The sequence below is a fragment of the Streptomyces sp. NPDC000983 genome (genome assembly GCF_040299205.1).
Taxonomy (GTDB): Bacteria; Actinomycetota; Actinomycetes; order Streptomycetales; family Streptomycetaceae; genus Streptomyces.
In genome coordinates, this window is record NZ_JBEPBM010000011.1 from 1 (window position 1) to 55,079 (window position 55,079).

A 55,079-nucleotide genomic window follows, 5' to 3' on the forward strand; every position below is an offset into this window, starting at 1 on the left:
GGGCCCTGGCCGCCGCCCGGGGGTTCCTTGCACCGCGCGGGGGGGGGGGGGGGGGGGGTGCCGGGGGGGGGGCGCGCCGAGGGGTTGTCGCCCCCGCCGCCCCTTCCCGTCCCGACCCCGGGGGCTGCGCCCCCGGACCCCCGCTTCGGCCCTTGAGGGGCCTTGTCCTCAAGCGCCGGACGGGCTGGAGGGGCGGGCTGCGCGAGCAAGGTGCGGGCTTTGTCCTCAAACGCCGGACGGGCTGGAGGGGTGGGCTGCGTTCGCAAGGTGTGGGTGGGGGAGGGTGCGGGCTTTGTTCTCAAGCGCCGGACGGGCTGGAGGGGGTGGGGCTCGTCATTGGAGGCCAGGAAGGTGTCACTGGGACATGTGGTGGTCTGCGTCTTTTCTGGCCAGGCTTCTTGCTCTTCTGGCGGGGCCTCGCCAGCCGCAGGTGCAGTGGGCTGTGCAGAAGGGGCCCTGTTCGACGGTGGCGGTGCGGTGGGGGCCGGAGGGCGCGGGCGCGGGGTCTTCTTGTGCCACGGGTCCAACCGTACCGGGGGCCGGCAAGGGGGCGTTACGGGGGAACGCAGCCGTCGTTAAGGGGAACGAACGGGGGGCCCGTGACGGACGTACCGGCTGGGGGGTAGGCAGGCGATGGCGGATCGGCAGTACAGGCGGCAAGGGGCGGTCGTCGCGGCCGGGGTCGTGGTGTGCGTGGGGGTCGGCGGATGCGGGAGCGGCGGGGCCGTGCTCGACGACGGGCCGGGCGGTGAGCGGGAGCGGGTCGAGGTGGTGCGCGGGGCCGCCGCCGAACTCGTCGAGGCCCGCAGCGCCAAGGCCCGTACGTCCATGGAGATGGCCAGCGGCGGGACCCGGGTCACCATCCGCGGCGAGGGCGTCTACGACTTCCGCAGGCAGGTCGGCAGACTGAAGGTGCTGCTGCCCCAGGACCCCGCGGGAGCCACCGCGCACCGGCCCATCACCGAACTGCTCTCCCCGGGCGCGCTGTTCATGAAGAACCGTGGTGCCGGAGTCCCCGCGGACAAATGGGTGCGGGTCGAGACCGCGTCCATGCCGGACGGGAACCTCGTCACCGGCGGCGCCACCGACCCCTACGCCGCCGCCGAGGTGCTGCTCGGCGCGCGGTCCGTCAGCTATGCGGGGGAGGAGGAGGTCGGCGGCGCCGAGGTGACGCACTATCGCGGTACCGCCGATCTGCGCCTGGCCGCCGAGCACGCCTCCGAGGGGTCCCGGGAGGCGCTCGCCGCGGCGGCGAAAGGGTTCGCCACCGCCAAGGTGCCCTTCGACGTGTACCTCGACGACGAGGGGCGCATCCGTAAGATCCGGCACCGGTTCAGCTTCGTCAACGGACAGCGGGAGGGCGCCGTGGCGGTCGCCTCCACCATCCTGCTCCTCGACTTCGGGGTCGCCGTCGACGTACGGCTTCCGGAGCGTGACGACATCTACGCGGGGCGTATCGCCGAGGAGTGAGCGTCCTCGACGGCCGTCATGGACTAGCCCGTCCGTGCCATGCGCGGTGTGTAGGCCGCTCCCTACTCTAGGAAGTCGGTACCGGCAGAGAAGAGGTGACGCACATGGCTCCGGTCGGCGGTACGGCGGTTCAGGACCACGTGGCCCTCGCCGAGATCGAGCTGTGCGGTGAGCTGATCATCGCGGCCTCCGCCGCCGAGGACCGGCTGAGCCTGGAGAGCATCGACCAGGTGCTGCGGGTCGCGGAGGAACGCGACGGCTCCTCCGCCCGATGAGGTCCGGTCTCAGGTGCGCAGCAGCCGGCCGATCGCCTTCGTCGCCTCTTCCACCTTCGCGTCGATCTCGTCACCGCCCTTGAGGGCCGCGTCGGCGACGCAGTGCCGCAGGTGCTCCTCCAGGAGCTGGAGCGCGAAGGACTGCAGGGCCTTCGTCGACGCCGAGACCTGCGTGAGTATGTCGATGCAGTAGACGTCCTCGTCGACCATGCGCTGCAGGCCCCGGATCTGGCCCTCGATCCGGCGCAGCCGCTTGAGGTGCTCGTCCTTCTGCTTGTGGTAGCCGTGCGTGGCGTGCTCGCCGTGCTCCTGGTGTGCGGGCTGCTCGGAGGGCGCCGTGGCGCCGGCCTCGGTCGTCGTCATCGCGTCCTCCAGACGTATACCCCTACTGGGTATATCGTACCGAACTTTGCTGGGTATAGGGCCCTTGGTACGCCCCCGTGCTGATCACTGTGCCCGATGGGCGACACTGGGGGACGGCCCATTAGCCGTGGCCGGATGATGCGCCTAGCATCAGCCTGACCGAAACCGAAGCACCCCGAGGACCCCACGTGCGCTTTCGTCTGACCCCCAGGGAGACGAGCTTCTACGACATGTTCGCCGCGTCCGCGGACAACATCGTCACGGGCTCGAAACTCCTGATGGAACTGCTCGGGGCGGACTCCTCCGCCCGGGCCGAGATCGCAGAGCGTATGCGGGCCGCTGAACACGCCGGTGACGACGCCACGCACGCGATCTTCCACCAGTTGAACTCCTCGTTCATCACGCCCTTCGACCGCGAGGACATCTACAACCTCGCGTCGTCCCTCGACGACATCATGGACTTCATGGAGGAGGCCGTCGACCTCGTCGTCCTCTACAACGTCGAGGAACTGCCCAAGGGCGTCGAGCAGCAGATCGAGGTGCTCGCCCGGGCGGCCGAACTGACCGCCGAGGCGATGCCCAACCTGCGGACCATGGCCAACCTCACCGAGTACTGGATCGAGGTCAACCGGCTGGAGAACCAGGCGGACCAGATCCACCGCAAGCTGCTCGCGCACCTCTTCAACGGCAAGTACGACGCCATCGAGGTCCTCAAGCTCAAGCAGATCGTGGACGTCCTGGAAGAGGCGGCCGACGCGTTCGAGCACGTGGCGAACACGGTGGAGACGATCGCCGTGAAGGAGTCCTGAGCGCGTCCATGGAAACCTTCGCGCTGGTCGTGACCATCCTGGTCGCGCTCTTCTTCACGTACACCAACGGCTTCCACGACTCGGCGAACGCCATCGCCACCTCCGTCTCCACCCGGGCGCTCACCCCGCGGGCCGCGCTCCTCATGGCCGCGGTGATGAACCTCGGCGGCGCCTTCCTGGGGTCGGGCGTCGCCAAGACCGTCAGTGAGGGCCTGATCGAGACGCCCGAGGGCTCGACGGGGATGGGGATCCTGTTCGCCGCGCTCGTGGGTGCCATCACCTGGAACCTGATCACCTGGTACTTCGGGCTGCCCTCGTCGTCCTCGCACGCCCTGTTCGGCGGCATGGTGGGCGCGGCCCTGGCGGGCGGGACGACCGTCTACTGGGACGGGGTGATGACGAAGGTGGTCATCCCCATGTTCATCTCGCCGGTCGTGGGGCTCATCGCCGGTTATCTCGTCATGACCGCGATCATGTGGATGTTCCGGCGGTCCAATCCGCACAAGGCCAAGCGGGGCTTCCGGATCGCGCAGACCGTCTCCGCGGCCGGCATGGCTCTCGGTCACGGTCTTCAGGACGCCCAGAAGACCATGGGCATCGTGGTGATGGCCCTGGTCATCGCCGACGTCGAGGAGTACGGCGACCCGATCCCGGTGTGGGTGAAGATCGCCTGCGCCGTGATGCTGTCGCTCGGCACGTACGCCGGCGGCTGGCGGATCATGCGGACGCTGGGGCGGAAGATCATCGAGCTGGACCCGCCGCAGGGGTTCGCGGCGGAGACCACCGGCGCCTCGATCATGTTCACCACGGCGTTCCTCTTCAAGGCGCCGATCTCCACGACCCATGTCATCACCTCCGCGATCATGGGCGTCGGTGCCACCAAGCGCGTGAACGCGGTGCGGTGGGGCGTGGCCAAGAACATCGTGCTCGGCTGGTTCATCACCATGCCGGCCGCCGCACTGGTGGCCGCCGCGGCCTTCGGCGTCGTGAACCTCGCCTTCCTGTAGGGAGGCGTACGGCGCTGGCCGGGCGCTCTGCAGAAACGACACTGCGCCGGTCGCACCGGAACGACGAAACGGGCCCGCCCCCTGGTCTGACCAGGGGGCGGGCCCTTTATCGGCCTCGCGGTGGCACCGCCATGCAGCACCGCGAGGGGTCTGTCAGCCGAAGCGGCCGGAGATGTAGTCCTCGGTGGCCTGGACCGACGGGTTGGAGAAGATGCGCTCCGTGTCGTCGATCTCGATCAGCTTGCCGGGCTGGCCGACGGCCGCCAGGTTGAAGAACGCCGTGCGGTCCGAGACCCGGGCCGCCTGCTGCATGTTGTGGGTCACGATGACGATCGTGAACCGCTCCTTCAGCTCGCCGATCAGGTCCTCGATCGCCAGCGTGGAGATCGGGTCCAGGGCCGAGCAGGGCTCGTCCATCAGCAGGACCTTCGGCTCCACCGCGATGGCACGGGCGATGCACAGACGCTGCTGCTGACCGCCGGACAGGCCCGAGCCGGGCTTGTTCAGCCGGTCCTTGACCTCGTTCCACAGGTTGGCGCCCTTGAGGGACTTCTCCACCACGTCGTCGAGCTGGGACTTCTTGTACGAGCCGTTCAGCCTCAGGCCGGCCGCCACGTTGTCGTACACCGACATCGTCGGGAACGGGTTCGGGCGCTGGAAGACCATGCCGACCTCGCGGCGCACGCTCACCGGGTCGACGCCGACGCCGTACAGGTTCTCGTCGTCCAGCATGACCTTGCCCTCGACCCGGCCGCCCGAGGTGACCTCGTGCATCCGGTTCAGGGTGCGCAGGAAGGTGGACTTGCCGCAGCCGGAGGGTCCGATGAAGGCCGTCACCGAGCGGGGCTCGACGGTCATGGAGATGTCGTCGATGGCGCGGAAGTTGCCGTAGTAGGCGCTCAGGCCGCTTACGTCGATTCGCTTGGCCATGGGTATCACTGCTTCTTTCGGAAAAGTCTCGGAGATCGGTCGCTGTGTGGCCGCGCGTCAGCGACCGGTCTTCGGGGCCTTCCAGCGGGCGATGCCGCGGGCCGCGAGGTTCAGGATCATCACGAAGGCGATCAGGGTGAGGGCCGCCGCCCAGGCGCGGTCGTACGCCGCCTCGGAGCCCGCGCTATTCGCGTACTGCTGGTAGATGTACAGCGGCAGCGACGCCTGCGCCCCCTCGAAGGGGTTGTTGTTGATGAACGGGTTGCCGAACACCAGCAGCAGGACGGGCGCGGTCTCACCGGCGATACGGGCGACCGCCAGCATCACACCGGTGGTGATACCGCCGATCGCGGTCGGCAGCACCACCTTGAGGATGGTGCGCCACTTGGGCACGCCCAGGGCCAGGGAGGCCTCGCGCAGCTCGTTCGGGACGAGCTTGAGCATCTCCTCCGTGGAGCGGACGACGACCGGCATCATCAGGATCGCCAGCGCCAGGGCGCCCGCGAAGCCGGAGAAGCTCATGTCGAAGATCAGCAGAAGGCTGAGGATGAACAGACCGGCGACGATCGACGGGATGCCGGTCATCACGTCGACGAAGAAGGTGACCGCGCGGGCCAGCGCGCCCCGCCCGTACTCCACCAGGTAGATCGCGGTGAGCACGCCGACCGGCGCCGCGATCAGGGTGGCGATGCCGACCTGCTCCAGGGTGCCGATGATGGCGTGGTAGATGCCGCCGCCGGGCTCGCTGTCGGCGACGACGCCCATGGAGTGGGTCAGGAAGTAGACGTCGAGGACCTTGATGCCGCGCGCGACGGTCGTCCACACCAGGGAGACCAGCGGGATCACGGCCAGCAGGAAGGCGACCCAGACCAGGGAGGTCGCGATGCGGTCCTTGGCCTGGCGGCGGCCCTCGACCCGGGCGGCGATGCCGTAGGTGCCGAGGACGAAGAGCAGGGCGGCGATCAGGGCCCACTGGACACGGCTCTCGATGCCGGTGGCCAGGCTGACGCCGATGGACACGGCGAGCGAGCCGGCCGCGATGGCCCACGGGGACCACTTGGGGAGCCGGGCGCCCTGGAGCGAGTTCGGGTGCTGGACTGCGGTGCTCATGCGTTGGCCCCCGAGTACTCCTTGCGGCGGGCGATGATCATCCGGGCCGCGCCGTTGACCAGCAGGGTGATGACGAACAGGACGAGACCGGAGGCGATCAGCGCGTCCCGGCCGAACTCGTTCGCCTCACCGAACTTGCTGGCGATGTTCTGGGCGAAGGTGCCGCCGCCCGGGTTGAGCAGGCTGGCGTGGATCAGGAAGTCCGGGGAGAGCACGGTGGCGACGGCCATCGTCTCGCCGAGCGCGCGGCCGAGGCCGAGCATCGAGGCGGAGATCACGCCGGAGCGGCCGAAGGGGATCACCGCCATGCGGATGACCTCCCAGCGCGTGGCGCCGAGGGCCAGCGCGGCCTCCTCGTGCATCTGCGGGACCTGGCGGAAGACCTCGCGGCTCACGTTGGTGATGATCGGCAGGATCATGATCGCGAGCAGGATGCCGACCGTGAGCATCGACCGGGCCGGACCGCCCTCCCAGTCGAAGAGCCCGGTCCAGCCGAAGTAGTCGTTCAGCCAGCCGAACAGGCCGTCCATGTGCGGGACGAGGATCAGGGCGCCCCAGAGGCCGTACACGATGGACGGCACCGCGGCGAGCAGGTCGATCACGTAGGCGATCGGGCCGCTCAGCCTGCGCGGGGCGTAGTGGGTGAGGAACAGGGCGATGGCGACGGCCACCGGGACCGCGATGACCATGGCGATGATCGAGGAGATGATCGTGCCGTAGGCCAGGACCGCGATGCCGAAGACCGGCTCGGTGCCGCTGGTGTTCCACTCGAACGTCGTGAGGAAGTTGCCCTCGTCCTCGCTGATGGCGACGGTGGCCCGCCAGGTGAGGAAGACCGCGATCGCGGCCATGATCACCAGCAGGAAGATGCCGGAGCCACGGGCGAGCCCGGAGAAGATCCGGTCGCCGGGACGGGTGGTGGTGCCGCCCTTGCGCCGGTGCGCGGCGGCGGAAGTCTGGGGTGGCGGTGCTTGCGTGTTCTTGGTGGTTATGTCCATCGGGTTCTCCGGTCTGCGGCGCCCTCCTGCGGGAGGGCTCCTGGCGGCGGTGCACCGGACGGTGCGGCCCGGTCCCGCTGGGGGGCCGGGCCGCACACTCGGGTCAGCTCAGGCCGTCGATGGTCGAGCGGACCTTGGTGATGATGTCCTCGGGCATCGGGGCGTAGCCGTTCTCGGCGAGGATGGACTGGCCGTCCTCACTGGCGATGTAGGTGAGGAAGGACTTCACGGAGGGCAGCGTCTCCGCCTTGTTGCCCGTGTCGCAGACGATCTCGTACGTCACCAGGGTGACCGGGTAGGCGCCGTCGGCCTTGGTGGCGTAGTTGAGCTCCAGGGCCAGGTCCTTGCCGGTGCCGACGACCTTGGCGTCCGCGATGGCGGCGGTGGCACCCTCGACGGAGGCCTTGACCGGCTCGGCGGCACCCGTGTCGATGGCGACGATCGAGGACTCCTCGGCGTAGGAGAGCTCCATGTAGCTGATCGCGCCGGCGGTCTGCTTGACCTGCTGGGCGACACCGGAGGAGCCGGACGCGGACTGGCCGCCGGGGGCGGTCCAGGCCTTGCCGCCCTCGTACTTCCAGTTGTCCGGGGTGGTGGCGATCAGGTACTTGGTGAAGTTGTCCGTGGTGCCGGACTCGTCCGAGCGGTGGAACGCCTGGATCTTGAGGTCGGGCAGCTTGGCGTCGGGGTTCAGCTTCTGGATCGCCTCGTCGTTCCAGTTCTTGATCTTGTCGCTGAAGATCTTCGCCAGGGTCGGCGCGTCCAGGACGAGGTTGTCGACGCCCTCGACGTTGTAGGCGAGCGCGATCGGGCCGCCGACCATCGGCAGGTCGATGCCCTGGCCGCCCTCGCAGACCTCCTTGGAGGCCGTGATCTCCTCGGGCTTCAGCGCCGAGTCGGAACCGGCGAAGGCCACGGTGCCCTGCGTGAACGCGGTGACACCGGCGCCGGAGCCGCCGCCCTTGTAGTTGATCTGGACACCCGAGCAGGCGGCGGTGAACTGCTTCACCCACGCGTCGATCGCGTTCTTCTGCGCGGAGGAGCCGTCGGCGAGCAGCTGGCCCTTGGCGTCGTCACACTTGATGTTGCCGGCCGCGGCGCTGGTGCTGGCGTCGCCGCTGCCGGTGTTGCCCGTGTCGTCGGAGCCGCACGCCGTGAGGGCCAGGGCGCCGGAGACGGCGAGAGCACCGAGAGCGAGGGCCCGCCGGTTCATGCGCTGAAGCTTCACTTGAGGGAGTTCCTTCCAGGAGCCGCCGTCCTGAATCCGGCGGCGTGCGAGGTCTGTGCGGTGTGGCCGCCCCGTCGAGCTGCGTGCCGCACCGCGTAAGGCCGAAATTAGGCAGAACAGGTGAAGGCGCCGATTGTCGTAAATGAACGGGGGGTGAACCCCTGGGGACGGTGCGGTTAGGTCACGGAAGGCTTACGCTCAGGACACGGACCGGTGGCGGTCTCCGTTTCCGGCTGGTCACTCTACGCAGCCGGTGGTCTTCGTCCCCGCCGGTGAACCGTGACGGGTCCCGCGGGGCCCACGATCGGCGGGTATGACCAACTCCTCCAGCAGACTCCGGTCGCGGTGCTGCGTCAACCTGCGGCCGGCCGCCTCGGGGCGCAGCCACACGATCCGGTCGACCTCGGTGTTCGGGGTGAAGGTGCCGGGGCCGGCCTCGGCGGCCCAGTAGCGGACCTGTTTGGGGCGGGCGCCGACCATGTAGTGCACGCTCGACAGCTCCGGTCCGGGCGTGGCGTCGTAGCCGGTCTCCTCCGCGACCTCGCGCAGGGCGGCGGTGAGGGGGGCCTCGCCGCGCTTCAGCTTTCCCTTGGGGTGCGACCAGTCGTCGTACTTCGGCCTGTGGACCAGGCACACCTCCAGGGCGCCGTCGACCGGGGAGTGCCGCCACAGCACGCAGCCGGCCGCCTGGACGGTGGAGTCGTTCTGTGATGTCACCGCTGCGTCGGCCTCCTCGGTGGATGTCGTCAGGGAGTGCTGACCCTCTGCTTCGGGCCGGACTGCCAGCACTGCTGGAAGGCGAAGCGGGACGCCTCGACCTCGTGGCGCTGGTCGGCGTGGAGGACCCCGAGGGCGTAGGCCGTGGCGGGGGCGATCCGGGGGGTGCGGGCGGCGGCGGCCGCGGCCGCGGCGGCCTCGGAGGCGTCGCGGTGGCGGTCCAGGCACTGGCCGGCGGTGAGCAGCCGGACGTCCGTGGGCGCGTCCTCGCCGAGGAGGGTCTCGCGGGCGTAGCGGTGCAGCCGCAGCAGGAGGCGGACCTGGTGCCAGGGGGCGTCCTGGGGGTGCGGGGCCGGGTCCGGGGAGAGGCCGTGCACGAGGGCCTCGGCGTTGTAGGGGTGGCCCGCGGTGACCAGGGGCAGGGCGCCGACCGCGTCGGCCAGGCGGTCCGCGGCGGCGGCGGCGAGCGGCCGCAGATCGGCCTCGGGGGCGGACGGGGCCAGCGGCACCTCGCTGGCCAGTACGGCGATGTGGTCGGCGACCGCGTGGAAGCGGGAGGAGCCCAGCGCCTGGAGGGCGGTGCTGTGGGCCCGCGTGCGGGCGAGGGTGAGCTGCCGGTCCAGCAGGGCGCCCGCCTTCGCCGCGCCCACCGTGAGGTTGCCGCGCTCGGTCAGCGGCTGGAGGTGGGGGCCGGCGGCGCCTTTGGCCGGGGCGGTTCCCGGGGAGCGCGGTTCCGGGGTCGCCGCCCCGGTGCTCACCGGCCCGCCCGCCTGGGCGGGAAACACCGGCGTGCCCGACAGCCGGTGCAGGGCGAGCAGCAGGCGGTCCAGCCGGGCCGCGCAGGCGTGCTCCAGGGCGAGCGTGCCCGACAGCCAGGCCAGCTCCGGGCGGATCCGTTCGGACCAGTCGGCGTCCAGGAGCGGGCGGAAGGTGTGCAGGCTGCCGCTGATGCGGCGGGCCGAGCGGCGCAGGGCGCGCGCCGCGTCGACCGACTCCTCCGAACCGTTCTCCCCGGCCCGTGACCGCACCCTGGAGGCGGAGCCGCCCTCGGCGCCGCCGGTCTCCCGGTGCAGCCGCAGGGCGCGCAGGAACTCCATCGCCTGGGTGCGCAGGTAGCTCTCCAGAGCCTTCCCGGTCACCGGCACCGCCGTGGGGTTCGTCGGGTCAAGGTGTTGCTGTGCCACGCCGGCGCCTCCGGGCGTCTATGAGCATCTCCTGGACGTTCCGCAGGGGCTGGCCTTCGGCGTCGGTCGCGTGCCGGGTCCATTCGCCGTCCGGGCCGAGGTGCCAGGAGGCCGTGGTGTCGGACATGCCGGTCTCCAGCAACCGGATGAGGGCCGCCCGGTGGGCCGGGTCGGTGACCCTGACCAGTGCCTCGATGCGGCGGTCGAGGTTGCGGTGCATCATGTCGGCGCTGCCGAACCACACCTCGGGTTCGCCGCCGTTGCCGAAGGCGAAGACCCGGGAGTGCTCCAGGAAGCGGCCGAGGACGGAGCGGACCCGGACGTTCTCCGACAGGCCCGCCACGCCCGGGCGCACGGCGCAGATGCCGCGCACCCACACGTCGACCGGCACGCCCGCCTGGGACGCGCGGTACAGGGCGTCGATGATGGCCTCGTCGACCATCGAGTTGACCTTGATGCGGACGAACGCGGGACGGCCCGCACGGTGGTGCTGGACCTCCTTGTTGATCCGCGAGATCAGGCCGTCGCGCAGGGACTTGGGCGCGACGAGGAGCCGGCGGTAGGTCTCGCGGCGCGAGTAGCCCGACAGCCGGTTGAACAGGTCCGACAGGTCCGCGCCGACCTGCGGGTCCGCGGTGAGCAGCCCGAGGTCCTCGTAGAGCCGGGCCGTCTTCGGGTGGTAGTTGCCGGTGCCGACGTGGCTGTAGCGGCGGAGGGTGTCGCCCTCCTGACGGACCACCAGGGAGAGCTTGCAGTGGGTCTTCAGGCCGACGAGGCCGTAGACCACGTGGCAGCCCGCCTCCTCCAGGCGCTTGGCCCACTTGATGTTGGCGTGCTCGTCGAAGCGGGCCTTGATCTCGACCAGGACAAGCACCTGCTTGCCGGCCTCGGCCGCGTCGATGAGCGCGTTGACTATGGGGGAGTCGCCCGAGGTCCGGTACAGGGTCTGCTTGATGGCGAGGACGTCGGGGTCCTCGGCGGCCTGCTCCAGGAACGCCTGCACGGAGGTGGAGAAGGAGTCGTAGGGGTGGTGCAGCAGCACGTCCCGGCCGCGCAGCGCGGCGAAGATGTCGGGCGCGGACGCGGACTCGACCTCGGCGAGGTCGCGGTGGGTGCCGGCGACGAACTTCGGGTACTTCAGCTCGGGGTGGTCCAGGGAGGCGACCCGGAACAGGCCGGTGAGGTCCAGCGGGCCCGGCAGCGGGTACACCTCCGCCTCGCTGATCTTCAGTTCGCGCACCAGCAGGTCCAGGACCTCGCGGTCGATGGACTCCTCCACCTCCAGGCGCACCGGCGGCCCGAAGCGGCGCCGCATGAGCTCCTTCTCCAGGGCCTGGAGGAGGTTCTCCGCGTCGTCCTCCTCGACCTCCAGGTCCTCGTTGCGGGTGATGCGGAAGGCGTGGTGCTCCAGCACCTCCATGCCCGGGAACAGCTCTTCGAGGTGGGCGGCGATGACGTCCTCGATGGGCACGTACCGGCCGGGCGAGCTCTCCAGGAAGCGGGACAGCAGCGGCGGGACCTTCACCCGGGCGAAGTGGCGGTGCCCGCTGACCGGGTTGCGCACCACGACGGCCAGGTTCAGCGACAGGCCGGAGATGTAGGGGAAGGGGTGCGCCGGGTCGACGGCGAGGGGGGTCAGCACGGGGAAGATCTGGTGCCGGAAGAGGGTGAACAGGCGGGCCTGCTCCTTCTCCGTCAGCTCGCTCCAGCGGACCAGGTGGATGCCCTCCTCCGCGAGCGCGGGGGCGACGTCCTCGTGGAAGCAGGCGGCGTGCCGGGCCATCAGCTCGCGGGAGCGGGCCCAGATCATCTCCAGCACCTGGCCGGGCTGGAGCCCGGAGGCGGACCGGGTGGCGACGCCGGTGGCGATACGGCGCTTGAGACCGGCCACCCGGACCATGAAGAACTCGTCCAGGTTGCTGGCGAAGATCGCGAGGAAGTTGGCCCGCTCCAGCAGGGGGGTGGACGGGTCCTCGGCGAGTTCGAGCACCCGTTCGTTGAACGCCAGCCAGCTGCGCTCCCGGTCGAGGAAGCGGCCCTGGGGCAGGGGGGCGCCCTCGCCCTGCGACTCCTCGTACGCGTCGAGGTCGGCGTCGATGTCGGGTTCCAGGTCGGAGTGCGACCCGGCCACGGTGCGCGAGCGGTGAGCTGCGATGGAACCCACGGAGGGCTGCGCGTGCTGGACCTGTGCCTGGGCGTTCTGCTGACTCATGGACCCATTCTTCCGCGTCCCGAGCGATACGGGCGCGTCGGAGGACGCCGGCGGGAGGGTGGCGGCGAGGTGTCGCACGTTTTCGTTCCCCGCGGTTGCCTCGGGGGGCGGCGACGGCTCTGGCGCGGCGGGCTTCATTCGCCGAGCGTCGCAAGCCCGTCTGAACCAGTGGTTACGGCGACATGGCGTGTGGGTACGCGAGCGGCGGCCCCGGGGCGTCCGGATACCGCCGCCGTACGTCCTTCCCCCCGTAGGAAGGACGTACGGCGGCGGTGGCTCAGGCGGTGCGGCGGCGCAGGAGCAGGAAGGTTCCGGCGACGGCGGCGGCCGTGAGGGCGAGGAGGATGCCGCTCTCGACGTACTGGATCGGCCAGAAGTGGGACCGCGGGTGCAGTGTCACGAGGGTTTCGTCGGAGGAGACCTGGAGGGCCGAACGGGGTACTTCCCACCCGGCCGTGTCCCGGGTGACCGTGGGCCACAGGTGTGGGCGGTACCGCTCCAGCAGCTCGCGCAGGAGCAGGGTCGCGGCCAGTGCCGTGCCGGCGGCGGGCAGCGCCCGCCCGAGGACCGTGCCCGCGAGGGCGCCCAGGGCGAGGCCGGTCAGGGCGTGGGCGACGGCCGTGGGGCCGGTGGCGATGAACACCTCGGGGTGGTACCAGTCCCCGACCAGGTTCGGGTTGTCCTTTCCGCGTGCCCACACCCCGAGCAGCACCAGGGCGGTCGTGCCGGTGGTGAGCAGTGCGGCCGGCAGGGCGAGTTTTGCGGTGAGCCAGCGGGTCGGGGCCACCGACTGGGTCCAGGCCAGGTGGGCGGTGCCGTGCTCCAGTTCGCGGCCGGTGAGTGCGGCGGCCGCCCAGGCGGCCACCGGGAGGATCAGCCAGGCCAGGCAGGCGGTGACGAGGGCGATGCCGGTCGCGTAGGTCTGGTCGGCGGTGATCGCCTCTACCGAGGCGCAGGACGGGAGGCCGTCGGTGGGTGGGGTGGCGCAGGCGCTGTTGCCCCGCTCGGCCTCGGCGGCGAGGGCGGCCAGCCGGAACAGGAGGGACGTGCCGCCGAGGAGGGCTACGGCCCAGACGACGAGCGCGGTGCGGTGTACGTCCAGGACGACCCGGACCGGCCCCCGGACCCGGGGGACGCGGTGGCCGGCCGGGGTGGCGGTGGTGAGGGCGGTCGTCATCGGGGGGCTCCCGTGGGGTGCGTGAGCGGGCGGGGGCGGGTGTGTGGGGGTGCCGGGGGCTTCTGCTGGGCGCGGGTGGGTGGGGGTTGGGCGCGCAGTTCCCCGCGCCCCTGGGGCGGCTTCGCCGCCTTCGTCCCTGCGGCCTGGTCCCTTGATGTCAGCTGCGGGTGGGTGGGGGTTGGGCGCGCAGTTCCCCGCGCCCCTTGCCGGCTGCGCCGGCCCCCGTGCCCACCTGGTCATGCCGGGGGGCCCGTGCGGTGGCGGAGCAGGACGAAGGCGGCGGTGACGGCGAGGGCCGCGAGGGCCAGGGCGATGCCGGCCTCCACCAGGTGCAGGGGCCAGAAGTGCGAGGCCGGATGGTGGTCGGCGTAGAAGCCGGTGATGTCGCGGGCGGTGAGGCAGCCGGGCTCGCCCGCGCAGTCGGGGATCGGGACCCGGGCGCCGGTGGAGGTGACGGCGCCGCCCTCGACGATCATGCCCACCGTCTCGGGGTAGTCGTCCGCGGCGAACGCGGTCTCGGTCGGCCACAGCCGGGGCCGCCAGGCGCCGAGCCTGTTGATGACCGCCAGTGCGGCGAGGGCGCCCACGGCCAGGGCGGGCAGGGCCCGCCGCAGTACCAGTCCGGCCAGGGCGCCCAGGGCGAGGCCGAGCAGGGCGTGGGCGGTGGCGGTGGTGCCGTTGGCGACGAAGACGGTGTCGTCGTGCCAGACGCGGTAACCCCAGTTCCGGTAGAGGTCTTCGCCCTCGGTCCAGGCCAGCCGGTGCAGCAGGGTCAGGGTGAGGGTGCCTGCGGCGAGCAGCGCGGCCGGTACGGCGAGCTTGGCGGCGAGCCAGCGCGCCGGGGAGACGGACTGGGCCCAGGCCAGCTGGGCGGTGCCGTGCTCCAGCTCGCGGCCGATGAGCGCGGCGCCCGCCCAGGCGGCCACCAGCAGCGGCAGGGCCGCGAGCAGCGCCCCGCTGACGCCGATGGCGTAGTCGTACCGGTCGAAGGCGGGTCCCCCCATGTCGCAGCCCAGGTTGGGCCGCCCGGAGCCGCAGCCTGACTCCACGTACTCGGTCCGGGCCGCGTCGTGGCCCGGTCCGTACGCCCACAGCAGGGCGCCCGCGAACACGGCCACCAGGGCGGACCAGAACAGCAGGGCCGTGCGGTGCACCCGCAGCGTCAGCCAGACCAGCCCGTGCGGGCCGCGGAGGCGCGCGGGCGCGGGGGTGGCCCGTACGGAGACGGCGGTCATACGGCCGCCTCCCTGGGGTCGCCGAGGGTCAGGGCCGGGGCGTCGGGGGCGCGCAGATGGGCGAGGACCAGCTCCTCCAGGGTCGGCTCGGCGCGCTGCCAGTCGCCGCCGACGGGGCCCTCGGGCCGGATCAGCGCGGTGAGCTGACGGCCCGTGGTGCGGGCCTCGACGACGGTGTGCGGGGCGAGGCCGTCCCCGGCGCGCCCGGTGACCAGGGTGTGCGCGGCGAGCAGGTCCTCCAGGGGCCCGGCGAGCCGGACCCGGCCCGCGCCGAGCAGCAGGAGGTGGTCGCAGGAGCCCTCCAGCTCCGCCACGACATGCGAGGACATGACAACCGTGGTGCCGTGTTCGGCCGCGTCCGCCATGAGCGTGCCGGTGAGCTGGTGCCGGGCGAGCGGGTCGAGGTCGGCCATCGGCTCGTCCAGGAGCAGCAGTTCGGGGCGCTTGCCGAGGGCCAGGGCGAGGGCGACCCGGGTGCGCTGGCCGCCGGAGAGGGTCCGGATCCTGGCGCCGGGGTCCAGTTCGCCCTCGGCGACGACGCGTTCGGCGACGGCGGAGTCCCAGCGCCGGGGGTTGAGTTCGCGGCCCAGACGCAGGGTGGCGGCGACGGTGAGGTGCGGGTACAGCGGCTTGTCCTGGGCGACGTAGGCGAGGCGTTCGCGGGCCTTTGCGGGGGTCGTGCCGAGTACCGAGACGCTGCCCTCGGTGGGCCTGAGCAGACCGGCGGCCAGGGCGAGCAGGGTCGACTTGCCGGCGCCGTTCGGCCCGACGACCGCGCAGATCCGCCCCGCCGGGACGGCGAACTCGCAGCCGTCCAGCGCTGGTTTGCGGCGCCGCCCGAATCTCTTGCCGAGCCCGGCCGCCCCGATGGCGGTGTCGTTCATGCCTCGTCCCCCTTGAAGTGCTCGTCCAGTACGGCCGTGAAGAGCGCCGCGACGTCGTCGTGCTCCAGCCCCGCGGCGCGCGCCCGCGCCGCCCAGTCGGCGAGTTCCGCGCGCAGCGGGGAGTCGGCGGGCGCGGCGCCCAGCGACTTGCGCACGAAGGTGCCGAGCCCCCGGCGGGCCTCGACCAGTCCCTCGCGCTCCAGCTCGCGGTAGGCCTTCAGCACGGTGTTCGGATTGATGGCCGTCGCCTCCACGACCTCGCGCGCGGTGGGCAGCTTGTCGCCCGGTGCCAGCAGGCCCAGGCGCAGGGCCTGTTTGGTCTGCTGGACGATCTGCAGGTAGGTGGCGACGCCGCTGCGGCGGTCGATGCGGTACTCGACCACTCCGTTCCACCACCCTTTCACTAATTGAGTAGTGAAAGGGTGGTGGAAGTGGAGTCCGAAAGTCAAGACGTGATTGCGTGAACCGGTCCGCGGGGCTCGTCCGATGAGGTGACGTGAGCGAAACGAGAAGCGACGGAGATCTGCTGCGCGCTGTCGCCGCGGACGGGGACCGGCGCGCCTTCGAGGAGCTGTACCGGCGGTTCGCCCCCTGGCTGACCGCCCGGCTGCGCAGCCGCTGCGCCGACCCCGGGATCGTCGACGACGTCGTACAGGAGACGTTCCTCGCGGTGTGGCGGGGGACCGCCCGCTACCGGCAGGACGGGGACGTCGCCGGATGGCTGTGGCGGATCGGGTCACGGCGCCTGGTCGACGTGCTGCGCGGCGACGGGGCGCGGGGCCGGCTGCGGCAGGCCCTGGCCCGGCTCAGGCACCGGGAGGAGGTGTCCGCCGAGGACCGCGTGCTCGCGGGGGTGGAGCACGGGGACCTCGCGGGCGCCCTGGTCCGGCTCTCACCGGAACTCCGGGCGGTCCTCCAGGCCACGGTCGTCGACGGGCTGACCACCCGGGAGGCGGCCGTGGTGCTGGGGATACCGCCGGGGACCGTCAAGACGCGGGCGATGCGGGCCCGCAAGCAACTGCGGGAGGCGCTGGCATGACCTGGCACGTATCCGAAGAGGACCTGCGGGCCTACGCGCGCGCCGAACTGGCAGCCCCCCTGCTCTGGTCCGCCGACACCCACCTGGCCGCCTGCGCACGGTGCCGGGCGGTCCTCGCCGAGGTGAGCGAACCCCTCGACGCCGCCTGGGCGCGCCTCGACGCCGAACTCGACGCGCCCCGGCCGGGACTCTTCGAGGCGCTGCTGCTGCGGCTCGGCGTCGCCGACCACACCGCGCGGCTGCTCGCCGCGACCCCCGTGCTGCGCCGCTCCTGGCTGGCCTCGGTGGTGCTGCTGCTCATGACGACGCTGGGCGTGGTGTACACCGCCGACTCGCCGACCCTGTTCCTCGCGCTGGCACCGCTGCTCCCCCTCGCCGGGGTCGCGCTGTCCTACGGGCCCGCGCTGGACCCGACGTACGAGATGGCCGTCGTCTCCCCGGTGCACGGGTTCCGGCTGCTGATGATCCGTACCGTCGCCGTGCTCACCACCGCGCTCGGACTCAACGGCCTGGCCACCCTCGCCCTGCCCGACTACGGCCTGCGCGCCCTCGCCTGGCTGCTGCCCGCGCTCGCCCTGACCGCCACCGGGCTCGCGCTCACCCCGCGGTTCGGGCCGGTCCTCGCGCCGGCCCTGGTCGGCGGCGGCTGGGCGGCGCTGATCGCCGTCGCGGACGCCGTCGCCGACGGCGGGCCGCTCGCCCCGTTCACCGCGGCCGGACAGGGCGCCGCCGCCGCGGTCACCGCCCTCGCGGCCGGCCTGCTCTACCTCGCCCGTGACCGATTCGACGTCTTCCACAGGAGCGCCGTATGACCTCCACCGTCTCCGCCTCCGGGCTCAGCCTCCACTACGGCTCCACCCGCGCCCTCGACGAGGTGTCGCTGCGGCTGACCCCGGGCGTGACCGGGCTCCTCGGGCCCAACGGCGCCGGCAAGACCACCCTGCTGCGGGTCCTGGCCACCGCCCTGAACGCCCAGCGCGGCACCTTCACCGTGCTCGGGCACGACCCCGGCTCGGCGCGCGGCCGGCAGGAGGTGCGGCGCCGGCTCGGCTACCTCCCGCAGACCCCCGGCTTCCACCCCGACTTCACCGCCTTCGAGTTCGTCGACTACGTGGCGATCCTCAAGGAGATCGACAACCGCGCCGCCCGCCACCGCGAGGTGCGCCGGGTCCTGGACGAGGTCGACCTAGGCGACGTCCGCGGCAAGCGCATCAAGAAGCTCTCCGGCGGCATGCGGCAGCGGGTCGCGCTCGCCGCCGCCCTCGTCGGCGACCCCGGCTTCGTGGTCCTCGACGAACCCACCGTCGGCCTCGACCCCGAACAGCGCATGCGGTTCCGCGAGCTGATCGCCCGGGCCGGCGAGGGCCGGACCGTGCTGCTCTCCACCCACCAGACCGAGGACGTGGCCATGCTCTGCCACCGCGTCCTGGTCATGGCCGGCGGCCGCATCCACTTCGACGGCACCCCCGCCGAACTCACCGCCCAGGCCGCCGGCCGGGTGTGGAGCAGCACCGAACGCGCCCCGCACGCCAAGGCGGGCTGGCGCACCGGCGCCGGCACCTTCCGCAACGTGGGGGATCCGCCGCCCGGCGCCGACCTCCTCGAACCCACCCTGGAGGACGGCTATCTGCTCACCCTCGACGCCCAGGGCCTGGCGGTGACGGCATGACCACGCTCGTCGAACGCACCCCCCTCGCCCTGCGCACCGGCCCCCGCGAGACCTGGGCCGCCGTGTTCGCGCTCGCCCGCTTCGAGGGGCGCCGCCTGCTGCTGTCGCCCCCGGTCCTGGTCGCCTTCGCGCTCTACCTCGCCTGGATCGTCTACCACACCCACGACTCCTACGACGGCTTCCCCGCACTCCAGGACGTCGACCGCGACACCCAGAGCATGCCCCTGCTGGTCGGCCTGGCCGTCCTGCTCAGCGTCAACCTGGCGGTACTGCGCTCCCGGCGCCGGGACACCGAACGCCACTTCGCGGTCCTGGTCGTCACGCCCTGGCGCCGGACCCTCGCCCACCTGCTCTCCCTGCTGCCCGTGGTGCTGCTCACCGCGGCGGGCGTCGCCCTGCAGTTCGGCTGGGAGGCCCTCAAGCCGGGCGCCGTCGGACACGGTTCGCCGGGCGAACTCCTCGTCGGACCGCTCACCGTGCTGCTCCTCGGGGCGCTCGGAGTGCTGCTGGCCCGGGTGCTGAAGTCGCCCTTCACCGGCCCGCTGCTCGTCGTCTTCCTGCTCTTCTTCCTCGTGCTCGGGGTCAGCCCCGGCGGCGAGGACGGCGGCACGCGCTGGCTGACCCCGGTGGTCGGCGACAGCAGCCCCGACACCCTCCCCTCCGACCTGCTGGGCCGCCCCGCCGCCTGGCACGCGGTGTACCTGCTCGGCCTCGGCCTCGCCATCGGCGTTGTTGCCCTGCTGGCCGGCGGCGGCCGCCGGGTCCGCACCCTGTACGCCGTCCTCGGCGCGACGGTGGCCCTGACCCTGGTCGGCGCGGTCGCCCAGGCCGGCGGCGAACCCGCCTCCCTGACGGCAGCCCGGGAGCGGGCCACGCTCGACCCGGAGCTCAAGTGCGTACGGCACTCGGGTTCCACGTACTGCGCCCACCCGGAGTGGGAGCCCCGGACCGGCACCTGGGCGGAGGTCGTCGACGAGGTGCGGAACCTGGCCGGCGGCACCGCCCACGAGCAGCCGCTCCTCGTCCGTCAGCGCGTCGAGGCCCGCTACGGCCCCGACGCCGACGGCGCCCTCGAAGCCTCCGGCACCGAGTACGAGGTCACCGTCGGCACCCGGTGGGGCGGTGCGCGCGTCCCCGAGTTCTCCTCGGCGGTGGCCGCGGTGCTGGTCACCGGGACGGAACGGGCGGCCGGTGAGCTGTGCGACGGGCGCATGGTCACCGTCATGTGGCTCTCCCTGGGCTGGCAGGACCGGCCGGTGGACCAACTGCGCCTGGTCCGCCTCGACGACAGCGACACCGGCTCCGCCGTCGTGCTCTCCCCGACGTCCGGGATGTCCATGTCGGCCGGCCAGACCGACGTCGTACGGGAACTGCTCGGCCGCCCGAAGGCCGAGGTGACCGCCCTGGTGAAGAAGAACTGGACCGAGCTGACGACGCCCGGCCTGACCACCGCGCGGGCGGCCGAGCTGCTCGGCGTGAGGGGCGTCACCGAGAAGGACGGGTGCGAGGAGTGAGGGAGCTGCTCGTCCCGGTCTGCCGCACCCTGCCCTGGCGGGCGCTCGGCGCCGGTGCCGCCGTGGGACTGCTGTTCGCCGGGACGGCACGGATGTTCCCCGAGGGCTTCAACCCCTGGCTCGCGCTCAACACGCTGCGCGCCTCGGCGCTCTGCTTCGCCGTCGGCCTGGCCTTCGTCCTGGACGATCCGGCCCGTCACACCACGGCGACGGTCCCGACTCCGCGGCCACTGCGGCAGGCGCTGTGCCTGGTGCCGGTCCTCCCGCTCGCCGCGCTGTGGTGGACGGCGGCGGTCCTGCTGATCCCCGCCGACCTGCGGCCCCCGCTGGGGGCCACCACCCTGGAGGCCGGCACCGCCTGCGCGCTGGCCCTGGCCGGTGCGGCGACGGCGATCCGCCGCAGAGAGGACCCGGAACCCGGGGTGGCAGTCGGCGCGGCCCTCCTCATCACGGGGGTCCTGGCCGCGCTGCTCCTGCCGGAGCGGTGGGCGCTGTTCGTGGCGGCCGACGACCCGAACTGGCCCGATGCGCACGGACGCTGGGCGGTGCTTCTCGCGGCGGCGCTCGCCGCCTGGCTCCTCTGCTCCCGAGAGCCCCCGGCCCACCGTCCCACCGGCCCGGCCCGGCCCCGGCCCCGCTAGCCGACCACCCGCGCGGTTCCCCGCGCCCCTGGGGGGCTGCCGTTTCGGCTGCGGGTCGGATGGGGCCTGATCGCGCAGTTCCCCGCGCCCCTGGGGCCCGCCCGTTCACTTCAGCCGCGGCATCGGTGGTGGCCGCTTGCGCAGTTCCCCGCGCCCCTGGGGGGTCTGCTGGTTCATTTCGGCTGCGGGTCGGGTGGTGGCCGCTCGCGCAGTTCCTCGCGCCCCTGGGGGGCTTGCCGGTTCACTTCGGGTGCGGCATTGGTGGTGGCTGGTCGCGCGGTTCCTCGCGCCCCCGGGGGGTGTGGGCCCGTTCGTTCGGTTGGGCTGTCGGGGAAGCGGTCCGGCAGTGCCGTCAGGGGCGCGGGGAACTGCGCGACCAGCCCCCACCGGCGGTCAGCCGGAGCCGATGGGGCCCGGCGCACGCGAGGCGCAGGCCACGGGGCAATCAACCCCCGGCCCCCTCCCACCCAGGGGCGCGGGGAACTGCGCGACGAACCCCCACCGGCGGGCAGCCGGAGCCGATGGGGCCCGGCGTTCGCGGCGCGGGTCAGGCCAACCTCCCCAGGGGCGCGGGGAACTGCGCGACGGACCCCCACCGGCGGTCAGCCGGAGCCGAGCCGGCAGGTGCCCAGGGGCGCGGGGAACTGCGCGGAAACCCCCACCGGGCCCGCGCCCGACAGGCACCGCGAACCGCAGAGCACTACGTCTCGGTCCGGTACATCAGATCCGTCTCGTACGTGACGAACCCCATCCGCTCGTACACCGACACCGCAGCCTTGTTGTCCGCGTCGACATACAACATCGCCGTCCCCACCCCCCGCCCCGCCAGATACCGCAACCCGACGGACGTGAGCGCCTTCCCCAGCCCCCCACCCTGCGCCCCCGGCCGCACCCCGAGGACGTACACCTCACCGAGCCCCTCCTCCGCATGGACCTTCGTCCAGTGGAACCCGATCAGCTCCCCCGCCCGCTCGGCGAGAAAGAACCCCTCCGGATCGAACCAGGGTTCGGCCATACGGTCGTCAAGATCCCGCTGCCCGAGAGACCCCTGCTCCGGATGGTGCGCGAACGCGGCCGCGTTCACCGCAAGCCAGCCCGAGTCATCCCGCCCGGGAACGAAGGAACGTACCGTCACATCCCCGGGAAGCCCCGGCTCGGGAAGATCAAGCCCAGCCAACGGCCGCCGCATCTGCCGCAGTTCACGGAAGAGCGTCAGCCCCAGCACCTGCGCCAGATGCCGAGCCGCCGCATGCCCCCCGTGCGCCCACACCCGCAGCCGCTTCCCGCTCGCGGCGAGCAGCGCGGACCCCAGCGCCCGCCCGTGCCCGTGCCCCCGGTGCGCCGGGTGGACGACGAGTTCGGCGGCCGGCGCCTCCACCGGATCGGTGTCCTCCAACTGGGCGTAGCCGACGAGTTCACCGCCCACCGTGAGCAGCAGATGGGAGACCCCCTCCCGGTCACCGCCGCGCAGCTGGAGCCGCCCCTGCTCGGACACCGCCTGCTGGCCGTCGGCCCGCGCGGCCTCGGCGAGCAGTGCGAGCACGGCCTCGGTCTGTTCGGGAGCAAGAGCGGAATAGGTCTCGATGGCCCGGGCCCCGCCGGGGCCCGCCGTGTCGTGGCTGGTCATGAATACGAGGGTAAGCCGAGGTCACGGAAGAGCAGCGGCAAAAGGGAAACCAGGATGTAACCCGGAACCTCCTTCCGCGCTACGCGCGTTGACTCTAGGCTGCGGCCCGGGCATCACTGCCCTGTCATGTCTTCTTCTCCGCTCCATACGACTCACAGGGGGGCGTATGCCAGCCATCTCCCAGCGGCCGCAGCCCGGCCGCAGACGCCGTACGTATCTGATCCTCACCGCCGCGGCGGGCCTCGCCACCGCCGGTGCGCTGGCCGCCGCGCTGCCGGCGACGGCGTCCTCCGACGCGGGCGACCGCAAGGGCGGCGGCCACTCGTACAGCCGCTACCAGGACGTCCAGCTGCTGTCCTTCAACGACCTGCACGGCAACCTGGAGCCGCCGTCCGGTTCCTCCGGCCGGGTCACCCACCTGAACGAGGACGGCACCACCCGCACCATCGACGCGGGCGGTGTCGAGTACCTCGCCACCCACCTGCGCCAGGCCCGCGAGGGCAACAAGTACTCCGTCACCGCGGCCGGCGGCGACATGGTCGGCGCCTCCCCGCTGATCTCGGGACTCTTCCACGACGAGCCCACCATCGAGGCGCTGAACAAGCTCGAACTGGACGTCACCAGCGTCGGCAACCACGAGTTCGACGAGGGCTCGAAGGAACTGAAGCGCCTTCAGTACGGCGGCTGCCACCAGACGGACGGCTGCTACGTCGAGGGCGAGGAGTTCGAGGGCGCCGACTTCCCCTACCTCGCGGCGAACGTGCTGAACGAGAAGTCCGGCAAGCCGATCCTCAAGCCGTACTGGGTGTGGAAGAAGAAGGACGTCAAGATCGGCTTCATCGGGGTCACCCTGGAAGACACCCCGGGCATCGTCTCCGCGGAGGGCGTCAAGGGCCTGAAGTTCAAGGACGAGGTCGAGACGATCAACAAGTACGCCAAGGAGCTCCAGCGCCAGGGCGTGAAGTCGATCGTCGCGCTGATCCACGAGGGCGGCGCTCCGGCCTCGACGGCGTACAACTACGACTGTGACTCCCCGGGCGCCGGCGACGGCATCTCCGGGCCGATCGTCGACATCGCCAAGAACGTCACCCCGCAGGTCGACGCGCTGGTCACCGGCCACACGCACGCGGCCTACGCCTGCACGATCAACGACCCGTCGGGCAAGCCGCGCACGGTCACCTCGGCCGCGTCCTTCGGCCGCCTCTACACGGACACCACGCTGACGTACGACCGCTGGACGGGTGACATCTCCCGTACGGCCGTGAAGTCGGCGAACCACGTGGTCACCCGGGACGTCCCCAAGGCGACCGACATGACCGAGCTGATCACCAAGTGGAACACCCTCGCGGCGCCCATCGGCAACCGCGCGATCGGCTGGATCTCCGGCGACATCCCGAACACCGGCACCGAGTCCCCCATGGGTGACCTGATCGCCGACGCGCAGCTCGCCCACGGCAAGCAGCTCGACCCCGAGACCGACCTGGCGCTGATGAACCCGGGCGGCGTCCGGGCCGGACTGACCTACGCGGCCAAGGCGAGCGAGGGCGACGGCGTGGTGACCTACGCCGAGGGCTTCACGGTCCAGCCGTTCTCCAACACGGTCAACCTCCAGGACCTCACCGGCGCCCAGCTGATCACGGTCCTCCAGGAGCAGGTCAGCGGCGCCAACCTGGCCTCCCCGAAGATCCTCCAGCCGTCCTCGGGCCTGACGTACACCCTGGACCTGACGAAGACCGGCGCCGACCGTGTGGTGACGGACTCGATCAGGCTCAACGGTGCGGCGATCGACCCGACGGCCACCTACCGCGTCGCGTCGAACAGCTTCCTCGCGGGCGGCGGCGACGGCTTCACCACGCTGGGCCAGGGCACGAACGACCTGGTCGGCGCGGACGACCTCACGGCCCTGGAGCAGTACCTGACGGCCAACTCCTCCTCCACGAACCCGATCGCGCCCCCGGCCGCGAACCGAATCACGATCATCCGCTGAACCCCGCCCCGATCCCCATGAGGGGCTGACGGGCGAACACGCGGCTCAACCGCACAAGAACGAAACGAAGGCGGTGACCGGCCCAAAGGCCGTCACCGCCTTCGCCGTTCCTCCGCCCTCGATCCGAGCGGCCTCCCTTCATTCACCGCCCCCGGTGATACGTCCGCCCCGACTGACCGCGACCCGAAGGGCGTCACCGAGGGACTCCACGGCCCTGCTGAGAGCGAACCGCACGGCCCGTTCACCGGCGGCGGAGTCGGCGAGCACGGCTGCGGCCCCTGCGAGTACCTGCTCCCCGGAGGCGAGCAGGGCCTCCTCCAACTCGTCGGCACGCCGGGAGAGCGGGCCGGGCTCCGCCTCGTCGGTGCTGAGGTAGCAGGGCTTGCCCTCGGGGGTGGTCCAGGGCAGCAGTCGCAGCCGGCGGCCGTACGGAGCGGCACTCATGTGGAGACCTCCACTCCGTGGATGTGGCGTGGGCCGACGTCGATGCCGTGGGTGGCGAGCCAGAGGGCGCGACGGCGTTGGCGTTGCAGCCTGCGGTGCCGGCGCTCGTGCGGGGTGAGGAGGTAGGGGCGGACGAGGGGTGTGTCGTACTCGTGGTCCTCGGTTCGGCGCTGGGGGAGTGGCCGTGTGGTGAGCGGGAGTTGGGCGGGGATTTCGCGCCTGCGCCCTCGGTGACGCCCTCGGGCGGGCAGAAGGGCGCGTAAGAGGGGGAGCAGCAGCGATTCGAGGAATCCGGTGGTGTGTGCGCGCATGCCAAAGCTCCATCTAAGTGGGGGGTTTGACGAGCGGTGATCACCGTTCGTGTCTCGATCGTCACAGGCGCGGCGTACGTTGCGGAAGAGGTCTGGCGTTGTCCGAGCGCCGGACAACGGTGAGGGGTGACGTGGGCGAAGTGGTTGACGCGCAGCCGATTTCCGGGCGGGTGATGCTGGGGCAGACGCTTCGAGTCCTGCGCGAGAAGGCGGGTAAGTCACTGGGGCGGTTGGCGGACGAGACCGGGTACGACAAGAGCTATCTGAGCCGTCTGGAGTCAGGTCAACGGCTGTCCAAGGCGACTGTGATGGAGGACCTGGACGCCTTTTACGGGACTGGTGACCAGCTGATTCGTCTGTGGCGCGATACGCGCAAGGACGTCATCAAGGACACGTACAAGGGGTTCATGGAACTGGAGGCGACCGCGCGGGTCATGTGGCTGTTTCAGCTGCGTGTTCCGGGCCTGTTGCAGACGGAGGAGTATGCCCGTGCGGTGTTGTCAGGGTTGTCTGGAGCCCAGACAACAGCCGGCAACGGCGAAGAGGTCGAAGAGCAGGTGGCGTTGCGCATGGGACGGCAGGAACTGCTGCACCGCGAACCGGCGCCGAATGTCCGCGTGATCCTGGACGAGGGGGCGCTGCGGCGTCCGGTTCCGCACGCGCAGGTGTGGGCGGACCAGTTGTCCCATTTGCTGGAAGCATCGGAGTCGCCGAACGTCGTGCTCCAAGTGCTGCCTTTCAAGGCCGGTGTGCACGACCTCATGGACAGCCACCTATGGCTGTTCTGGCAACGAACCGGAGACCCTGTCGCCTACGTGGAAGGCAACGGCTTCGGCCAGGTGATCGACGATCCGGACAAGGTGCTGTCGTACCGCTTGTCCTACGATCTGGTCAGGGATGCGGCGCTGACTCCGGTGGAGTCGACGGCGTTCGTCAAGCGTCTTCTGGAGGAATGCGGACCATGAAGCGGACCCTCGACCTCGGCACGGCCCAGTGGCGCAAGTCGTCCTACAGCGACGGGGGAGGCACGAACTGCGTCGAGGTCGCCGACGGCCACCCCGGCACAATCCCCGTCCGCGACAGCAAGACCCCGGAGGGCGACGTACTGCTCTTCGGGACGTCCTCGTGGACCCCGTTCCTGACGCACCTGAAGGGTGACCTGGACTGAGCGCGGGCGGACGAAGTTCGACATGGGGCCGCGTCCGGCTGCCTTCCCGAGCACCTTCTCCACCACAGCCGGCTCGGCGAGTTCCCCACATGACCGTCCAGGACACCGTCGTGGGCGACCCACCGGCGACCGGCCCCACCCCCCGGCGGCTGGGCCGCGCCCTGCACTACCGCCTGGGGGACGGCAGCCGGGCCGAGGAGGGGTGGGGCCGGTTGCGGGAGTTGCTGGGGCGGGTCAGGAAGCCGTAGGCGTCCAGTCGCCCAGCCAGTCCGCGGTCTCCTGGTCGGCCGCCTGGGCGTCGGTCAGCTGCGGGCGGTCGGCGCTCGCGGAACCCGCCCCCGCGCCCGAGTTCCTGTACTCGGCGAAGCGGTCGTTCTTCCAGGAGAAGCCGCCCATGTCGATCCAGGGGGTGGACTTGATCGCGGCGCTGAGGGTGGTGTCGCGGACCGTGGTCTGGGGGCGGAGGGAGGCGTCGCCGCCGGCGTGCCAGTTGCGGCCGAGGTAGAAGCTGCCGGCCGTCACGTCGCCGTTGATCGCGGAGCGGTTGATGAGGATGCCCTTGCGGGCGGCCGCGGTGCTCGGCGCGGTGACGTACCCCGCCGACGTGCCGTTCCACCGCTTCTTCAAGGTGATGACCGACTGGTCGATGACCGCCGTCGCCCGCCCGAAGATGAAGTCGACGTTGCCGGTGATGTAGGAGTTCCGCACGTACACCCGGCCCAGCTTGGCCGCGCCCGCGGTGTCCAGCAGCAGGGTGTCCTGGTCGCCGTTGACGATGAGCGAGTCCAGGTAGACCTTGTCGGCCGCCGTGCGCAGGGCGACCGCCTGGTGGCCGGAGAGGGACTGGTTGGCGGCCTCGTCGAAGTCGTTGGTGATGGTCAGGTTGCGGGCCTGGAAGTCGTCCGCCTCCACCGCGACCGTCGCGCTGCCCGAAGTGCCGTACGTGCCCGAGCCGTCCGGCTTCGGCGTGCCGGACGCGTTGTTGTAGACGATCACCGTGTCCTTGCGGCTGCCGCCCGTGCCCTGGATCGTGACGTGCGGCTTGTTGGACGGGACCTTCACCAACTCGCGGTACGTGCCCGGCTTCACGGCGATCACGACCCGGGACGGGTTGTTCGCCGGTACGGCGTTCACCGCGGCCTGCACGGTCGAGTACTGGCCGCTGCCGTCCTTGGCGACCGTGAGCGTGGTCGCCGCCGTGGCGAGCGTGGTGGCCGTCGTACCGATCGAACCGCGCGGGCCCGTACCCGACTTCAGCAGCGACGGCACGTCCGCCGTCTTGTCCAGCGTGTACGCGTAGTACGCCTTCGGGTCGAAGGCCGTACCGCCGCTCTCGTTGCGGCCGCTGGTGCCGGAGAACGTGTTCCCGCGCTGCACGATCGCCGCCGTGCTGTCCCTGATCACCGGGTTGGTGAAGCCCTGGAAGTAGGAGTTCTCCAGGACCATCTTCGTGGCGCCGCGCGAGTAGTTGCCGTAGGAGGACTTGATCGTCGTCCCGGCCACGTCCTCCAGGAAGTTGTTGTAGAGGTGCGCGTGGGCCGCGTTGTCCGTGGAGGGGTTGCGCTGCTCGGTCTCGCGGAACCAGTTGTGGTGGATCGTGATGTCGGTGACGACGTTCTCGGTCCAGCCGATCCCGAACGTCTTGTTGTTGTCGCTCAGCCTGTTCCAGGAGACGGTGACGTTCGTCGAGTCCTTGCGGACGTCGATCAGACCGTCCGCCATGTGCCGCAGATCGTTGTGGTCGATCCAGACGTGGTGCGCGCCGTCCATCTGGATCGCGTCGAAGTCGTGGTCCTTGTCGTTCCAGATGCCCTGGTACGAGTCCCGGATGGTCAGGTTCCGGATGATCACGTTGTGCACGCCGGTGCCCAGGAAGAAGCCGCCGCCGACGATGTGCCCGGAGGTCCCGGAGCCCACGATCGTCTTGTCGCTGGCGACCTTGATCTCCTTGCCGACCGGGTTCATGTCGATCGTCGCCGCCACGACGATGACGTACGGCTCCGCCGCGGTCGCGTACTTCTCCAGGTCCGCGAGCGTCCGCACGGTCACCGTCTGTCCGTCCCGGCCGCCGTAAGTGCCGTTCTGGCCGAGCGAGTCGACGGAGGCGAAGCCGTCCGCGGTGGCGGTGGCCCAGGCGGGCGCGGTCGCGGCGGAGGCGGTGGGCTGGGCCTCGTCGCCGAGGAGGGGCGTGTAGGCGAGGGCGCCGGCGGCGGTCAGGGCCAGCGGGAGGCCGACCGTCAGCGCCGTCCTGCGCCGACGGTGCCGCGGCCCGCGGCGGGGGTGCTCCGTGGGGGAGGCGTGGGGGGTGGGTGTGTCCATGCGTCGGCTCCGTTTCGTTCCGTACGGGACGGGCGGGTCGACGTGGAGTCGCCACGGCGGGCCGGAAGGTTGCCGCCGCCGGGCTACGGCACCTCCGGCGGGGGCGTCGGCGCCCCCGGCAGGCGTACGGTCGCCACCGTGCCGCCACCGTCGGCGGGGGCCAACGACACCTCGCCGCCCGCCTGTTGGACCGTACGGGCCACGATGGACAGGCCGAGCCCCGAGCCGGGGAGGGCACGGGCGTCCGGGGAACGCCAGAAACGGTCGAAGACGTAAGGGAGTTCCTCGTCGGGGATGCCCGGACCGTGGTCCCGTACCGTCAGCACGCCGTCCGCGAGCCGCACCTCGACGGCGCCGCCCCCGGGGCTGAACTTCACCGCGTTGTCGAGGATGTTGACGACCGCCCGCTCCAGCGCCGACGGTTCGGCGCGCACGTACCAGGGCCGCAGGTCCGCGGTGATCGCCAGCTCCGGGCCGCGCAGCCGGGCCCGGCGCAGCGCGGACTCCACGGTGTCCTCCAGGGCGACCACCTGGACCCGCTCGCCCCGCTGGTCCTGCGAGCGCGACAGTTCCTGGAGGTCGCCGATGAGGGCGGCCAGCTCGGTCATCTGCGCCTTCACCGAGGCGAGCAGCGCCTTGCGGTCGTCCGGGGGGATCGGGCGGCCGGTCTCCTCGCTGCGGGTGAGGAGTTCGATGTTGGTGCGCAGGGAGGTGAGGGGGGTGCGGAGTTCGTGGCCGGCGTCCGCGATCAGCTGTTGTTGCAGTTCGCGGGAGCTGGCCAGCGCGGAGGTCATGGAGTTGAACGACCTCGACAGCCGGGCCACCTCGTCCTCGGCGTCGTCGTCGACGGGGATACGGACGCTCAGGTCCTCGGTGCGGGCCACGTGCTCCACGGCCTCGGTGAGCTCGTCGACGGGACGCAGTCCGGCGCGGGCGACCGCGAGTCCGGCGGCTCCGGCGCCCACGACTCCGATGCCGGAGACGAGAAGGAGGATGAGGGCGAGTTCGTTGAGGGTGGACTCGGTGCCCTTGAGGGGGGTCGCCACCTGGAGGGCCACGCCCTGCGAGTCGGCGGCGTCGACGCCCAGGTACTGCGTCAGGACGCGTACGGCGTTGCCGTCGTCGTCCTTTCCGTTGCGGATCGTCGCCTCACCGCGGTCGGCGTTCTTGATCACTTCCTTGTCGGAGTCGGTGATCTCGATCGTGCCCAGGGAGTTGGGATCGACGCAGGGGTCGCCCGCTGCCTTGATCAGCTGGGTGTAGTCCTTGGGGATCCACCGCGCACCGTTGCCCGGCTGGGCGGTCTGGGAGCAGACCTGGAGCAACGGCGTGCCCGGCCGCTTCACCATGTCCCGCAGGTCGTTGTCGACCTGCTCGTACAGCTTCCCCTGCACGATGAACCAGCACGTCACCGACACCGCCGCCACCGCGAACGCCACCGCCGACGCGACCAGCAGCGACAGCCGCGCCCGGATCGGCAGCGCGCGGAACCCGCGGAACACCTTGCTCACTCCGCGCCGCCCTGTCGCAGGACGTAGCCCACGCCGCGGACCGTGTGCACGAGGCGCGGCTCGCCGCCCGCCTCGGTCTTGCGGCGCAGGTACATGACGTACACGTCGAGGGAGTTCGACGACGGCTCGAAGTCGAAGCCCCAGACGGCCTTGAGGATCTGCTCGCGGGTGAGGACTTGGCGCGGGTGCGCCATGAACATCTCCAGCAGGGTGAACTCGGTACGGGTCAGCTCCACCGGCCGCCCGGCCCGGGTGACCTCGCGGGTCGCCAGGTCCATGCGCAGGTCGGCGAAGGTGAGCGCCTCGTCCTCCTCGGCCGCCGCCGAGGCCGCCGCGTAGGAGCTGCGCCGCAGCAGGGCGCGTACGCGGGCGAACAGCTCGTCCAGCTCGAACGGCTTGACCAGGTAGTCGTCCGCCCCGGCGTCGAGCCCCGTCACCCGGTCGCCCACCGTGTCACGGGCGGTGAGCATCAGGATCGGGGTGGTGTCGCCGGCCCCGCGGATGCGCCGCGCGGCGGTCAGGCCGTCCATGCGCGGCATCTGGATGTCGAGGACCACCAGGTCGGGGCGGTACGCCGTCGCCTTCTCCAGGGCGTCGGCGCCGTCGACGGCGATCTCCGTGGCGTACCCCTCGAAGGCGAGGCTGCGCTGGAGGGCTTCGCGCACCGCCGGCTCGTCGTCGACGATCAGGATGCGCTGGGGGTCACGGTCGCCATCGGCGGGGCTCATGGGCTTCGGGTTCCTCGGTGCGGGGGGACGGGGTCGACGCATTCAGCCTCGCATGTCCGCGGCGGGTGCGTTGAGAGGTGGATCAGGCGCGGGCCGCCGTACGGCCGCGGGTGCGGCGGCGGGCCGCCGCACGGCCGGTGGCCAGCTCCGGGGCGCGAGCGGCGGGGGTGGCGGGAGCGTGCAGCTCGTACGCCACCTCGAGGGCGAGCGCGAAGCCCGCCGGGTCGGTGTCGGCCACCGTGCGGGAGACCTGCTTGATCATGACGTCCTCCTGGAGGGGATCAGTTCTGCTCGCCCGCCCGCAGCTTCGCGAGGTCGGACTTGACGGTGTTGACGGGGATGGCGAACCCGAGGCCGACGCTGCCGGCGTCGGAGGAGGACGAGGCGGAGGAGTACATCGCGGAGTTGATCCCGATGATGTTGCCGTTCATGTCGATCAGCGCGCCGCCGGAGTTGCCCGGGTTCAGCGAGGCGTCCGTCTGGAGCGCCTTGTACGTCGTGGTGGACGAGCCGGTGTCGCCGTTGAACTCCTGGCCGCCGAACTCGAACGGCCACCCGCCGCCGCCCTGCTGCTGTTGCTGCTGCTGGCCCTCGCCGGTGGAGACGGTGACATCGCGGTCCAGCGCCGAGACGATGCCGCTGGTCACGGTGCCGGTCAGGCCCTCGGGCGAGCCGATCGCCACGACCGTGTCGCCGACCTGCACGTTGTCGGAGTCCCCGAGGCTCGCGACCGACAGCCCGGACGCGTCCCGGAGCTTGATCAGGGCCAGGTCCTTGCTGCTGTCGGTGCCGACGACGTCGGCGGTGTACTCCTTGCCGTCGCTGGTGGTGACCTTGATCGTGGAGGCGCCGGAGATGACGTGGTTGTTGGTGACGATCTCGCCGTCACTGGTGATGATCACGCCGGAGCCGGTGGACGCACCGGAGTTCGAGGTGGCGCTGATCTCCACGATGCTCGGGCTGACCGCCGAGGCGATGGCGGCGATGTCGCCCTTCTTGCTGGAGGGCACCACGCTGGTGGTGGTGCTCGCGGCGACGGTGTCGCTCCCGGTCAGCTCCTGCACGGCGTACGCGGTACCGCCGCCCACGGCCGCGGCGACCAGCGCGACGGCGGCGAGCAGGGCCACCGGCCCACGGGTGCGCCTGCGGCGCGGTGCCTCCTCGGCCGGTACGGGCGTCGGGAGAGCGGTGCCGCCGCCGTCGCCGTCACCGGCGGCCCAGGCGTTCCACGCCGGGGCGGGCTCCTGCACCGGCGCGTACGCCGGCGGGGGCGGCCACTCCGGGTTCACGGGGGCGGGGGTGTGCTGCTGCCCGGCCTGGTACGGGGCCTCGTGGTCGCCGCTGCGGCGGTAGCTCTCGGTCATGGAACAGAGCTTGTCCGTCGACGATGAGAGCTTCCTGAGTGCTCCCTGAGAAGCCCGACAGAACCTCGTATGCCCGATGTAAAGACGGTTCCGGGCGCTGGGCGGGCCCTAGCGGAGAGCCCTCACTCCCGCCTTCGGGAAGCCTGTGCGGTCGAGCCGGCGCGGGCGGTCACAGACAGCCGCAGGACCGGCGGGTCACCAGCTGGGACGGGAACACCTTCAGCCGCTCGCGCCGCGATCCCGCGACCCGCAGACCGTCGTCCAGGACGAGGTCCACCGCGGCCCGCGCCATCGCCGAACGGTCGGAGGCGACCGTGGTCAGCGGCGGATCCGCCAGCGCCGCCTCCTTGATGTCGTCGAAGCCCGCCACGGCCAGCTCGCCCGGCACGTCGAGGCGCAGCTCGCGCGCCGCCCGCAGCACACCCAGGGCCTGGTCGTCGGTGGAGCAGAAGATCGCCGGCGGGCGGTCGGGGCCGGAGAGCAGGTCCAGCGCTATCCGGTAGGCGTCGTAACGGTTGTAGGGGGCCTCGAACAGCTTGCCCTCGGGGCTGATCCCCGCCTCGTGCAGGGCGCGCTTCCAGCCCTCGACGTGGTCGGAGACCGGGTCGCCGACCGAGGGGGTCTCGGCCGTGCCGCCCAGACAGGCGACGTACTCGTAGCCGTGCTCCAGCAGATGGCGCACGGCGAGCTGGGCGCCGCCGAGGTCGTCGGTGACGACGGCGACGTCGTCGATCGCCTCGGGGCGCTCGTGCAGCAGCACCACCCGGGCGTCCCACGCCTCGATCTCGGCCGCCGCCAGGTCGTTCAGCGCGTGGCTGACCAGGATCAGACCGGAGACCCGCATCCCGAGGAAGGCCCGCAGGTAGTGGACCTCGCGCTCGCCGACGTAGTCGGTGTTGCCGACGAGGACCATCTTCCCGCGCTCGGAGGCGGCCTGTTCGACCGCGTGCGCCATCTCCCCGAAGAAGGGCTGGCGCGCGTCCGGGATGATCAGACCTATGAGGTCCGTCCGGCGCGAGGCCATGGCTTGGGCGACCCGGTCGGGCCGGTACCCCAGTTCCTTGATCGCGGCGAGAACGCGCTCGCGCGTGGCCGGGGCGACCGGCCGGGGTCCGTTGTTGATGACATAGCTGACGACGGCGGTGGACGTCCCCGCCAGCCGCGCCACATCATCCCTGGTTACCTTGGCCACGCGCGGAGTCTACGCGGATGGACCCGCTCTGGGCAGGGCGTGAAGGAGCTTGACCGAACCCCGCCCGAGCGCCGTCCGGGCCCGCTAGGCGTCCGCACTGACCTCTACGCCGTCCAGGACCGCCGTCTCGTCCGCATCCTCCGACTTTGCGCGGTCGGCCTTGGTGCGGGCCTCCTCGCCGGAGCGGTCGCCCTTCTCGGGCGTAACGAATCGATAACCGACGTTCCGGACGGTGCCGATCAGCGACTCGTGCTCGGGGCCGAGCTTGGCGCGCAGCCGCCGTACGTGCACGTCCACGGTGCGGGTGCCGCCGAAGTAGTCGTAGCCCCAGACCTCCTGGAGCAGCTGGGCGCGGGTGAAGACGCGGCCCGGGTGCTGCGCGAGGTACTTGAGGAGCTCGAACTCCTTGAAGGTGAGGTCGAGGACCCGGCCCTTGAGCTTGGCGCTGTAGGTGGCCTCGTCGACGGAGAGGTCGCCGTTGCGGATCTCCATCGGGGAGTCGTCGTTGACGATCTGCTGGCGGCCCATGGCCAGCCGCAGCCGCGCCTCGACCTCGGCGGGTCCCGCGGTGTCGAGCAGTACGTCGTCGATGCCCCAGTCGGCGGTGACGGCGGCGAGGCCGCCCTCGGTGACGACCAGGATGAGCGGACAGCCGGGTCCGGTGGAGCGCAGCAGCTGACACAGGCTGCGCACCTGCGGCAGGTCACGGCGGCCGTCGATCAGGATGACGTCGGCGCCCGGGGTGTCGACGAGCGCGGGCCCTTCGGCGGGGGCCACTCGCACGTTGTGCAGGAGCAGGCCGAGAGCCGGGAGCACCTCCGTCGACGGCTGGAGGGCATTGGTCAGGAGCAGCAGCGAACTCATACGTCTGGTTCCTCCTCGGTCCCTGCGAGGACGCTTTCGGTACAGCGGCACAGCGGCATTGCTCTGTGATCCCGGGGGCCCGTACACCCGCGGTTTCCCGCGTCGTATACAACGCTCCCGAAAGCACAAAAGGACCCGGGGGCTTCGCTGCCCGAGTCCTCTGCCCAGGAGAATAGCCCACATGAGGACTGATCCGGCAGGTCGTGTGGTGCGTTCGACGTCCGTTCCGAATTCTGAGACGAACAGACATACCCCTATACGGACGTTTCTGCGCACGGCCGACGGGGTGACGATCGATTCCGTATACAACCCGGGATCGGTCGTATACGACACCGGAATTCCATCCTCCATTGGTCCGGCCTTCGTGATCGCGCACGGATTCACCGGTGACGCGGACAAACCCCACGTACGCCGGGTGGCGGAGGCGTTCGCGCAGTACGGAAGCGTGATCACGTTCTCTTTTAGAGGGCACGGACGCTCCGGTGGACGGTCCACGGTGGGGGACCGGGAGGTGCTCGATCTGGCCGCCGCGGTGGCCTGGGCGCGGGAGCTGGGGCACACCCGTGTGGTGACGGTGGGCTTCTCGATGGGCGGTTCCGTGGTGCTGCGGCACGCGGCCCTCCACCGGCCGGAGCACGCGGGGCGCACGGAGGCGCGAACGGACGCGGTGGTTTCGGTGAGCGCCCCCGCGCGTTGGTACTACCGGGGTACGGCCCCCATGCGCCGGGTGCACTGGCTGGTGACCCGCCCCGGGGGCCGCCTGGTGAGCCGGTACGGGCTGCGCACCCGGATCCACCGCACCGGGTGGAACCCGGTCCCGCTCTCCCCGGTGGAGTCGGTGCCGCTGATCGCCCCCGCCCCGCTGCTGATCGTGCACGGCGACCGTGACGGCTACTTCCCCCTGGACCATCCCCGCATGCTGGCCGACGCGGCCGGTGAGCACGGCGAACTCTGGCTGGAGCCGGGGATGGGCCACGCCGAGAACGCGGCCCCCGACGAACTGCTGGCCAGGATCGGTCGCTGGGCCGTCGGCCGGGCGGGTTAGGGCCTGCCGTCGAATTCCCGTCGTCGCCCGGAGGGCGGCGCGGCGGCGTCAGGTGCGTGCTCTCGGCGTGCCGGGCGCGGGCCCTCGGACTGGTTGTCCGTGGGTCTGTGCCCGGTGCGGCGAGAGTGCGTGCATGGCGTCGCTGGGCAGACGGGAATTTGACGACAGGCCCTAACCTGGCCCCTGTAGACAGCCGAAGGACGACAGAGGAACGGGATGGCAGAGGTCACGGTCCGCTACTGGGCCGCCGCGAAGGCCGCGGCCGGGGTCGGCGAGGAGCCGTACGCCGCCGACACGCTCGCCGAGGCGCTCGCCGCGGTGCGCGAGCGGCACCCCGGAGAGCTCGCGCGCGTACTGCTGCGCTGCTCGTTCCTGATCGACGGTGACCCCGTGGGCACCCGCGGACATGAGACGGTACGCCTGGCCGACGGCGGCACGGTCGAAGTGCTCCCGCCGTTCGCAGGAGGGTGAGCGATGACCAACCAGCCGTACCAGGGCGGCTACGACGCCTACGACCCGTACGGGCAGCAGGCACAGGCCCAGGGGCAGGGGTGGCAGCAGGGGTACGAGGACCCGCAGGCCGCCCAGCATTACACCCAGCAGTGGCAGGGGCAGACCTGGGAGACCCAGGTCCAGCCGCCGGTGGCGCAGGCCGAGACGGCGTACATGCCCCAGCAGGGCGCGCCCGAGCAGGGCATGCCTCAGCAGGGCCATGAGCCGTACGCGGCCGGGCCGCCCCCGCACGTCCCCGCCCCCGAGCCGGCCCCGGCGCCCGCCCCGGGGGGCGAGGGCTACGGCCCGGCCACCCTCGGCGGCAACTCCCGCGTCACCGACGCGCAGCGGGCGCGCCTGGAGGGCCGCTCCCCGATCATCGAGCCCGGCATGCAGCCGGCCGCGCTGACCGCGGCGCTGGGCCTGCTGCTGTCGGGCACGGCGGCGGTCGGCACGTACGCCCTGCTGGTCCCGCTGGTGGTGCTCCAGGCCGTCACCGCGGCCGGCTGGTTCCGGCTGAACGGCATGTGGCCGGCCCGCCAGGGCATCGCGCTGGCCTTCGCGGGCGCGCTCACGGCGGACGTGGCCCTGCTGGCGTCCGACCGGGCCCCCTCGGCGATCCTCGGCACGCTGGGCGTCTGGGTCCTACTCTCCCTGGTCCTCCAGCTCCGCTCGCACGCCGACCCCGACGAGCGCATGTACGGCCTGATGGCGACCGTCGCCTCGGCGGCGCTGGCCATCACGGCCTCCGGCTACCTGGCGGCCGAGGCGGACGCGGTGACGGTCGGGGCGGCCGCGGTGGCCGTGGCCCTGCTCGCACGCGCGCTGCCGCTGCCGACGCCCGCGTCCGTGGTTGTCGCCGTGCTCGCCGCGGCCGGCGCGGGCATCGCGGTCGGCGGTATGACGGACGTCGGCTCCGAGGGCGCGCTGCTCGGCGCCGCGGCCGGGGCCTCGGCCCTGATCGGCCACCGGGTCGCGAGCTACGACTACCCGTCGAGGTTCGTCCACTTCACGGCCGGTGTGGCGCTCCCGCTCGCGGCGGCGGCACCCGCGGTGTACGTCCTGGGCCGGGCCCTGGGCTGAGGGCACCGGCCCGCAGCCGCCGTCCGCCTGTCACAGGTGATCGACAGTTCCGCTGACCGTCCGTCCGGCGGGGTTACGCTCGCCGGATGACGGCCACCCGGTCGTCCTGCCGACTGGGTGGGGGAACACCGAACATGCGCGCACTGCGGATCCTGCTGATCGTCACTGTCGTACTCGGCGGTCTCTTCGTGCTCGCCGACCGGCTCGCCGTCGGTTTCGCCGAGGACGAGGCCGCCGAGAAGCTGCGCACCACGGAGAACCTCTCCGCCACCCCCGACGTGTCCATCAAGGGCTTCCCGTTCCTCACCCAGCTCGCCGGCGGTGAGCTGGACGACGTCGAGGTCGGGATAGCGGACTACGAGGCCACCGCGGGCAGCGGCGAGACCATCCGCATCGACGGGCTCAAGGCGAACATGAAGGGCGTGCGGTTCTCCGGCGACTACGGCTCCGCCACCGCGGACAGCGCCACCGGCACCGCCTCCATCGGCTACGCGGAACTGCTCAGGACCGCCCAGTCCGAGGAGGCCGAGGTCGGACCCGGCGTCACCGCCCGGGTCGTGGGGCTCTCCGACGGCGGCAACGGCCGGATCAAGGTCGCCGTCGAGGCCACCGTCCTCGGGGTGAAGCTGCCCAAGCCCGTCCATGTGCTCAGCTCCGTCACCGTCAAGGGCGACACCGTCCAGGTGCACGCGGACTCCCTGCCCTCGTTCGGCGGCGTCGAGATAGCGGAGTCCCGGGCGCGCGGCATCACCGACTTCGAGCAGCGGATCGACGGACTGCCCGGCGGCATCAAGCTGGACAAGGTCGAGGCGGCGAAGGACGGCGTGGAGATCAGCGTGCGGGGTTCGGACGTCCGACTCGCGGGGTAACAGGGCCCTTGGTGAACGCCCCGGAAGCCTCGGGGGAGAGTGCCCGGAAGCCTTCAGGCTTCAGGGAGGGCCCCCGGCGCCCCTTCCTGAGCGCCGGTGTCCGAAACGCGAGACGCCACCGTCCGCACCGTAGATGTGACGGCGGCTACACCACCCCGCGGGCCCCGCGAGAGCGGCCCGGACGGCCTTCGGGTCCCACATCCCGGACGATCGCGTCTCAGCATGCGACACGCCGGTGACATGCGCGCCTGTCCCTCCCTACGATCGCAGCTATGAAGCGACAGGCGGATCTCACGAAGCGGCGGGCAGTAGACCTGTGCCGCGTCGCCGCCATGCTCTGTCGCCCCTTCTGAGCGAAGAGCACCGACGCCTCGCATCCCCCGCCCTGCCCAGGGCTTCCGTGCGCCGTCCGTACCCGGACCGCGCGCCCATCTCACTTGCACGCCCCGCCGCAACTGCCCCGGAGGAGAAAGCATGAGCCGCAGCGACGTCCTGGTCGACGCCGACTGGGTCCAGGAGCACCTGGACGACAGCAACATCGCGATCGTGGAGGTGGACGAGGACACGTCCGCCTACGAGAAGAACCACATCAAGAACGCGATCCGCATCGACTGGACCCAGGACCTGCAGGACCCGGTCCGCCGCGACTTCATCGACCAGGAGGGCTTCGAGAAGCTCCTGTCGGCGAAGGGCATCGCCAACGACACGCTGGTGATCCTCTACGGCGGCAACAACAACTGGTTCGCCTCCTACGCCTACTGGTACTTCAAGCTCTACGGCCACGACAGCGTCAAGCTCCTCGACGGCGGCCGCAAGAAGTGGGAGCTGGACGCCCGCGAGCTGGTCGACGGCACCGACGTGCCCGAGCGCCCGGCCACCGAGTACAAGGCCAAGGCCCAGGACACCTCGATCCGCGCCTTCCGCGACGACGTCGTGGCGGCCATCGGCGCCCAGAACCTCGTCGACGTGCGCTCGCCCGACGAGTTCTCCGGCAAGCTGCTCGCCCCGGCCCACCTGCCGCAGGAGCAGTCGCAGCGTCCGGGCCACGTGCCCAGCGCCCGCAACATCCCGTGGTCGAAGAACGCCAACGACGACGGCACGTTCAAGTCGGACGACGAGCTCAAGGCGCTCTACGCCGACGAGCAGGTGGACCTGGCCAAGGACACCATCGCCTACTGCCGCATCGGTGAGCGCTCCGCGCTGACCTGGTTCGTCCTGCACGAGCTGCTGGGCGTGGAGAACGTCAAGAACTACGACGGCTCCTGGACCGAGTACGGCTCCCTCGTCGGCGTGCCGATCGAGCTCGGCGCCAACAAGTAAGACCACCGACCTTTACCCCCCAAGGAGTTCGACATGTGCGGAGCGAAGGCCGGCGGCCCGGACGCCTCCACGATCAAGCCCGGTGAGACCACGATCCAGGGTCAGGTGACGAAGGACGGCGAGCCGATCGTCGGCTACGTCCGCCTGCTGGACTCCACCGGCGAGTTCACCGCGGAGGTCCCCACCTCCGCCACGGGCCAGTTCCGCTTCTACGCGGCCGAAGGCACCTGGACCCTGCGCGCGCTGGTTCCCGGCGGCACCGCCGACCGTACCGTCGTCGCCCAGCAGGGCGGCCTGGCGGAGGTCGCCATCGCCGTCTGAGGCACCCCTTGTACGGCCGAAGGGCCGCACCCCCGGGCTGGACGCCGGGGTGCGGCCCTTCGGCCTACTCTGGACACATGTACGCACGGCGGCGTCATCTGTACTTCGCCATGATGGGCACCTGCCTGACGCTGTTCGTCCTGGCCTGGGGTGTCGTACGGCTCTGGTCGGTCCCCGTCGCGGTGGGCATGTGCGTGGTGGCCATGGTCATCCCGCCGCTGGCCGCCGTGGTCGCCAACCGGCGCGGCCCCGACGACCGTTGGTGGGACGACCCCTCCGGCGACCCGAAGTCCGACGAGTGGTGGGACGAGCTGGACGGCAGGAAGCGGCCGCGTCAGTAGACGAGGGCCTGGGTGTCGTCGGCGAGCGACTCCTGCACGAACACCTGTGCGCCCGCGATCCGTACGCCCTCGATGACGTCCTTCTCGGTGATGTCCCGGCGGGCCGCGCACTGCGTGCACAGCGTGATCCGGCCGCCCGCCAGCACCGACTCGACCAGGTCGGGCAGCGGAGCGGCGTGCGGCAGCTCGAACTCGGCGGCCCGGCCCGGCAGCGCGAACCAGGCGGACTCCCCGGTCAGCCACAGGGACACCTCCACACCACTGGCCACGGCCACCGCCGCCACCGTGAACGCCTGCGAGCAGCGTTCGGGGGAGTCCGCCCCCGCCGTCACCTTGATCACGAGCTTCTTCGCCATGGCTGAATCGTAATCAAGTGCCTTGCAACCCTGAGCTTTGGCCAACGGTCTCCTGTGCGCGCGCATACGGAATGCGCGCTTCACGTTCCGTGGGGGGACGACTTGGAAGTACCCGAAGAGGCTGTGGCCCGTCCGCGCCGCCGCGGGCGTACGGCGCTGCTGATCACCGGCGCCGCCGTGCTCGGCCTGGTGGCCGGCACCTGCGCCGGCTACCTGGTCCAGGCCGACCGCGACCCGACCCGGCTGCCCTCGCTCTCCCAGCCGAAGATCGAGCAGACCCGGGGCGAGGCCCCCGAGCCGCTGTCCGCCTCCCGCGACCGCCAGGTCAGGACCGAGGGCGACCTGCGCGAACTCCTGCTGAAGAAGCCGGCCGGGGCCAAGAAGGCCGACTGGCTCGGCACCGACGGCTGGATGACCATGGCCGACTACGCCGGCTACTACGACGACCCGGGCCGGGCCTTCGAGGACCTGTCCTACGCGTTCCGCCGCGCCGCCGTCACCGTCTGGGAGCAGGACTCGTACACGGTGGAGATCCGGCTGGTCCAGTACCGGCAGGACGAGGTGGCCCATGCCGCGTCGGACTCCGTCGAGGACGCGCACTACTGGGCGGAGGCCACCGACTCGTATGAGGGCGACCGGAAGACCAGGAGCTGGACCGTGCCCGGGACCGAGGACGGGATGGCGTACGTCCACACCGTTCCGGAGCGGGAGCCGGGCTACCTGCCGGTGTACAACGCCGAGGCGCACGCCTGGCGCGGCGACATCGCCATGGAGATCTGGGTCTACGGCACCGAGCCGATCGACGGCAAGACGATCCGAGGGCTGGCCGAGCGGCAGATGGAGCGGCTGTGAGTGAAACAGAGAGCCCCGAGAGCCCCGAGAGCGCGGAGAGCGCGGAGAGCGCGGAGGGCCCGGTCGGGGTGGTCGCGGAGGCGCCCGTGAGGAAGAAGGTGCGGGTCGGCCGGATCCTGGCCGTCGCCGGGTCCCTGGTGCTGGTCGGCGCGCTGGTCGCCGGGGTCGGGTACACCGTCGTGACCGTGCGCGGCGCCGACCGGGACGCGGGGGCGCCCGTCTGGACGTTCCCGCGGGGCGAGAAGGGAGGCCGGACCGAGGCGGCGAAGCCCTCCGGGCTCTCCGCCGTGCTGGTCCCGTACGACAGCTTCTGGAGTCGGGGGCCCGACATCACGGAGTTCGGCTCCGACGAGTCGATCAGCGGCGCCGAGGCGACGGCCCTGCGCAAGGAGTCGTTGCGCGGACTGCCGCGCACGCAGCGCCGCGAGATGGAGAAGGAGATCGACAGGGCGCGGTACACCGGCATGGCGGTGCGCAGCTATGTGCAGACGGGGGGCAGCTCCGCCTCTGCCGTCAGCATCATCCTGGCCCGGATGGAGAACCGGACGTCCGTGCGCCGCAGCACGGCGTTCTACAACGACTTCCTCGACGCCACGGACGTGTTCGAGGCCGGCCCGAAGATCGAGGGGCACAAGGACACCAAGTGCTTCCTGCTGCCCTCGGACGTGAACGACGACGAGGACGAGGGCGACGGCCTGGAGCACCTCATCTGCTTCGGCTACCAGGGTGACGTCATGGTCACCGCCACCGCGGACGGCGTCGAGTCGATGGACACCGACGCGATCGCGTCGCTGCTCAAGACCCAACTCGACCGCATCGCCGAACCGGGAGCAGCGGTATGACCACGACCGACCACCCCACCCCCGCCGCCACCCCGGGCCCCGCGCCCGAGCCGGAGGCTGCGCCGGAGCCGCCCCTGACGGCCGCCCCGGTCCCCGCGACTGACCCGGAGCCCGCCCCGGTCCCCGCGGCCGACCCGGCACCCGCCCCGGAGCCCGCGGCCGAATCCGTGTCTGAGCCCGAGCCAGCCGCCGCGGCCGAGGCAACGCCCGCCGCGGCCTCAGCGGCGGCGCCCGCCTCAGCGGCGGCGCCCGCCTCAGCGGCGGCGCCCGCCTCAGCGGCGGCGCCCGCCTCAGCGGCGGCGCCCGCCCCGGAGGCGGCGCCCGCCCCGGAGGCGGCGCCCGCCCCGGAGGCGGCGCCCGCCCCGGAGGCGGCGCCTGACGCCGAGCCCGCGTCGGCGCCCGAGGTCGAGCCCGCGTCGGTGTCCGAGCCCGAGGCCGAGTCCGCGCCCGGGGTGGAGGTGGCGTCCGCCACCGAGCCCGGGCCGGACTCCGCGCCCGCGCCCGCGGTCGCCCCCGAAACGGTGGCCGCCCCCGCAGTCGAGTCCGCGTCGGCACCCGAGCCGGTGTGCGCTGTCGAACCCGGGGAAGCGCACTCGGTCGAGTCCGGGGCCGCGCCCGCGCCGGCCCCGGAGGGGGCACCGCCCGCGCCCATGGGCGACAGCCCCGTCGTCGCCCCCGTCGTCGCCCCCGCCGTCGACCCCGCCGCCGCAGCGGGCGAGGACGCCGCGGTCCCCGCGCGGCGCCCGCGGCGCGGGCTGCGGGCCGTGTTGCGGTGGACGGCCGCCGTCGCCGTCTTCGCCACCGTCGGGACACTGACGGCGTACGGCATCACCCGCATGGAGCGGACCGAGGTGCCGGGGCTGGAGACGCGGTCGGACGGGCGGTGGGACTACCCGACGCTCGCCTATCCGCCGATGCCCTCCGGCAGCCCCGCCCCCCTCGCCGAGGACAACCCGGCCGGCACCCACCACGCCGACCTGCGCGCCCTGGTACTGCCCGCGCCGAAGGGCGCCACCGAGGACAAGGCGCTGCGCGGCGCCGACGGCTGGCTGGCGACGAAGGACTTCCTCGCGCAGTTCCCCGAGAAGAGGCACCGCGCGGAGTTCGGGCAACTCCTGGTCGATTACGGGCTGCGGCACATCGCCGCCCGCGGCTGGACCACCGAGGACGGCACCGAGACCCGCGTCTACCTGCTGCGCTTCGCCACCTCCGCCGTCGTGGAGGAACTGACCCCCGGCGGTGTCGCCCCGGCCGGCGGCCCGGCCTTCTCGCTGCGCGGCGACAACCTCTCCGAGTTCGACGACGAGTACGCCGAGACGGTCAAGCCGTTGCCGGACATCGCGCGCTACGTGTACGCGGAACAGAAGCCCTACGGCGCCCAGCAGGTCCGGCACGCGTACGTCACCGCAGGTGACGTCCTCGCGCTGATCGTCCAGTCCCGCAAGGGGGAGGCCCTGGCCGTGCCGTTCCAGCAGACGGTCACCCTCCAGAGCCAGCTGCTGAGCTGACCTCGCCAAGAAGGCCGGGCCCCGGCCGCGTAAGCTGGGGCCCGGCCTTCGTGCACTCGCCCGTCCGCTCATCAAGGAGCAACCCGTGATCCTCTTCTTCGAGCTGTTGCTGGTCCTGGTCGCCATCGGCGTACTCGCCTTTGCCGGACTGACCGTGAAGAAGCTGTACCAGGGCCAGCGCTGACCCCCCTCGAGGAACTGCACTCATGATCGAGATCCCGTCGGACCTCCACAAGGACCTCCTCCCGCTCGCCTTCCTGCTCGGCAACTGGGCCGGCGCGGGCGTGCACGACTTCCCCGGTGCCGAGAAGTGCAACTTCGGCCAGGAGGTCTCCTTCACCCATGACGGCCGGGACTTCCTGGAGTACCAGTCCCACACCTGGGTGCTGGACAACGACGGGAACAAGGTCAGGCCGCTGGAGTCCGAGCACGGCTACTGGCGGATCGACGCCGACCGCAAGGTCGAGGTCACGATGACCCGCGACGACGGCGTCATCGAGATCTGGTACGGCGACCTCGCCGACAAGAAGCCGCAGATCGACATCGTCACCGACGCCGTGGCCCGCACCGCCGCCTCCGCGCCCTACACCGGTGGCAAGCGCCTGTACGGCTACGTCAAGAGCGACCTGATGTGGGTCGGCGAGAAGCAGACCCCCGAGGTCGAGCTGCGCCCCTACATGTCGGCGCACCTGAAGAAGGTCGTCACCCCCGAGGACGTCGAGCGCTGGGCCAAGGCCCTCCCGGACGACATGCCGGACGACGGGATCGCTTTCTTCAAGTAGTCCTAGACTCGTCCGTGTGGTGAGCACCGACTGGAAGAGCGATCTCAGGCAGCGCGGCTACCGGCTGACGCCGCAACGGCAACTCGTGCTCGAAGCCGTGGACACCCTCGAGCATGCGACCCCCGACGACATCCTCGTGGAAGTGAGGAAGACCGCGTCGGGGGTCAACATTTCGACGGTGTACCGGACCCTTGAGCTCCTGGAGGAGCTCGGGCTGGTCAGCCACGCGCATCTCGGGCACGGGGCGCCCACCTACCATCTCGCCGACCGGCACCATCATCTGCACCTGGTGTGCCGGGACTGCACGAACGTGATCGAGGCGGATGTCTCCGTGGCCGCCGACTTCACCGCCAAGCTGCGGGACACCTTCGGCTTCGAGACCGACATGAAGCACTTCGCGATCTTCGGGCGCTGCAAGGACTGCGCGCAGAAGAGCTCGCAGCAGAGCCCGCAGCAGAGCCCGCAGCAGAGCCCGCAGCAGAGCTCGCTGAAGAGTTCAACTACCGAGTCGTAGGCTTGCCCTCATGAAGAGCCCCCTGCTGACCCTGCCCGGCGCCGTCCCCGCCGAGGGCGTGGACGAAGGCGTCGCCGCCCACTACGGCGATCTGTTCCGCGAGCAGCGCACCCTCGCCGGCGGCGCCGGTTTCGTCGACCTCTCGCACCGCGGGGTGGTGGCCGTGACCGGCGAGGACCGGCTGAGCTGGCTGCATCTGCTGCTCACCCAGCACGTCAGCGACCTGCCCGTGGGCGAGGCGACGGAGGCGCTGATCCTCTCCGCGCACGGCCATGTCGAGCACGCGCTGTACCTGGTGGACGACGGCAGCACGGTCTGGGCGCACGTCGAGCCCGGCACCCAGGAGGCGCTGCTGGCGTACCTGGAGTCGATGAAGTTCTTCTACCGGGTCGAGACGGCCGACCGGACCGCCGACTTCGCCGTCGTGCACCTGCCCGCCGGTTCCATCGCCGAGGTCCCGGACGGCGTCGTCGTACGGGAGACGGCGTACGGCCGCGACCTCTTCCTGCCGCGCGCCGAGCTGGAGCCGTACGCGGAGAAGGCCGGGCCCGCCGCCGGACTGCTCGCCTACGAGGCGCTCCGCGTCGAGCAGTACCGGCCCCGCCTGGGCTTCGAGACCGACCACCGCACGATCCCGCACGAGCTGGGCTGGATCGGAAGCGCGGTCCATCTGCAGAAGGGCTGCTACCGCGGCCAGGAGACCGTGGCCCGGGTGCAGAACCTGGGCAAGCCGCCGCGCCGGCTGGTCTTCCTCCACCTCGACGGCAGCGAGGTCCGGCTGCCGCCCGCCGGTACGGAGATCCGGCTCGCGACCGAGGGGCCCGACGGCCGGAAGATCGGCTTCATCACCACCTCGGCCCGCCACCACGAGCTGGGCCCGGTCGCACTCGCGCTGGTCAAGCGGAACGTGCCGGTCGACGCGCCCCTGATGGCGGGGGACACGGCGGCGGCCCAGGAGGTCGTGGTGGAGCCGTAGGACCGCCGGGTCCTACATCTCCAGCAGGACGGTGAACGGGCCGTCGTTGGTCAGCCCGACGCGCATCTGCGCGCCGAAGCGGCCCGTCGCCACCGTCGCGCCCAGGGCGCGCAGCTGGGCCACCACCTCGTCGACCAGCGGCTCGGCGACATCGCCGGGGGCTGCGGCGTTCCAGGTGGGGCGGCGGCCCTTGCGGGCGTCGCCGTACAGGGTGAACTGGCTGATCACCAGGAGCGGGGCGTCGATGTCGCTGCACGACCTCTCGTCCTGGAGCATGCGCAGCGACCACAGTTTGCGGGCCAGCGCGGCCGCCTTCTCCTTGGTGTCGTCATGGGTGACGCCCACCAGGACGCACAGCCCCTCCCCGGCGATCTCGCCGACGGTCTCGCCCGACACGACGACGCTCGCGCCGTCCACCCTCTGCACCACTGCACGCATGGCGACCATCATGCCGTGTGTCCCGGAGCCGTTTGTCAGGGGATTCTTTTTGAACCTTAACCCCCCATCTGGGGCCGATCGGGGACACTCGGTCACATAGCGGCCACTTGGGGTGGCACGATGCTTCCACACGTTGGCCGAGGGGACGGTTGAGGCAGATGAGCACACCGAGTACCGGGCGGCAGCCCGGGGCCGTCTCGTTCACCCGCGCGGGAGACCGCGCCTGGCGCGGCCCGCTCAGGCCGCCCGCGCAGCGCACCGCGGCGGAGCAGCCGGTACGGCCGCCCGCCGATCCGGACGAGCCCGACCTGGCCCTGCTGAACCTGCCCGAGCTGCGCACGGTCCGCCGCGACGCGCAGCGCGACGAGGCGGATCTGAGCTACGTACGGCGCCTGTTGCAGGGGCGGATCGACATCCTGCGGGCGGAGCTGGCCCGCCGCTCGCCGCTGGGCGCCGCGTCCGTCGTCGAGCGGCTCGCGGAGATCCTGCGGGACGCCCCGGCCCGGCACCGCTCCTCGGCCCGCCACGTCACGCTGGGCACCCCGCACAGCGAGGAGTACCGGCGGCTGGCGGCGGAGATGCTGTCGGAGGTCGAGCTGTCGGACCTCGGCGCGCGCACGGACGGGGAGCTGAACGAGGCGATGGGCCGGCTCGTCCGCTACGAACAGCAGGTCTCCCTGCACCGGCAGCGGCTCCAGCGCACGGCCGACGACTGCAGCGCGGAGATCGCCCGCCGTTATCGCGAGGGCGAGGCGCAGGTGGACGACCTGCTGCTGTGACGCCGGCCGCCGGGGCGCGGCGGGTGGCCGTCGGGGCGGGGAAAACGCCGCGACACCCCCGCCGGACCGCGCCTACCGTGAAGGCATGACCCGCGCCGCTGACATCGACGTCCGCCCGATCACCGAGGCCGAGCTCACCGACTGGCACCGTGCCGTGAACACCGGGTTCCTGCGGGAACCCACCCTCACCGAGGAGCAACTGTCCGCGCGCCGGACCTGGTTCGTCCCCGGGCGGGTCCAGGGGGCCTTCGACGGGGACCGCTGTGTCGCCACCTTCCGCTCCTTCGACCAGCGGCTCACCGCGGTCGGCGGCGCCGCCCTGTCCGCCGACGCCATCACCAACGTGACCGTCTCGCCCACCCACCGCCGCCGCGGCCTGCTCGGCCGGATGATGGAGCGGGACCTGGCCGCCGCCCGGGAGCGCGGGGACGCCGTCGCCACCCTCATCGCCGCCGAGTACCCGATCTACGGCCGGTTCGGCTTCGGCCCCGCCACCACGATGGCCGAGTGGACGGTCGACGTGCCCCGCGCCGGCCTCGACCCCCGCTGGTCCGGCCCCGAGGACGGCGGCCGGATCGACCTCGTCGACGCCGCCGACGTCCGCAAGCTCGGCCCCGAACTGCACGAGCGGCTGCGCCGCGTCCAGCCCGGCGCGGTCTCCCGCGACGACCTGTGGTGGCGGGCGACCACCGGCCAGGTGCTGTTCTTCAGCACCTTCCTGGAGCCCCACTACGCGGTCTACCGCTCGCCGTCCGGCGAGGTGGAGGGCATGGTGGCGTACACCGCCGACGACCACTGGGGCGACGGCAAGCAGCCGCTGAACACGGCGAAGGTGAAGTGGCTGATCGGCGTCTCGCCGGCGGCCGAGCGCGCGCTGTGGCGCTACTTGTGCTCCATCGACTGGATCACCACCGTCAAGTCGGGCTGGCGGGCCCCCGACGACCTGCTGCCGCACGTCCTGCCCGACCCGCGCGCGGCCAGGATCACCAGCCAGGCGGACTGGCTGTGGGTGCGCATCCTGGACGTCGTGGCGGCCATGGGGGCGCGGACGTACGGGGGCGCCGGGTCGCTGGTGCTGGACGTCGTCGACGGCGGCGGGCGCTATCGCGTGGAGGCGGACGCGGACGGTTCGGGGGCCTGCGCGGCCACCACCGACGGCGTCGATCTCACCCTGAACCTCTCCGACCTGGCCACCCTCTGGCTCGGCGACGAGTCCGCCGTACGGCTCGCCGCGCTCGGCCGGGTCCGGGAAGAACGAGCGGGCGCCGCCCGTATGGCCGACGCCCTGCTGCGTACGTCCAGGCGGCCCTGGTGCCCGGATCTGTTCTGATCCCCCTTCGCCGACGGCAGGCCCTGTCCGTGGTGCTCATCCGTAGCGTGCTGTTCGGTTGTGGTTGTTGTGCGGCGGTGCCGGCGGAACGGGCTCCCGGCTCCCCTCCGGAAGGAAGCCCGATCTGCCGTGTCATGCACCTCGGATCGCCAACCCCCAGTAGTTGCAACCATGTTGCGGAAGTTGGCGACCAACTCCACTGTACTTATCACCGTGGAGACGCGTCTCATAACCACCTTCCGGTGAACTGCCCAAAGATGGCGGGAAGTTGTACTGTTTGGCCGTGGACCCGAAACACGCCTCCGCCAATGGGCGGACGAGGTCACCGCGGCCACAGACGTCACATCGAGACGTGGCCGACGAGCTGCGCGCCCGGATCAGGTCGGGCGAACTGCGGCCCGGCCAGCGCATGCCCACCCAGGCCCGGCTGTCCGACGAGTTCGGCGTGGAGCGGGGGGTGGTGCGGCAGGCGCTGCGGATCCTGCAGGGCGAGCACCTGCTCACCAATGTCTCCAAGGGCAGCCCGGCCACCGTCGCCGCGGACCCGGTCAGCGCCCTGACCGGCCCCGGAGCCCCGCCGCAGCCCACCATGGTGGCCCTCGGGCCGCGGATCGGGTCCGCCTTCGCCGCCGGGCACGTGGAGATCGACGCCCTGTGCCTGACCGCCGTGTCGCTCACCCTCGCCATCGGTGAGCCGCTGCGCCAGATCCACGCCGGACGGCTGAAACCGGCCAAGGTCGACGTCCGCGTCCTGCTGCCGAGCCGGGACATCCACCTCGCCTTCCCGGCCGCCGTGGACGACACCGGGACGGACCGGCTGCGCCTGCGCTGGCTCGCCCAGCGCAACGCCCAGGGCCGGGTGCTCCGGCACAACCTGCTGGCCCTGCGGGCGACCCACGGCATCGACGTCCACGTCACCTTCCGCGCCCTGCCCTTCACCCCGCCGGTGAAGCTGTACCTGCTCAACGGCGTGGAGGCACTGTTCGCCTACTACACGGTGACGCGCCGCGCGGAGGAGATCGACCACGAGTTCCTGGAGATGTACGACGCCCGGGGCATCCAGTCGATGCTGTTCGCCTTCGAGCAGGGTGCCGCGCTGCGCGACACGACCTTCGTGCAGCAGTCCCACCTGTGGTTCGACTCGCTGTGGGAGACGATCAGTTCGGAGCTGGTGCTCACGAGCTGATCATCCCCCGCGGCGGGCGATCCGGGTGCGGTCCGGTCATAGGGCGGGCCCCGAGACCAGCAGCGCGAGCACCACGGCGCCCGCGGAACTGACGGCCGGGCTCTTGGCCTTGATGCCTATGGTGAGCAGCAACAGCCCGACGAGGCCGGTCGTCCCGTATTGAACTTCGATAGCCTGTTCGATGCCGACGACGAGAACCGCGGCGAGGAGGGCGATGGCAGGCACGGTGTTCCCCCTTCTGGTGTTCCAATCTGAGGTAAAGCTTCCGCCAACTCGACCAAGTTGGTACCAACTCTGCTTATGTTGTCCCCACTTGGTTACTACTCATAAACAAGTCGCGAGCAACTCCACGTAGATGGAGTGGAGTTGTAGCGTTTGGTCGTGGCCCAGGAGAACGTGGCAGTGAACGGCAGCAGAAGGCTCTCCCCGCAGGAGATCGCCGACATCCTGCGGGAACGCATCCGCGCGGGAGAACTCAAGGCGGGCGACCGCCTGCCCACCCAGGCGGAACTCGCCGAGGAGTTCGCGGTGGAGCGCGGCACCGTCCGGCAGGCGCTGCGCGCGCTCCAGGAGGACGGCCTGCTCAGCAACGTCAGCAAGGGCAGCCCGCCGCGGGTCGCCGCCCCGGCCCCCGTGAGCGGGGAGCCCAAGCCGACCATGGTCGGACTCGCCCCCCGGCTGGTGGCGGCGTTCGCGGCCCGCGAGGTCCGGGTGGACGTCGTCTGCCACACCGCCGAGACCCTGCTGATGGCGCTCGGCGAACCGCTGCGCCACATCCACGAGGGCACGCTCGCCCCGGAGTCGATCGACGTACGCATCCTGCTGCCCTCCCGTGAGATCGCGCTGGCCTTCCCCCGCTCGGTCCAGGACCAGGGCGAGGAGGATCCCGTCCACAAGCGCTGGCTGGAGATGCGCAACGCCCAGGCGCAGGTCCTGCGCCACAACCTCCTGGCGGTCCGCTCCACCCACGGCATCGACGTCCACGTCACCATCCGCGCCCTGCCGTTCACCCCGCCGGTGAAGCTGTACCTGCTCAACGGCGAGGAGGCGCTGATCGGCTACTACGTCGTCACCGAGCGGGCCGAGGAGCACGAGGGCGCGACCCTGGAGATGTACGACGCGCTGGGCGCCGCGTCCCTGCTCTTCTCCTTCGACAGGCAGACCGAGGAACGGGACGGGGCATTCGTGACGGAATCCCAGAAGTGGTTCGACGCCCTCTGGGAAACCATCTCGACGGAGTCGACACTCTCCTAGTGACCTCTGAGACGCAGGCTGAAGCGGTGACGAAGCGGACCGAGGGCGCCCCCGAGGGGCTGGGCGACCTGATCGGGCGCGCCCGGGTGGTCCTGTGGGACTTCGACGGCCCGGTCTGCCGGCTGTTCGCCCGGCACCGGGCCGAACGGGTCGCCACCGACCTGGTGGACTGGCTGGCGGCACGCGGTCTGCGCGGTCTGCTCACCGAGGGCGAACGCGAGTCCCCCGACCCCCATCTCGTCCTGCGCGCGGTGGACCGCAGGCACCCGGGCAGCGATCTGGTCGAGGAACTGGAGGAGTACCTGACCAAGGAGGAGCTGAAGGCCACCTCCTCCGCGATGCCCACGCCGTACGCGGACCCGCTGATCCGCACCTGGACCGCGATGGGCTCACGGCTGGCCATCGCCACCAACAACTCCCCCCGGGTGGTGCGCACCTACCTCGCCGGCCGCGGGCTGACCTCCTGCTTCAGCCCGCACATCTACGGCCGCACCCAGCAGCTCAACCACCTCAAGCCACACCCCCACTGCCTCAACCGCGCCCTGAACGCGATGGGCGCGGCCCCCGGGGACGCCCTGATGATCGGCGACACCCCCTCCGACTACCTCGCCGCCCGCGCCGCCAGCGTCCCCTTCCTCGGCTACGCCCGCAACGAACGCAAGGCAAGCCTCCTGCGCGAGGCCGGAGCGACCATGCTGATCGACTCCTTGCACCCGGTCCTGACGAACCTCAGAAACTCCGGCTGACAGTCCTATTGGAGGGCAAGCGGTACGGTCCTTCTGTGAACAAGGAGTTCGAGAGGGTTGCCGGGGCGCTCAGAAACCGGATAACGGACGGAACCTATTCACTGGGGGCTTCACTCCCGTCCCAACGAGACCTCGCATCCGAGTTCGGCGTCTCCCGCGACACGGTGCAGCGGGCGCTGCGCAACCTGGTCGGCGAAGGCTGGATCCAGTCACGGCAGGGCAGCGGATCCCGAGTGATCAAGAATCAGCGCATCCAGTCCACCGCCCCCAAGGCGACCCGGTACTACGGTGGTGCCACGCTGGGCCCGCTCATCAGTGAGGCGTTCGAACGCTCCGAAGTCACCCTGGACGTCTACACATTGACCTCGGAATCACTGGACGCGCATATCCGCCTCCAAGTGGAGCGCATCCGGGGCGGCTTCATCCAACCCCGGCACATCACCTTGCGCATGCTGCTCCCCGGCGAGGGGGAGCAGCTTCCCTATCCCCGGGCTCGCGACGACGCGAGTGATCCGCGTCCGGGGCAACGCCTGCGGGCCGTCACCAGGCGTCACACGGACTCCTTGCGGAGCCAGCTGAAGGCCCTCCGGACCGAGATGCTCGTCCCTTCGGTCGACTTCGAGGTCCGGCACACCTCGCTCGTCCCGGCCTTCAAGCTCTACCTCCTGAACGGGACCGAGGCACTGCACGGAATGTACGAGGTCATCCCGCGCCCCATGGAACTGGACAGCGGCGAAGTGATCGACTCGCTCGACGTGCTGGGCCTCGGCGCGACCCTGACCCACCACGTCAAGAACGAGGACCGCAACTCCGCGGGATCGGTTTTCGTCGACAGTATGCAGGCGTGGTTCAACTCGGTTTGGGACCGGCTTTCGGAGTAGGACAAGTACCGGGATTCCTGTTCGCCGTGCGCTAGCATTCGCCGAACCGCCTGAGCAACCGCTCCGTTGCGTGCGTATGGAGGCAGAGCGGCCCACCACCCTTTGCGGCTGCTCAAGTCCCGATCCGGGCGTGCCTGATACAACCTGCGATCTGCGTTCCTTCCTTCTGGTTTTTGCGAGCGACACACCGGAGCAACCGTGGGTGCACCACCCATTCCTCATCCCTGTCCAGGGAAGAGTGCCCTTTCGCAGATGCTCTGGCCTTTCTTGCAGCAGGCCACAGAGCAGGGCAAATCAGACCGCGGACATCACAACCAGAACTACGTCCTGCCCGCAACGGAAGCCGTCGCTGGCCGCCTGGGCGTCCCGGCCGGGACATCGGTGACAGTACGGATACGTCGCCCCTACGCACTTCCCGTGGTCATCAGGACCTGGGAGGACGAAGGGGCGGTCCTTGACGCGGTGAACGGAGTGCTGCCCTCACCGAAGCGCCTGCTCAAGACGGCCGACTTCGCAATCCACAGCTATGTGGAGGGAGTCCCCCTCTCCAGTGTCTGCGCCAACGGCAAGCCGGTGGACACCCTGCTGGTGAAGGCGCTCGCCAACCTGCTGGCCCGGATGACCGGGGTCCGGAAGGCTGCGCTGCCGCCGCTGCCGTCCCAGTGGCCACAGGACGACCGGGACAGCCAGGGATTCCTGCGGACGCTCGCACGCCTGGCTGACCAACAGATCCGCAGGTCCAACTGGTCCCAGTTCGGCGGCCTGTTCGCTGCACTCGGCATTCCCGAGGACGCCATGATCCGGTTGGCCGCACGGGTGCCCACGATGGCGCGACGGCCGTACAGTCTGCTCCACGCCGACCTGCACCGCGACAACCTGATCATGTCCTACGCGGGCGACCCACCGCTCATCTGCGTGGACTGGGAACTGGCGACCTACGGCGATCCCCTCCATGACCTGGCGATCCACCTGGTTCGTATGCAGTACCCGAAGGACCAGTGGGATGAGGTCATCGAAGCCTGGGCGGTGGAGATGGAAAGAATCCGTCCCGCGGCGGTCAACGGTCTGGGCAAGGACCTGCGCCACTACGTTGCCTTCGAGCGGGCGCAGTCGGTCTTCCCCGACGTGATGAGATCCGCCAAGGCCCTTGAACGCGCGACCGGTCAGAAGGATCTGGATGCCGCGACTGCCGAGGTACTCCGGGCACTTGAGACAGCTGCCGAGCCACTCGGGCTCAGGAATGTGCCTGGTGAGGCCGAGGTTGAGCGGATCCTCTTCCGCTGGCGGGAAGCGCGCACCGGCGGACGGGGATTGCGGGCGCAGATCGGGTGGGATGCGGACGGGCGCGTACCGGAACATCGCGACTTCCCGCGTGACACCGTGCTTCACGCCTTGTACGCGGAGGGCGCGGCACCGGCCAGCAGGGTGTTCAAGGGCACGGGCAATCTGAATACGGTGGTTGAGGTGCCGGAAATCGACTTTCCGGTCGTAGTGCGCCGCAAAGTGCCGAACGTGTCCCGACGGGAACGCGGATTTCTCAGTGAGCACGCCGTACTGCGGGCGATCGAGCAGTCCGGGGTCGCCGTCGCCGCACCCAAGTCTCTTGCTCTTGGCGTTGGCTACCAGGGTGAGACGTTTGCCATCCACACGTACGAAGGGCCGCGTGACGGAAGCCGGCCGCCCGACCATCCGGTGCACGGCCTGCTGCCGCACGAGGCCGACCGCCTTGTGGACCAGCTCTGCGAGCTGACGCGGGTCAATTACCGAGAGGTCGATCCTGCGGCCGGTGAGGGCCGCTTCTATGCCTGGCTGAGCGAGCAACTTGTCACACTCGTGGCAGACCTGCCCAAGGAGTCGCAGCAACTGGCCCGATCGCTGGGTCTTCCCGAGGCTTCGCGGTTGCACCAGATGCTGGCCCGGCACACGGTGAGGGAGCGTGCCCCCGCCCTGCTGCACGGCGACCTGAACCCCTGGAACCTGGTGCGGCGATCCGATGAACGGGCGCTCACCCTCATCGACTGGGAGATGGCTGTCGTAGGCGATCCGCTCTACGACCTGGTTCGGCATATGCACCTCACGCCGACGAAGCCCGAGATCCGTAGCCGGATGTTCCGGCGGTGGGAGGAGAAGCTCGGGGAGGAGTTCACGGTTGGCTGGACCCATGACCGGCCGGTCTACCGATTGATCGAGATCGTGCGCTCGGCCTACGTGGACCTCGACCGGCTCGTCACAGGAGCGAGCCTCGACGCCCCGAACGTCCGCCGCGCCGTCGATTCGTACGCGATGACCTTGGCGGCCGCGATCGGCGCCCTGGGTCTGCCCGCGCGTCCGACGGCGAATCCCTATCTTGCCCGGGCCCTGGCCTGAGAGGACCATGGCGGGACCGAACGCAGCCATGGCCAGGGGTGTATGACGCGCCGTCGTGCTCCGTGGCGGAAGCCGAAGGGGGCGCCCATGTCGGGTCGGGGGAGTGGAACGGGCGAGGGTAGTGCGCGCCGGCGGTTACGGCGGTTCCAGGAGCGCTTCGAGTCCGTGGTCACCCGGGTTCTGCTGCTGGGGATCTTCGCGACGGGGCTGACCGCCCAGTTCATCCAGCCGGTCGGCGATGCCCTGGAGGGCAAGGCCTACCTGGGCGGCGCGTTGCTCAGCCTTGTCGGGTACGTGCTCTACGACCAGGTGAAGGAGCTGTCCGCGTCGGTTCGAGCCCCGTCCCGGGTGATGGTGAACTCCTCCGAACTCGGCACGTTCGTCAAGGACGCCTTCCACGCGCGGAACGTGGAGATCAGCTTCCTCGGCTACACCGGCGAGACCCTCTACAACGCTCTCTACCACCGCCTGGACGACCTTCTCGACCAGGCGGGACCGACCCGGCGGGTCGTCATCCGGATGCTGGTTCCGGATTTCGGCGAGCGGATGATCGTTCCCTCGAAGGTGGGCGACGGCGACGTGCCGGAGGACGACGAGGAGTTCCGCAAGCGCATGGAGCGGCGGTGCCGGGAGTACGACAACATCCTGTCGGAGCTGGCCGAACGGCTCACCCGCGCGGGGAGGATCACCGTGCACAGCGAGTACCGCCTCTACCCGGGCATTCCCAGGGACAAGATATGCATCTTCAACCGGGAACTGGTCCTCCACGGCCTCTACGACCTGTCCGCCCGGATGCGCCTGCACCACCTGGGCGACGAGT

General features: G+C 71.2%; 60 protein-coding genes and 1 pseudogene (1 of these 61 running past the window's edge). 36 read left to right on the forward strand and 25 right to left on the reverse strand.

The genetic code is table 11. From position 1 onward, the window contains the following. The 3 genes and pseudogenes from ABT296_RS38730 to ABT296_RS14740 form a co-directional block, all read left to right on the forward strand. Positions 1-208, forward strand: a pseudogene (locus ABT296_RS38730) (hypothetical protein); the annotation flags it as partial. 425 nt (positions 209-633) lie between these two features. Beyond that, entirely contained in the window at positions 634-1,470 is an 837-nt protein-coding gene (locus ABT296_RS14735) for an SCO4651 family lipoprotein (protein WP_351927048.1), read from the forward strand. A gap of 104 nt (positions 1,471-1,574) precedes the next feature. Next, a complete protein-coding gene (locus ABT296_RS14740; protein WP_351927050.1) occupies positions 1,575-1,745 on the forward strand; it encodes a hypothetical protein in 171 nt (56 codons plus the stop codon). Between the two features lie 9 nt (positions 1,746-1,754). Here the strand turns inward: ABT296_RS14740 and ABT296_RS14745 are convergent, their stop codons facing one another. After that, entirely contained in the window at positions 1,755-2,108 is a 354-nt protein-coding gene (locus ABT296_RS14745) for a metal-sensitive transcriptional regulator (RefSeq protein WP_351927052.1), read from the reverse strand. A 188-nt stretch (positions 2,109-2,296) separates the two neighbouring features. On the opposite strand from ABT296_RS14745, the gene ABT296_RS14750 reads away from it, so the two are divergent. After that, on the forward strand, positions 2,297-2,917 hold the full coding sequence (locus tag ABT296_RS14750) for a DUF47 domain-containing protein (RefSeq protein ID WP_351927054.1): 621 nt from the start codon (positions 2,297-2,299) through the stop codon (positions 2,915-2,917). An 8-nt stretch (positions 2,918-2,925) separates the two neighbouring features. Further along, complete coding sequence (locus tag ABT296_RS14755; protein WP_351927056.1) at positions 2,926-3,924, forward strand: inorganic phosphate transporter; 999 nt, start codon at positions 2,926-2,928, stop codon at positions 3,922-3,924. Between the two features lie 153 nt (positions 3,925-4,077). On the opposite strand, the gene pstB is transcribed toward ABT296_RS14755, so the two are convergent. The 11 genes from pstB to ABT296_RS14810 all read right to left on the reverse strand — a co-directional run bounded on the left by pstB (position 4,078) and on the right by ABT296_RS14810 (position 15,982). Next, a complete protein-coding gene (gene pstB, locus ABT296_RS14760; RefSeq protein ID WP_351927058.1) occupies positions 4,078-4,854 on the reverse strand; it encodes a phosphate ABC transporter ATP-binding protein PstB in 777 nt (258 codons plus the stop codon). Positions 4,855-4,911: 57 nt separating this feature from the next. After that, a complete protein-coding gene (pstA, locus tag ABT296_RS14765; protein WP_351927060.1) occupies positions 4,912-5,964 on the reverse strand; it encodes a phosphate ABC transporter permease PstA in 1,053 nt (350 codons plus the stop codon). Beyond that, complete coding sequence (gene pstC, locus ABT296_RS14770; protein ID WP_351927062.1) at positions 5,961-6,962, reverse strand: phosphate ABC transporter permease subunit PstC; 1,002 nt, start codon at positions 6,960-6,962, stop codon at positions 5,961-5,963. Before pstC ends, pstA begins: the two co-directional genes overlap by 4 nt. Positions 6,963-7,065: 103 nt before the next feature. Beyond that, a complete protein-coding gene (gene pstS / locus ABT296_RS14775) occupies positions 7,066-8,190 on the reverse strand; it encodes a phosphate ABC transporter substrate-binding protein PstS (protein WP_351927064.1) in 1,125 nt (374 codons plus the stop codon). A gap of 237 nt (positions 8,191-8,427) precedes the next feature. Continuing rightward, on the reverse strand, positions 8,428-8,907 hold the full coding sequence (locus tag ABT296_RS14780; protein WP_351927066.1) for an NUDIX hydrolase: 480 nt from the start codon (positions 8,905-8,907) through the stop codon (positions 8,428-8,430). Positions 8,908-8,936: 29 nt separating this feature from the next. After that, positions 8,937-10,091, reverse strand: a complete 1,155-nt coding sequence (locus tag ABT296_RS14785) for a CHAD domain-containing protein (protein WP_351927068.1) — start codon at positions 10,089-10,091, stop codon at positions 8,937-8,939. After that, positions 10,072-12,303, reverse strand: a complete 2,232-nt coding sequence (locus ABT296_RS14790; protein WP_351927070.1) for an RNA degradosome polyphosphate kinase — start codon at positions 12,301-12,303, stop codon at positions 10,072-10,074. Before ABT296_RS14790 ends, ABT296_RS14785 begins: the two co-directional genes overlap by 20 nt. 277 nt (positions 12,304-12,580) lie before the next feature. Beyond that, positions 12,581-13,480, reverse strand: coding sequence for an ABC-2 membrane transporter-related protein (locus tag ABT296_RS14795; protein ID WP_351927072.1), 900 nt, complete (start codon positions 13,478-13,480; stop codon positions 12,581-12,583). Positions 13,481-13,716: 236 nt separating this feature from the next. Then, positions 13,717-14,715, reverse strand: coding sequence for an ABC-2 membrane transporter-related protein (locus ABT296_RS14800; RefSeq protein ID WP_351927074.1), 999 nt, complete (start codon positions 14,713-14,715; stop codon positions 13,717-13,719). Further along, on the reverse strand, positions 14,712-15,599 hold the full coding sequence (locus ABT296_RS14805; protein WP_351927076.1) for an ABC transporter ATP-binding protein: 888 nt from the start codon (positions 15,597-15,599) through the stop codon (positions 14,712-14,714). The genes ABT296_RS14800 and ABT296_RS14805 overlap by 4 nt, the downstream gene beginning before the upstream one ends. After that, positions 15,596-15,982 (reverse strand): GntR family transcriptional regulator, encoded by a 387-nt coding sequence (locus tag ABT296_RS14810; RefSeq protein WP_351927078.1) that lies wholly within the window; start codon positions 15,980-15,982, stop codon positions 15,596-15,598. The genes ABT296_RS14805 and ABT296_RS14810 overlap by 4 nt, the downstream gene beginning before the upstream one ends. 113 nt (positions 15,983-16,095) lie before the next feature. Between ABT296_RS14810 and ABT296_RS14815 the strand changes: the two genes are divergently transcribed. From ABT296_RS14815 to ABT296_RS14835, 5 genes are read left to right on the forward strand one after another with little or no spacing between them, the layout of a single operon-like run. Next, the gene (locus ABT296_RS14815; RefSeq protein WP_351927080.1) at positions 16,096-16,638 is read left to right on the forward strand and encodes an RNA polymerase sigma factor; all 543 of its coding nucleotides are present in this window, start codon (positions 16,096-16,098) and stop codon (positions 16,636-16,638) included. Then, complete coding sequence (locus tag ABT296_RS14820; protein ID WP_351927082.1) at positions 16,635-17,450, forward strand: cupin domain-containing protein; 816 nt, start codon at positions 16,635-16,637, stop codon at positions 17,448-17,450. Before ABT296_RS14815 ends, ABT296_RS14820 begins: the two co-directional genes overlap by 4 nt. After that, on the forward strand, positions 17,447-18,307 hold the full coding sequence (locus ABT296_RS14825) for an ABC transporter ATP-binding protein (protein ID WP_351927084.1): 861 nt from the start codon (positions 17,447-17,449) through the stop codon (positions 18,305-18,307). Before ABT296_RS14820 ends, ABT296_RS14825 begins: the two co-directional genes overlap by 4 nt. Further along, on the forward strand, positions 18,304-19,821 hold the full coding sequence (locus ABT296_RS14830) for an ABC transporter permease (RefSeq protein ID WP_351927086.1): 1,518 nt from the start codon (positions 18,304-18,306) through the stop codon (positions 19,819-19,821). The genes ABT296_RS14825 and ABT296_RS14830 overlap by 4 nt, the downstream gene beginning before the upstream one ends. Next, positions 19,818-20,462 (forward strand): ABC transporter, encoded by a 645-nt coding sequence (locus ABT296_RS14835; protein ID WP_351927088.1) that lies wholly within the window; start codon positions 19,818-19,820, stop codon positions 20,460-20,462. Before ABT296_RS14830 ends, ABT296_RS14835 begins: the two co-directional genes overlap by 4 nt. A 700-nt stretch (positions 20,463-21,162) precedes the next feature. Here the strand turns inward: ABT296_RS14835 and mshD are convergent. Beyond that, positions 21,163-22,089 (reverse strand): mycothiol synthase, encoded by a 927-nt coding sequence (gene mshD / locus ABT296_RS14840; protein ID WP_351927090.1) that lies wholly within the window; start codon positions 22,087-22,089, stop codon positions 21,163-21,165. Between the two features lie 166 nt (positions 22,090-22,255). On the opposite strand from mshD, the gene ABT296_RS14845 reads away from it, so the two are divergent. After that, complete coding sequence (locus ABT296_RS14845; protein ID WP_351927092.1) at positions 22,256-24,076, forward strand: bifunctional metallophosphatase/5'-nucleotidase; 1,821 nt, start codon at positions 22,256-22,258, stop codon at positions 24,074-24,076. Between the two features lie 138 nt (positions 24,077-24,214). On the opposite strand, the gene ABT296_RS14850 is transcribed toward ABT296_RS14845, so the two are convergent. Both ABT296_RS14850 and ABT296_RS14855 read right to left on the reverse strand, forming a co-directional pair. Continuing rightward, complete coding sequence (locus ABT296_RS14850; RefSeq protein WP_351927094.1) at positions 24,215-24,520, reverse strand: hypothetical protein; 306 nt, start codon at positions 24,518-24,520, stop codon at positions 24,215-24,217. Next, entirely contained in the window at positions 24,517-24,831 is a 315-nt protein-coding gene (locus ABT296_RS14855) for a hypothetical protein (RefSeq protein ID WP_351927096.1), read from the reverse strand. The genes ABT296_RS14850 and ABT296_RS14855 overlap by 4 nt, the downstream gene beginning before the upstream one ends. A 131-nt stretch (positions 24,832-24,962) precedes the next feature. Here ABT296_RS14855 and ABT296_RS14860 point away from each other — a divergent pair, with 131 nt between their 5' ends. The 3 genes from ABT296_RS14860 (at position 24,963) to ABT296_RS14870 (ending at position 26,247) form a co-directional block, all read left to right on the forward strand. After that, a complete protein-coding gene (locus tag ABT296_RS14860) occupies positions 24,963-25,796 on the forward strand; it encodes a helix-turn-helix domain-containing protein (RefSeq protein ID WP_351927098.1) in 834 nt (277 codons plus the stop codon). Then, a complete protein-coding gene (locus ABT296_RS14865; protein ID WP_351927100.1) occupies positions 25,793-25,999 on the forward strand; it encodes a DUF397 domain-containing protein in 207 nt (68 codons plus the stop codon). Before ABT296_RS14860 ends, ABT296_RS14865 begins: the two co-directional genes overlap by 4 nt. An 89-nt stretch (positions 26,000-26,088) precedes the next feature. Next, positions 26,089-26,247 (forward strand): hypothetical protein, encoded by a 159-nt coding sequence (locus tag ABT296_RS14870; protein ID WP_351927102.1) that lies wholly within the window; start codon positions 26,089-26,091, stop codon positions 26,245-26,247. Here ABT296_RS14870 and ABT296_RS14875 read toward each other — a convergent pair. From ABT296_RS14875 to ABT296_RS14905, 7 genes are all read right to left on the reverse strand, one after another. Continuing rightward, the gene (locus tag ABT296_RS14875; RefSeq protein ID WP_351927103.1) at positions 26,234-28,318 is read right to left on the reverse strand and encodes a pectinesterase family protein; all 2,085 of its coding nucleotides are present in this window, start codon (positions 28,316-28,318) and stop codon (positions 26,234-26,236) included. The two genes, ABT296_RS14870 and ABT296_RS14875, sit on opposite strands and share 14 nt — an antisense overlap. Positions 28,319-28,401: 83 nt before the next feature. After that, positions 28,402-29,829, reverse strand: coding sequence for a HAMP domain-containing sensor histidine kinase (locus tag ABT296_RS14880; RefSeq protein WP_351927105.1), 1,428 nt, complete (start codon positions 29,827-29,829; stop codon positions 28,402-28,404). Beyond that, the gene (locus ABT296_RS14885) at positions 29,826-30,557 is read right to left on the reverse strand and encodes a response regulator transcription factor (protein WP_351927107.1); all 732 of its coding nucleotides are present in this window, start codon (positions 30,555-30,557) and stop codon (positions 29,826-29,828) included. The genes ABT296_RS14880 and ABT296_RS14885 overlap by 4 nt, the downstream gene beginning before the upstream one ends. 82 nt (positions 30,558-30,639) lie before the next feature. Beyond that, the gene (locus ABT296_RS14890; RefSeq protein WP_351927109.1) at positions 30,640-30,819 is read right to left on the reverse strand and encodes a hypothetical protein; all 180 of its coding nucleotides are present in this window, start codon (positions 30,817-30,819) and stop codon (positions 30,640-30,642) included. Positions 30,820-30,838: 19 nt separating this feature from the next. Further along, complete coding sequence (locus tag ABT296_RS14895; protein WP_351927111.1) at positions 30,839-31,921, reverse strand: S1C family serine protease; 1,083 nt, start codon at positions 31,919-31,921, stop codon at positions 30,839-30,841. A 169-nt stretch (positions 31,922-32,090) separates the two neighbouring features. Further along, positions 32,091-33,113 (reverse strand): LacI family DNA-binding transcriptional regulator, encoded by a 1,023-nt coding sequence (locus ABT296_RS14900; protein WP_351927113.1) that lies wholly within the window; start codon positions 33,111-33,113, stop codon positions 32,091-32,093. An 84-nt stretch (positions 33,114-33,197) separates the two neighbouring features. Then, complete coding sequence (locus ABT296_RS14905) at positions 33,198-33,977, reverse strand: response regulator transcription factor (protein ID WP_351927116.1); 780 nt, start codon at positions 33,975-33,977, stop codon at positions 33,198-33,200. A 181-nt stretch (positions 33,978-34,158) separates the two neighbouring features. On the opposite strand from ABT296_RS14905, the gene ABT296_RS14910 reads away from it, so the two are divergent. The 8 genes from ABT296_RS14910 to ABT296_RS14945 all read left to right on the forward strand — a co-directional run bounded on the left by ABT296_RS14910 (position 34,159) and on the right by ABT296_RS14945 (position 39,448). Further along, entirely contained in the window at positions 34,159-35,022 is an 864-nt protein-coding gene (locus tag ABT296_RS14910) for an alpha/beta hydrolase (RefSeq protein ID WP_351927118.1), read from the forward strand. A 216-nt stretch (positions 35,023-35,238) separates the two neighbouring features. Further along, positions 35,239-35,493: a MoaD/ThiS family protein gene (locus ABT296_RS14915; RefSeq protein WP_351927120.1), complete on the forward strand. Its 255-nt coding sequence runs from the start codon at positions 35,239-35,241 to the stop codon at positions 35,491-35,493. A 3-nt stretch (positions 35,494-35,496) separates the two neighbouring features. Further along, positions 35,497-36,597 (forward strand): hypothetical protein, encoded by a 1,101-nt coding sequence (locus tag ABT296_RS14920; protein ID WP_351927122.1) that lies wholly within the window; start codon positions 35,497-35,499, stop codon positions 36,595-36,597. A gap of 134 nt (positions 36,598-36,731) precedes the next feature. Next, the gene (locus ABT296_RS14925; RefSeq protein WP_351927480.1) at positions 36,732-37,466 is read left to right on the forward strand and encodes an LmeA family phospholipid-binding protein; all 735 of its coding nucleotides are present in this window, start codon (positions 36,732-36,734) and stop codon (positions 37,464-37,466) included. 272 nt (positions 37,467-37,738) lie between these two features. Next, positions 37,739-37,819 carry an Ms5788A family Cys-rich leader peptide gene (locus tag ABT296_RS14930; RefSeq protein ID WP_350751515.1) on the forward strand — a complete coding sequence of 27 codons (81 nt, stop codon included), beginning with the start codon at positions 37,739-37,741 and terminating at the stop codon, positions 37,817-37,819. Positions 37,820-37,940: 121 nt separating this feature from the next. Next, positions 37,941-38,786: a sulfurtransferase gene (locus ABT296_RS14935; RefSeq protein WP_351927124.1), complete on the forward strand. Its 846-nt coding sequence runs from the start codon at positions 37,941-37,943 to the stop codon at positions 38,784-38,786. 33 nt (positions 38,787-38,819) lie between these two features. Further along, entirely contained in the window at positions 38,820-39,107 is a 288-nt protein-coding gene (locus ABT296_RS14940; RefSeq protein WP_351927126.1) for a DUF1416 domain-containing protein, read from the forward strand. A gap of 77 nt (positions 39,108-39,184) precedes the next feature. Next, the gene (locus ABT296_RS14945; RefSeq protein WP_351927128.1) at positions 39,185-39,448 is read left to right on the forward strand and encodes a DUF3099 domain-containing protein; all 264 of its coding nucleotides are present in this window, start codon (positions 39,185-39,187) and stop codon (positions 39,446-39,448) included. Here ABT296_RS14945 and ABT296_RS14950 read toward each other — a convergent pair. Then, entirely contained in the window at positions 39,442-39,804 is a 363-nt protein-coding gene (locus ABT296_RS14950) for a DsrE family protein (RefSeq protein ID WP_351927130.1), read from the reverse strand. The genes ABT296_RS14945 and ABT296_RS14950 overlap by 7 nt on opposite strands. Before the next feature lie 102 nt (positions 39,805-39,906). Between ABT296_RS14950 and ABT296_RS14955 the strand changes: the two genes are divergently transcribed. From ABT296_RS14955 to ygfZ, 6 genes are all read left to right on the forward strand, one after another. Beyond that, positions 39,907-40,656: a hypothetical protein gene (locus ABT296_RS14955; protein WP_351927132.1), complete on the forward strand. Its 750-nt coding sequence runs from the start codon at positions 39,907-39,909 to the stop codon at positions 40,654-40,656. Beyond that, positions 40,653-41,498, forward strand: coding sequence for a hypothetical protein (locus ABT296_RS14960; RefSeq protein ID WP_351927134.1), 846 nt, complete (start codon positions 40,653-40,655; stop codon positions 41,496-41,498). Before ABT296_RS14955 ends, ABT296_RS14960 begins: the two co-directional genes overlap by 4 nt. 650 nt (positions 41,499-42,148) lie before the next feature. After that, a complete protein-coding gene (locus ABT296_RS14965) occupies positions 42,149-43,006 on the forward strand; it encodes a hypothetical protein (RefSeq protein WP_351927482.1) in 858 nt (285 codons plus the stop codon). Between the two features lie 206 nt (positions 43,007-43,212). Further along, positions 43,213-43,788, forward strand: a complete 576-nt coding sequence (locus ABT296_RS14970) for a heme-binding beta-barrel domain-containing protein (RefSeq protein WP_351927136.1) — start codon at positions 43,213-43,215, stop codon at positions 43,786-43,788. A 16-nt stretch (positions 43,789-43,804) separates the two neighbouring features. Beyond that, on the forward strand, positions 43,805-44,302 hold the full coding sequence (locus tag ABT296_RS14975) for a Fur family transcriptional regulator (protein ID WP_351927138.1): 498 nt from the start codon (positions 43,805-43,807) through the stop codon (positions 44,300-44,302). Between the two features lie 10 nt (positions 44,303-44,312). Next, on the forward strand, positions 44,313-45,278 hold the full coding sequence (ygfZ, locus tag ABT296_RS14980; RefSeq protein WP_351927140.1) for a CAF17-like 4Fe-4S cluster assembly/insertion protein YgfZ: 966 nt from the start codon (positions 44,313-44,315) through the stop codon (positions 45,276-45,278). Positions 45,279-45,290: 12 nt separating this feature from the next. Here the strand turns inward: ygfZ and dtd are convergent, their stop codons facing one another. Continuing rightward, a complete protein-coding gene (dtd, locus tag ABT296_RS14985; RefSeq protein ID WP_351927142.1) occupies positions 45,291-45,716 on the reverse strand; it encodes a D-aminoacyl-tRNA deacylase in 426 nt (141 codons plus the stop codon). 158 nt (positions 45,717-45,874) lie between these two features. On the opposite strand from dtd, the gene ABT296_RS14990 reads away from it, so the two are divergent. The 3 genes from ABT296_RS14990 to ABT296_RS15000 all read left to right on the forward strand — a co-directional run bounded on the left by ABT296_RS14990 (position 45,875) and on the right by ABT296_RS15000 (position 49,011). Continuing rightward, positions 45,875-46,495, forward strand: a complete 621-nt coding sequence (locus ABT296_RS14990; protein ID WP_351927144.1) for an RsiG family protein — start codon at positions 45,875-45,877, stop codon at positions 46,493-46,495. An 85-nt stretch (positions 46,496-46,580) separates the two neighbouring features. Beyond that, on the forward strand, positions 46,581-47,825 hold the full coding sequence (locus tag ABT296_RS14995; RefSeq protein WP_351927146.1) for a GNAT family N-acetyltransferase: 1,245 nt from the start codon (positions 46,581-46,583) through the stop codon (positions 47,823-47,825). A gap of 277 nt (positions 47,826-48,102) precedes the next feature. Next, positions 48,103-49,011 carry a winged helix-turn-helix domain-containing protein gene (locus ABT296_RS15000; protein WP_351927148.1) on the forward strand — a complete coding sequence of 303 codons (909 nt, stop codon included), beginning with the start codon at positions 48,103-48,105 and terminating at the stop codon, positions 49,009-49,011. 36 nt (positions 49,012-49,047) lie between these two features. On the opposite strand, the gene ABT296_RS15005 is transcribed toward ABT296_RS15000, so the two are convergent. Beyond that, on the reverse strand, positions 49,048-49,236 hold the full coding sequence (locus tag ABT296_RS15005; RefSeq protein ID WP_351927150.1) for a hypothetical protein: 189 nt from the start codon (positions 49,234-49,236) through the stop codon (positions 49,048-49,050). Positions 49,237-49,386: 150 nt separating this feature from the next. Between ABT296_RS15005 and ABT296_RS15010 the strand changes: the two genes are divergently transcribed. The 5 genes from ABT296_RS15010 to ABT296_RS15030 all read left to right on the forward strand — a co-directional run. After that, positions 49,387-50,265 (forward strand): GntR family transcriptional regulator, encoded by an 879-nt coding sequence (locus ABT296_RS15010; RefSeq protein WP_351927152.1) that lies wholly within the window; start codon positions 49,387-49,389, stop codon positions 50,263-50,265. Between the two features lie 26 nt (positions 50,266-50,291). Next, positions 50,292-51,011: an HAD family hydrolase gene (locus ABT296_RS15015; protein WP_502977248.1), complete on the forward strand. Its 720-nt coding sequence runs from the start codon at positions 50,292-50,294 to the stop codon at positions 51,009-51,011. A gap of 35 nt (positions 51,012-51,046) precedes the next feature. After that, positions 51,047-51,892 carry a GntR family transcriptional regulator gene (locus ABT296_RS15020; RefSeq protein WP_351927157.1) on the forward strand — a complete coding sequence of 282 codons (846 nt, stop codon included), beginning with the start codon at positions 51,047-51,049 and terminating at the stop codon, positions 51,890-51,892. Between the two features lie 252 nt (positions 51,893-52,144). Continuing rightward, the gene (locus tag ABT296_RS15025) at positions 52,145-54,259 is read left to right on the forward strand and encodes an aminoglycoside phosphotransferase family protein (RefSeq protein WP_351927159.1); all 2,115 of its coding nucleotides are present in this window, start codon (positions 52,145-52,147) and stop codon (positions 54,257-54,259) included. 165 nt (positions 54,260-54,424) lie between these two features. After that, positions 54,425-55,079, forward strand: partial view of a hypothetical protein gene (locus ABT296_RS15030; RefSeq protein ID WP_351927161.1) — the 5' portion only. It continues 155 nt past the right edge of the window; the window shows 655 of its 810 coding nt (coding positions 1-655); its start codon is at positions 54,425-54,427; the stop codon falls past the right edge of the window.

Excerpts from the sequence above, each read along its gene's own strand:
- ABT296_RS14735 (WP_351927048.1), top strand. The coding sequence starts at position 634 with ATGGCGGATCGGCAGTACAGGCGGCAAGGGGCGGTCGTCGCGGCCGGG.
- ABT296_RS14740 (WP_351927050.1), top strand. The coding sequence starts at position 1,575 with ATGGCTCCGGTCGGCGGTACGGCGGTTCAGGACCACGTGGCCCTCGCC.
- ABT296_RS14745 (WP_351927052.1), bottom strand. The coding sequence starts at position 2,108 with ATGACGACGACCGAGGCCGGCGCCACGGCGCCCTCCGAGCAGCCCGCA.
- ABT296_RS14755 (WP_351927056.1), top strand. The coding sequence starts at position 2,926 with ATGGAAACCTTCGCGCTGGTCGTGACCATCCTGGTCGCGCTCTTCTTC.
- pstB (WP_351927058.1), bottom strand. The coding sequence starts at position 4,854 with ATGGCCAAGCGAATCGACGTAAGCGGCCTGAGCGCCTACTACGGCAAC.
- pstA (WP_351927060.1), bottom strand. The coding sequence starts at position 5,964 with ATGAGCACCGCAGTCCAGCACCCGAACTCGCTCCAGGGCGCCCGGCTC.
- pstC (WP_351927062.1), bottom strand. The coding sequence starts at position 6,962 with ATGGACATAACCACCAAGAACACGCAAGCACCGCCACCCCAGACTTCC.
- ABT296_RS14790 (WP_351927070.1), bottom strand. The coding sequence starts at position 12,303 with ATGAGTCAGCAGAACGCCCAGGCACAGGTCCAGCACGCGCAGCCCTCC.
- ABT296_RS14795 (WP_351927072.1), bottom strand. The coding sequence starts at position 13,480 with ATGACGACCGCCCTCACCACCGCCACCCCGGCCGGCCACCGCGTCCCC.
- ABT296_RS14800 (WP_351927074.1), bottom strand. The coding sequence starts at position 14,715 with ATGACCGCCGTCTCCGTACGGGCCACCCCCGCGCCCGCGCGCCTCCGC.
- ABT296_RS14805 (WP_351927076.1), bottom strand. The coding sequence starts at position 15,599 with ATGAACGACACCGCCATCGGGGCGGCCGGGCTCGGCAAGAGATTCGGG.
- ABT296_RS14820 (WP_351927082.1), top strand. The coding sequence starts at position 16,635 with ATGACCTGGCACGTATCCGAAGAGGACCTGCGGGCCTACGCGCGCGCC.
- ABT296_RS14825 (WP_351927084.1), top strand. The coding sequence starts at position 17,447 with ATGACCTCCACCGTCTCCGCCTCCGGGCTCAGCCTCCACTACGGCTCC.
- ABT296_RS14830 (WP_351927086.1), top strand. The coding sequence starts at position 18,304 with ATGACCACGCTCGTCGAACGCACCCCCCTCGCCCTGCGCACCGGCCCC.
- mshD (WP_351927090.1), bottom strand. The coding sequence starts at position 22,089 with ATGACCAGCCACGACACGGCGGGCCCCGGCGGGGCCCGGGCCATCGAG.
- ABT296_RS14845 (WP_351927092.1), top strand. The coding sequence starts at position 22,256 with ATGCCAGCCATCTCCCAGCGGCCGCAGCCCGGCCGCAGACGCCGTACG.
- ABT296_RS14850 (WP_351927094.1), bottom strand. The coding sequence starts at position 24,520 with ATGAGTGCCGCTCCGTACGGCCGCCGGCTGCGACTGCTGCCCTGGACC.
- ABT296_RS14855 (WP_351927096.1), bottom strand. The coding sequence starts at position 24,831 with ATGCGCGCACACACCACCGGATTCCTCGAATCGCTGCTGCTCCCCCTC.
- ABT296_RS14865 (WP_351927100.1), top strand. The coding sequence starts at position 25,793 with ATGAAGCGGACCCTCGACCTCGGCACGGCCCAGTGGCGCAAGTCGTCC.
- ABT296_RS14870 (WP_351927102.1), top strand. The coding sequence starts at position 26,089 with ATGACCGTCCAGGACACCGTCGTGGGCGACCCACCGGCGACCGGCCCC.
- ABT296_RS14875 (WP_351927103.1), bottom strand. The coding sequence starts at position 28,318 with ATGGACACACCCACCCCCCACGCCTCCCCCACGGAGCACCCCCGCCGC.
- ABT296_RS14885 (WP_351927107.1), bottom strand. The coding sequence starts at position 30,557 with ATGAGCCCCGCCGATGGCGACCGTGACCCCCAGCGCATCCTGATCGTC.
- ABT296_RS14890 (WP_351927109.1), bottom strand. The coding sequence starts at position 30,819 with ATGATCAAGCAGGTCTCCCGCACGGTGGCCGACACCGACCCGGCGGGC.
- ABT296_RS14895 (WP_351927111.1), bottom strand. The coding sequence starts at position 31,921 with ATGACCGAGAGCTACCGCCGCAGCGGCGACCACGAGGCCCCGTACCAG.
- ABT296_RS14905 (WP_351927116.1), bottom strand. The coding sequence starts at position 33,977 with ATGAGTTCGCTGCTGCTCCTGACCAATGCCCTCCAGCCGTCGACGGAG.
- ABT296_RS14910 (WP_351927118.1), top strand. The coding sequence starts at position 34,159 with ATGAGGACTGATCCGGCAGGTCGTGTGGTGCGTTCGACGTCCGTTCCG.
- ABT296_RS14915 (WP_351927120.1), top strand. The coding sequence starts at position 35,239 with ATGGCAGAGGTCACGGTCCGCTACTGGGCCGCCGCGAAGGCCGCGGCC.
- ABT296_RS14920 (WP_351927122.1), top strand. The coding sequence starts at position 35,497 with ATGACCAACCAGCCGTACCAGGGCGGCTACGACGCCTACGACCCGTAC.
- ABT296_RS14925 (WP_351927480.1), top strand. The coding sequence starts at position 36,732 with ATGCGCGCACTGCGGATCCTGCTGATCGTCACTGTCGTACTCGGCGGT.
- ABT296_RS14930 (WP_350751515.1), top strand. The coding sequence starts at position 37,739 with ATGAAGCGACAGGCGGATCTCACGAAGCGGCGGGCAGTAGACCTGTGC.
- ABT296_RS14935 (WP_351927124.1), top strand. The coding sequence starts at position 37,941 with ATGAGCCGCAGCGACGTCCTGGTCGACGCCGACTGGGTCCAGGAGCAC.
- ABT296_RS14940 (WP_351927126.1), top strand. The coding sequence starts at position 38,820 with ATGTGCGGAGCGAAGGCCGGCGGCCCGGACGCCTCCACGATCAAGCCC.
- ABT296_RS14945 (WP_351927128.1), top strand. The coding sequence starts at position 39,185 with ATGTACGCACGGCGGCGTCATCTGTACTTCGCCATGATGGGCACCTGC.
- ABT296_RS14950 (WP_351927130.1), bottom strand. The coding sequence starts at position 39,804 with ATGGCGAAGAAGCTCGTGATCAAGGTGACGGCGGGGGCGGACTCCCCC.
- ABT296_RS14965 (WP_351927482.1), top strand. The coding sequence starts at position 42,149 with ATGGGCGACAGCCCCGTCGTCGCCCCCGTCGTCGCCCCCGCCGTCGAC.
- ABT296_RS14970 (WP_351927136.1), top strand. The coding sequence starts at position 43,213 with ATGATCGAGATCCCGTCGGACCTCCACAAGGACCTCCTCCCGCTCGCC.
- ygfZ (WP_351927140.1), top strand. The coding sequence starts at position 44,313 with ATGAAGAGCCCCCTGCTGACCCTGCCCGGCGCCGTCCCCGCCGAGGGC.
- dtd (WP_351927142.1), bottom strand. The coding sequence starts at position 45,716 with ATGCGTGCAGTGGTGCAGAGGGTGGACGGCGCGAGCGTCGTCGTGTCG.
- ABT296_RS14990 (WP_351927144.1), top strand. The coding sequence starts at position 45,875 with ATGAGCACACCGAGTACCGGGCGGCAGCCCGGGGCCGTCTCGTTCACC.
- ABT296_RS14995 (WP_351927146.1), top strand. The coding sequence starts at position 46,581 with ATGACCCGCGCCGCTGACATCGACGTCCGCCCGATCACCGAGGCCGAG.
- ABT296_RS15025 (WP_351927159.1), top strand. The coding sequence starts at position 52,145 with ATGCTCTGGCCTTTCTTGCAGCAGGCCACAGAGCAGGGCAAATCAGAC.